The following is a 56,971-nucleotide window of genomic DNA, read 5'->3' as shown; positions in this document are numbered from 1 at the left end:
GCACCGAGCACTGGGCCGTGGTCGAGCCGGCCACCGCGCTCGGCGCCGAGTGCATGCGCCTGGCCAACGACCTGCGCACGTTCGAGCGCGAGCGGCGCGAGGGCAAGCCGAACTCCGTGCTCATCCTGGAGCGCGCCGGGACGAGCACGGAGGACGCCGTCGAGCGGGTGCGCGCGCACATCGCCGAGCTCAACGCCGCCTTCGACGCCGAGCTGCGGCGGCTGCCCGCCGAACTGGCCGGCGTCGTCGAGGGACAGCGCAGGAGCGTCGCCTTCAACGGCGCCTGGTACATGGCCAGGGACACGCACGCCTACACCGTGGCCGAGCTGGCCGCGGACGCCCGCTCCGAGTCGCAGTCTTAGAAGCACGGGCGTCGCTCAAGACGTCACGGCCGCCCGCGCCGCCAGATACGACGAGGCGATGACGGCGGCGCGGGTGATGGCGAACGGCGCGTAGAGGTCCTTGTCGTGCCAGAGCGGCGGGTGCTCGCCGCCCGTCGAGCCCGCCAGGTAGGCGAGCCCCCGGTCGGCGGCCTCGATCCGGCGCGGATCGTCCCGTCCCTCGGTCAGCAGCAGCACCTGCATGGCGTACGCGGTCTCCTCAGCGGTGCCCTCCCAGCGCCCCCACGATCCGTCGGGCCGCTGGGTGGACAGCACCCACTCGGCCGCCGCCCGCACCGCCGGAGCCGCGCCGGGGCCGCCGAACTCGTCCAGCGACAGCGCGCAGCTCACCGTGGCGTAGTAGGGCGAGGCGTGCCAGCGGTCGGTCCAGCTCCCGTCGGGCTGCTGGCGCTCGCCGATCCACGCCGACAGGTCGGCGATCGTCTCGGCGTAGCGGGGCGCGGCGTCGGGGCGGCGGGCGACGTACTGGCCGAAGGCGTCCAGCACGTGCGCGTTAACGCTCACAGAGGTGCCCTGCTCGCCGGGCCAGGTCGCGAAATGGGTGCCCGACCGGAAGCGCCACAGGCAGTCCGGCTCGTACGGCGCCCCCGCCAGCGACAGCGTGTACAGCGCCACGGAGGTGGTGTCGGCGTCGGCCGGCAGGCCGTATCCGGCGGGCGTGCCCTCGGGCCCGATGGCCGCCCTGATGTCGGCCAGCATCTCCGGCGGCACCTCGACGGGCACCCCGGCGCGTACCAGCCAGCTCAGCACCCAGCTCCGCTCGAACACGGTGATGGGCAGGCCCACCGGCACCGGGCCGCCGTGCAGCCGGACCACCGCCTCCAGGTGCTGCCTGGCGGGCTCGCCGTCCGGGCTCCCCCCTGAGCCGGCCTCGGGGCGGCCCAGCCACGCCGCGGTGGCGGCGGGGGAGGCGCCGATCGTGCCGATCGGCGTCGGGCGGATGCCGGGCGCGCCCGCCGCCTCCGCGCCGGCGATCTCCAGCGCGTGCAGCAGCTTCTCCGGCACCTCGGCGCCCGACTTGATCCACTCCCTGACGAGCCGGAGCGTGTCGTAGGTCATGCCCTCGGGCAGCGGCAGCGGCTCGTGACCCGCGCCCAGCTCGGCGAGGTGCTGGTTGATGAGCGACACCAGCGACGGCACGATGTGCTCGATCGCCGGCATGTCGGGCAGGTCGAGCCGCTCCTTCAGCCAGCCGCCGAGCACCTTCAGGCCGCGCTCGGCCGTCTCCAGCAGGCGGTCGCGCCCGATGCCGGGGTCGCTCCGCGTCAACGCGGCCAGGATGCCCTCGGTCGCGCTGAGCGTCGGCACCAGGCCGTAGCCGTCGGGTGCGCCCCAGGAGCCGTCGGGGCGCTGGGTGCGGACGAGGTAGCCGATCCGCTCGCCGTGGCCGGTCAGCCAGGGGGCGAGGGAGACGAGGCGGCCGGTCTCGTACACCGAGGGCGACACCTGGCCCCAGGGCCGGAGCATGAGGCTGGCGAGGAGCTCGTTCGCGGTCGCGGTCAGGTCGGCCGGGTCGGTGGCGGTGGCGAGGCTCACGTTGGTCCCGTTCTTCACGCCGCGCGCCGCCGTTCGTTGGGGTGCAGGCGCAGCCACAGCTTCTCCTTCGGCCGTACGGACGCGCCCGGCAGCGGGGTGAGCCGCTGCGGGTTGGTCAGCTCAGGCCGGTACCTGCTCAGCACGTTGGCGATCACCAGCGGGGCCTCGACGTAGAACAGGTGCTGGCCGAGGCACACGTGCGGGCCCGCGCCGAACGGAATGAAGGAGTAGCGGTGCTTGATCGCGGCCTTCTCGTCGGCCCAGCGGTCGGGGTCGAACTCGTCCGGCCGGTCCCAGAACTCCTTCAGCCGGTGCGTCGTGTACGGGCTGACCAGCACCTGCGAGCCGGCCTTGATGCGCATGCCGCCGATCTCGATGTCGTTGACCGCCTGCCGCGGGATGATCCACGCCGACGGGTAGACGCGCAGCAGCTCCTGGAGCACCATCCGCAAGTACGGCAGCTGGCCGACGTGCTCGGCGCGCACCGGCCCGCCGTCCACCACGTCGTCGATCTCCTGCCGCAGCCGGGCGTTGACCTCGGGGTGGTCGTGCAGCACCGACCACAGCCAGGTCAGCGACATGGCGGTGGTCTCCGAGGCGGCGCCGTAGATGCTGACCAGGTCGTCGCGCACCTGCTTGAGGTCGGCGCGGCCCTCCTTCTCCAGGCGGGCCGACAGCAGCTTGGAGACGACCTCCTTGCTGGAGGTGTCCTCGCGCTTGGCCTGCTCGATGAGCGGGTAGACGATCTCGTCGATCTTCTGGGCCGAGCGCAGGAACGCGCGGTCGCCCGGCACCTTGATGGAGTACGGCGCGAACGGGAAGAGTAACCGGAACCCGATCGAGGTGGCGCAGGTGGCGAACTCCGGCGCCAGCCGCTCGGCGGTGTCACGCGAGATCCGCCCGCCGAACAGCACCTTGATGACCGCCTGGTTGACGATCGTGGTCATCTGGTGCCCGCCGTCGATGAGACGTCCGGTCTCGGCGAACTTGTCCATCTCGAGCATGCACTCGGCGATGATGTCGGCCATGTCGTCGGCCAGCGAGGCGATGTAGCGCGAGGTGAACAGCGGCGCGAGGATCTTCCTGGTGGAAGCCCACGCCTCGCCTTCACCGAGGATGCTCTGGCCGGTCACGCGGCGGAGCGGCCGCCAGAACATGCCTTCACGGACGAAATTGGTCCAGTGGGTCTTGAGTACCTGCTCCACGTGATCCGGGTGCGAGACCAGATACGGCCGGAATGGACCCAGATTGACGCGGACGATCCGGCCCGCGGCCTCTGTTCCCATGTTGGCCAGTTCCGTCACCGGGTCCTTCACCAGGCGGGGTAGTGCCCGGTGGAAGGGGACGACGTGGGGAGTGGACACGGAGGTTTCCGTGGGGTGCGGCATGGCGGCGATACCCCGATCAGAGAGCGTTATGTAGCTAGAAGTGTTCTATGTGAGGAAATCTCACTCAATGAGTGATTATTGTACGAAAGTGCGTGTATGATCAAGCTTGGGCGGAAAAGAGAGATGTCGCCCTTCTGTTGATTCGCGGAGGAATGATGGTGGTCGGTTCCATTCGTGGTACGGTTTCCGGCTCCATCTCCGCCGTCCTCGACCAGTCACTTCTCCCGGGTGCGATGGTGTGCGGAACCCGGAGGTCGCTCGCAAGCGGTGCTCGGGACGCGCGTCGGCTCTGCTGGCACCTGTCTCACATGACGGGCATGTCATGACAGATATCAAAACCACGTGGAGTATCACATGCTTCTGCATGGAGTTTCAAGATCAACCGGAGGTAGGGGCCCCCGATGAGCGTCAGCCGCCCGGCCGTTCTGCCGCAGGGCGCCGACCCCTTGGCACGCTTCCGTCGCCTGCTCGAACCCGCCCTGCGTGAGGCCGTCGCGGCGCTGCATCCCTGGGGCGCCAAGATGGCCGCGTTCACGCTCGGCTGGTCCGACGTGGACGGCCGCCCGCTTGAGGGCGGTGTCGGCAAGGGCGTCAGGCCGGCTCTCGTCATGCTCAGCGCCGAAGCGGTCGGCGGCACCGCCGAGTCCGCGCTGCCCGGCGCCGTGGCGGTCGAGCTGGTGCACGCCTTCTCCCTGGCCCACGACGACATCATCGACCGCGACGAGCTGCGCAGGCATCGGGCCGCGCTGTGGAAGGCGTACGGTGTGGGGCCGGCGCTGCTGACCGGCGACGCGCTGCTGGCGCTGGCCGTCGGCCAGCTCGCCGGGCGTCCCGAGGCGATGCCCTACCTGTCCGCCGCTTTGATGGAGCTGGTGCAGGGGCAGACCGCCGACATGGCCTTCGAGGACCGCCCCTGGCGCGGGCCCGGCGAGGTCACCGTGGACGAGTACGCCGCGATGGCGGCGGGCAAGACCGGCGGCCTGCTGGGCGCCGCCGCCGCGGCCGGCGTGGCCCTGGGCGGTGCGCCCGAGCTGGCGGGGCGCATGTGGCAGATGGGACGCGACCTCGGCGTCGCCTTCCAGATCGCCGACGATATCCTCGGCATCTGGGGCGACCCCCGTATGACCGGCAAGCCCGTCCACAGCGACCTGCGGCGGGAGAAGAAGACTCTGCCGGTGCTCGCCGCGCTGGCCGGCGACGGACCGGCCGCGCGCGAGCTGTCCGACCTGCTCGCGGCGGGCGTCGAAGGAGAGGAGTCGGTACGGCACGCCGCCCGACTGGTGGAGGAGGCCGGCGGCCGCGCCGGTGCCGAGAGCCTCGCTGAGCGGTACGTGGCCTCGGCGCTCGGCGTACTCGACGAGTGCCTGCCGCACGCCACCGACCTGCGCGCCCTGTGCGGCAGCCTGGTTCACCGGTCCGCCTGATCACCCGGATCGCAGAAGCACCGGTGAGCACCGGGCAGGGCGGAGGTCGGGTCGCCTGAGCCTCGGGCGTGTGAGCGCCGGTCGAGCCGGCATCGGTCCTGGTCGGCGTGGTAAAGGGCGGAGGCCCGGGTCGCCTGAGTCCCGGGCGCATGAGCGCCGGCCGGCTGAGGAGCCACGCGTCAGACCACCGCGTGCCGCGCGCTCGCCTCTCATGAGGGCCCAAGGGCGGGGCCGCGCCAGGCCGCCGGAATCGGGCTGCGGATAATGGCGGGATGAGAACTATTGGCAATTCCGACCTGTCCGTATTTCCGATTTCGCTCGGCACCAATGTCTTCGGCTGGACGGCCGACAAGGAGACCTCGTTCGCGGTCCTGGACGCCTACGTCGAAGGCGGCGGCAATTTCCTCGACACCGCCGACGTGTACCCGTACTGGGCCACCGAAGAGCCCACGTCCGAGACCATCATCGGCGAGTGGCTGGCCGCGCGCGGCAACCGTGAGTCCATCGTGCTGGCCACCAAGGTCGGCTCGCTGGAGGGACGCAGCGGGCTCAAGGCCGACAACATCAAGGCGGCCGCCGAGGACTCGCTGCGGCGGCTGCGTACGGACTACATCGACCTCTACTGGGCGCACTTCGACGACCCTGACACGCCGCTGGCCGAGACGCTGGCCGGGTTCGACGCGCTGATCCGCGAGGGCAAGGTCCGCTACATCGGCGCGTCCAACTACACCGCGCCCCGGCTGGCCGAGGCGCTCGCGACCGCCGATAAGGAGGGCCTGGCCAGGTACGTCGCGTTGCAGCAGCCGTACAACCTGGTCGAGCGCGGCTACGAGGGCGAGCTGCGCGACCTGGTGGCGCGCGAGGGGCTGTCGAGCACCCCGTACTCCGGGCTCGCCGGAGGCTTCCTGAGCGGCAAGTACAAGCCGGGCGCCACCGTGGACAGCCCCCGGGCGTCGAAGGCGGGCGAGTACCTGAACACCGAGCGCGGCCCCAAGGTGCTGGAGGCGCTGAACAGGGTGGCGGAGGAGCGCGGCGCGGCGCCCGCGACGATCGCGCTCGCCTGGCTGGCCGCCCAGCCGACGGTGACCGCGCCCATCGCGAGCGCCCGCAACGTCGAGCAGCTCGGGCCCCTCCTCGCGGCGGCCGGCACCACGCTGACCGCCGAAGAGCTCGCCCTGCTGGACGAGGCGTCGCGCCCCTGACGGGCACGACGCCTTGGGATCTTGATCATGCTGCGGCCGGGCCACGGCCGGGCCGCACTGGGGCTGAGGCCGGATCGCGGACCAGGCACAGGCCATGCGACCGGGCTACCCCATCAGCTCCTCGTCGACGAGCCGCCGGCTGGAGGCGACCAGCCCGATGCGGCAGCGCATTTCGCGCACGTCGACGCCGGACCGCAGGTCAGGCCGGGGTCAGGACAGGCCGTGCTGCTTGCACCAGTCCTCGACGCTGCCGGCCGCCTCCTCGACGACCTGCTTCCAGTGGGGGTCGGCGGTGATCGCCTCGCCGACGGAGGAGTGGGAGGCGAAGACGGCGGTGAGCCCGGTGATGCGGAAGATCTTGGAGATCCGCTCGGTGGTCATCACCAGCGCCAGCGAGCCCTCCTGCGTGCGGAGCCGCTTGAGCCCGCCGACCAGGACGCCGAGGCCGGTCGAGTCGAGGAACTCGACCGTGCTCAGGTCGGCGATGAGGTGGACGACGCCCTGGCTCGCAAGGCCGATCACCTGCTCGCGCAGCTTCGGAGCGGTGAACACGTCGACCTCACCGGCGATCTTGAGCACGGCGCAGTCGCCGACCGGTCCGACCACCTCGATGCTGATGTCTTGCATGTCGCGCCTCACCATCGGCCGTATTCTCGGCCTGTCATCGGCAACATTGACGGGGAAATCTGTACATTGACGGTACTGCCACGATCGCCTTGTCGTCAACGCTTGACTTGCGGTGTCATCGTGCAGAATGACACTCCGAAGGAGTGATCGCATTGCGGGTCGAAGAGGCCATCGGCCGACAGATCGCACGCCTGCGGGCGGAGCGCGGGATGTCACTGACCGAGCTGGGCGAGGCGCTCGGCCGCTACCTCGACAGGCCCTGGAGCCGCCAGGCCGTCCACCAGGCCGAGCGCGGCCAGCGCGCCTTCACCGCCGCCGAGCTGACCGCGCTCGCGCTCGCCCTTGACACCTCGGTCCCGGTGCTGTTCAGGGCCGAGAACGACCGCATCGAGCTGCCCGGCGGTGCCGTCTCCCCCGAGGATTACCGGGGCATCCTGCTGAACAGGGAGCCCGACATGCCGCTCGACGGAGTCGAAGAGCTGATCATCGCCCTGCACGACATCGGCGAGGTGCTCTCGCGCCCGGCGCTCGCCCGGCTGGCCCGCATCGGCCGCGTGGCCGACCAGGTCGCCGGCCCCGACCCCCAGCCCTGAGCCGGTCTCCGGGCGTAGGCCGTCGGTGCTCGGCGGCGGCCACGTTCAGACGGCGCGGGGTCAGCAGCCGCACCACCAGCCTGCCGGCCGGCATCGGCGCCGCCCCGGCCGCACTCGTCAGCACCAGAGACTCGGTGAGGGCCGCCCGCGCCTGAACGGCCGGCGCCGCGAGGTGGTGACCGCCGTCATGATCCGCCTCTCTCGGGCCCGGCGCCCTCCAGGAACGTGGCCCGCAGCAGCCGGGGCAGGTCCCGGCGGGCCACGTCACCGTGGCGCAGGCTCTCGCGTACGGTCGCCATCAGCCCGTACACGGTGTTGCTCACCCACCGCACGGGCAGGTCGGCGCGGAGCGCCCCGGCGCGCTGGGCGGCGGCGTAGAACTCCAGCTCGCGCGCCTCCAGCTCCTCGGCGCGGCGGCGCAGTTCGGGCTCGATCATGAGCGTGTAGTCGGTCAGGCCGAAGCCGTACTCGTCGGCGATCTCGATCATGCCGACGATCAGCGCGTCCAGCGCCTCGGCCAGCGCCTTCGGATTTTGCGACGCGGTCGCGGCGGCCAGCCCGCACTGCTCCTGGAGACGTTCCCGCCGGTCGTGGGCGCGGTGCGCGAGCGCGAGCATCAGCTCTTCGCGGCTGCTGAAGTGGCGGTGCAAGGTCGCCCTGCTGACGCCGGCCGCCTCGGCGAGCTGCGCCATGGAGGCGAGCGGGTTCTCGTTGAGGTGATGGATCGCGGCCTTCATGATCTGGTCGCGGCGCACGGCCATGGCAGACACCTGCGTAGCAAATGAGACAGTTTCGTCTCAAATGCTACACGGCGGTCTCGCGAGGTGCGTCCGGGGTGACACCTGCGACACCCCTCTCGCCCCGACGGCATGGCGTGTCACTCGCACCCCGCATTAATGTGCTGAGCTGTGGTGATCGGTGACGTCCGCACGCGCATCCTGGACGCGGCGGAGGAGCTGTTCGCGGGCCGCGGGTACGAGGCCACCACGACCGCGGTCATAGCGAAATTCGCGAAAGTGCCCAAGCGGCTGATTGCTCAGTACTTTCCGCAGAAGATCGACATGCTGGTCGCTCTCGTGAACGAACGCGCCGTCATCGAGGAGGGCCGCGAGGTCGAGGCCGTGCCCGGCGACCTGGCCGGCACGCTCGCCCGGCTCGCCCGCGCCCTGCCGCTGCGCGCCTCGCCGTCGATGCGGCGCATCTTGTTCCGCGAGGCCGACACCCACGGCTCGGTCAAGGAGCGGCTCACCCGGCTCAACGGCGAGCTCGTCAGGCGGGCCAGGTTCGCGCTCGAGCTCGCCATGCCCGGGGCGCGCGGCGACGCGGCCAGGCTGGAGGTGGCGGCGGCCATGTTCGCCGCCGCCCTGCTGTACCAGGAGAACCTGTGCCAGCTAACCGGCCACCAGATCGACCCCGACGCCGTCGCGGAACTCATCGCCCACTCGCTCGTCTGACAGCTCGTCGAGCGCCGTGCGCAGGTGGGCGAGCAGGCTCCACACGTCGTCCACGCGCTCGGGGCAGGCCACGATGCCGAAGTCGAGCATGCCGTCGTACGAGAAGCACGTGATGGTGAGGCCGCCGCTGACGTCGCTCAGCACCGACAGCGGGTAGTACGACAGCACCCGCCCGCCGCACAGGTAGAGCGGGAACTGCGGCCCCGGCACGTTGCTGACGATCAGGTTGACCGGCGGGAAGGCCATGCCGGCCAGGCGGAACACGGCCGGCGTGGCCAGGCTCGTGACCGGGGCGGGCAGCAGCGAGCACAGCTCGCTCGGCCACGTCGCGGGAGCGAGTGCGAACCGGCGCTTGGCCCGGCTCATCACCGCGCCCATGACCCGCAGCCGCTCCAGCGGGTCCGGTACGTTCGTCGGCACCGGGGCCATCATGGCCGAGATCTGGTTGCCGATCAGGTCCTCGGCTCCCTTACGGCGCACCGCGACGGGCACGGCCACGACCAGCGGCGCGTCGGGCAGCGCGTCCCGCTCCACAAGCCACGAGCGCAGCGCGGACGCGCACAGCGTCATCACCACGTCGTTGACGCTCATGCCGTGCGCCTTGGCGATCTTCTTGATGTCCTTGAGCGGCAGTGAGCCGAACGACAGGTGGCGGCGGGCGCTGATCGGGCCGTTGAACGGTGTGCGCGGCACCGCCAGGCGCGGCAGCTCGGGCCGGTGCTGCCGGTCGCCGCTGACCGCCCTGGCCGCCTTGGCGATCAGCTTCGCGCCCGGGAGCGCGGCGGCCAGCGGGATGGCGTCCAGATCCGCCGCCGCCCTGATCATCGAACGGGCGGCGCGCAGCGGCTGGGCGGCGCCGTGCACCGCCGCTCCGACCAGCATCCTCGCGAGCCCCGCCTTCTGGGGCGCCGCTGGCGCGGCCGGTCGCGTCTTTGCCGAGGTCAGGTGGCCGTCGGGGCTGAGATCGAGCAGCGCCGCCAGGGTCTCCGCCCCCGAAACCCCGTCGATGGCCGCGTGATGCACCTTCGTGTAGACGGCGACCCGGCCCCCGCGCAGGCCCTTGATCAGGTGCATCTCCCACAGCGGCCGCGTCCTGTCGAGCCTGCGGGCGTGGATCTCCGCGACCGCCGCCGCGAGCTGCCGGTCGTCGCCCGGCGCCGGCAGGGTCAGCTCGAAGAGATGGCGGTCGATGTCGAGATCGGGATCGGCGACCCAGTACGGATGATCGAGCCCCAGCGGCACCTCCGCCAGGCGCATGCTGAGCGCGGGGGACAGGTGCAGGCGGGCGCGCAGCAGCTCCGCCAGCGCGTCTCTGCGGACCATGCCGTCCGCCGGGTCGAGCACCGCCAGTCCGGCCACGTGCGCGGCGGTGGTCGCCGACTCCAGGTGGAGGAATTGGGCGTCGAGTGCGGTCAGCTGACGCATCGGCTCTCCTTTTCCCGGTGATGCCGGCAGCATCACATGACGGGATTTCCGGAAGGTTTCCCGGGGAGTCCGCCAGATGAATTCAGCCGCTTTGTCAGATGAAAATTGCCCAAGGCGGGCGATGGATGACTTTTTCGTCAGCCGAAGACGACGTGCACGGGGTGTCGTACGACGGCGTCGAAGTGATATCCCATCGGGTGTTTGGTGCACGTGAGCGGCTGCGTGGCGCCGGTCTCGTCGGTCGCGCGGGCCATCAGCAGCCTCGTGCCGGTGCGCCGCGGCGTCCACTCGATGTGCCACGGCAGCCAGGCTTTCGCCAGGTGGTGGCCGTGGTGCTCGGCCTCGCGCCAGGTGAGCCCGCCGTCGTCGCTCACCTCCACCCTGACGATCCTGCCCCGCCCCGACCACGACCGCCCGCGCAGGATCCGGACGTCCGGCAGCGGCACCCTCGCATTCCACGGCAGCTCGAACGCGCTCTTGATCGGCTGCGTGGTGACGTCCGCGTAGAAAACGGTGTTCCACGGCGTGAAGATCTTCTCTGTGGCGACTTCGAGCTCCCCGAGCCATTTGATCGACGCGATTCCCACCCATCCCGGCACCACCAGCCGCGCCGGAAATCCATGGTCCGGAGGAAGCGGCACACCGTTCATTTCGTAGGCCACGAGCACGTCGTCCATCGCCTTGGCGATCGGCAGTGGCCGGCGCACGTGGCCGTACTCCTCGAACGGCTCGTCCAGCCCCGTCGCGAGCACGTCCACCGCCTCCGGCCGCACGCCCACCTCCTTGAGCAGGTGTTTCAGCGGCACCCCGCGCCAGCGCGCCACCCCGATCCCGCCGAGACCCCACTGCGTGCCGGGAGCGCCGTCGTGCTGCTGCGTCCGGTAGAAGCGCCGCCCGTTGCCGGCGCACTCCAGCGCCACGTCGTACGTGCGGGACGGCATCGCGCGCAGCTCGTCGTACGTGAACGCGTGCGGCCGCCGGACCCCGGGGCCGTGGACGCGCAGCTGCCAGGTGGTGACGTCGATGAGGGGCGTCGAGGTGTGGTTCCTGACGAAGAACCGGTCGTTCGGCGTGTGATAGCCGAGGCCCGCCATGGACTCCCACCTCATCTCGGCGCTGTTGCCATGCACCCGGAACAGGTGGTCGGGCAGCGGCTTGACGATCGATGCCGTGGCTTGCCTCATGGAGCATCACCTCGTTGTGACTATTTCCTACCTGGAAACCATCTAATCTCCTGCGGCTGACTCCGCGCGCCCTTCCTTGCCGAAATCTGCCCAGCCTGTACAGGAACGTTCCCCGCCCGCTCACCTACCCGCCACCCACCCCACCCCAACGACCCTCGTCGCGCCCCGCCCAACGCCCCCGCCCAACGGCCCCGGCCACGCCGTATGACCAACGCCCCGGCTGCGCCCTCACTACTGCCCCGACCTCACCGCACACGGGCATTCGCGGGTGAGTGGGGACATGCCGGGGCGCACGGCATTGGCGTGCGAGGGGCGTGGGTGTGCTGGCGATCGGGGTGCGGCGACGATGTCAGGGGGAGTGGTGTGGTGGTTACGCGCGACTGCCGCGATCCCGCCTAACGCCCCGTCTGCGCCCTCGCCCGTCCCAAGCCCCGCACCGAGCCCACCGCCCTGCACCGAGCCCACCGCCCTGCACCAGGTGGGCCGCTCGTTCTGGGGTTGTCGCCCGTTCGGGGCTCGCCGTCTCGCCTCTGGGGTCGCCGTCTCGTGGCGGGCCTGTCGTTCCGCTTTGCGCCGCCGCCCGTTTGGGCTTGTCACCCTGCACCGGGGCCGCTGTCCTGTGTCGGGCTTGTCGCCCCGCTCCGTGGCCACCGCCTCGTACCGGGTAGTGCCTCATGCCACTTGCCGGAGCTTGTCCGCGCCACCCATCTCTCTCCGCCGCGCCTGCGGCTTCGGTCGGTTCTCGCCGCCTGGCCGCCGGTGGTCCGGTGGTGATGGGCGTCGTGCCATTGGTCTGGGCGCCTTGGCCGGCCGTTCGCCGAGCGTCGGCGCGCCCGCGTGAACCTCCCACGGGGGCTTCGGCCGTTGCCCGGCAGGGCGTCGCGTCGCGGTGGGATGGCAGGACAATGCGCCGCGCCCAATGAGCACGACACACAGAAGCGCTCCCAGCCGGCCGGCCCCGACTCGTGGTGACTTACGGTCGCCGGCGGCTCCTGTCGGCCGGCTCCGGCTCTCGGCGGGTTGCCGTCTTCGGATTCTGGCTGCACCGTGGTCGTGGTCTTGTCGGCGGTGGGAAAGGTGTCGAGCGGTTGACCGATACGTGGTGGTGGGATCTGCTGATCGGGGTGGCGGTCGCGGTCGTGGTCTGCTGGGTGGCGCTGGTGGTCGTGCTCGCCGCCGTCCGGCCGCGCGGCGGGCTGCTCCGGGAGTCGCTGCGGCTGCTGCCCGACATGCTGCGACTCGTTCGCCGCCTCGCCGCCGACCGGGATCTGCCCCGTGGCGTACGGGTGCGGCTCTGGCTGCTGGTCGCCTACCTGGCGGTGCCGATCGACCTGATACCGGACTTCATCCCCGTCATCGGGTACGCCGACGACGCCATCGTCGTGGCGGCCGTCCTGCGGTCGGTGGTGCGGCGAGCCGGCCTCGACACGGTACGCCGCCACTGGCCCGGCACCCCGGACGGCTTCACCGCCCTCACCCGCCTCACCGGCCTGAGCACTCCTGATGCGCCTGAGTCTCCACGGTGAGCACCCGCCCCACCGGCGGGCTTCGCCTTCCGCCGGTGCAACCCACCGCAAGCCGATCAAGGCGCGGGGGGCTTCGCGAACAGCGTGATTGCCACCGCCCACCCACGGAGGAAGCCCGCAAAGGCGCTGACGGCCTCACGCGGCTCGATCGTCTCCGCGCGATGGACGGCAGGCAGGTTGTGGCGGCTGGACGGTGGTTCCAGAGGCGACCACGTGGAAAGCCGGTCCCGAGGCGACCGCGTGGTGGGTCGGTCCTGAGGCGATGGTGTGGTGGGTCGGTCCTGAGGTGACGGCGTGGTGGGTCGTTCGCGGTGGGACTGGAGGCGGGCGAGCCGCACCGACGACAGGATCCTGCGCTCGGGTTTCTGATCCTTGGGTTCGCCTTTTGAGTCGCATCGGGCGCTCGGGGCGGTGAGTGGCGTTGGCACGTAGGTCGCGTGGACGTGCTTCGCGGGCGGGGAAAACCTCGCGCACGTGTCGTGCTTCCGCTGGCCTGCCATGTAGGCCCGCGCATCTGGTGACCGACCCAGGGAACACCGTCGTCCGGCTGCGCCTCGTGCGGCTGCGCCTCGTGCGGCTGCGCCTCGTGCGGCTGCGCCCCGCCCGGCTCCCGCCTCGCGCGGCTGCGCCCCGCCCGGCTCCCGCCTCGCTCGCCTGGCGCCCGGCAGGCCGTCCGCTCGGGTCAGGCGGTGGGGTCAGGCGGTGGGTCAGGCGGTTGGGCTCCTCGGGTGTCGTGGCAGGTCCTGGAGGTGGGGGCCGGCGTCACGGCTCCGGGTGATGACTCGGGGCAGACCCGCCTGCCCAAGCAAGCGAACCGGGGAAACCTACCTGCCCAGGAAGGCGAGCAGCCGGTCGAGGGGCCAGGTGTTGATGACGTCGTCCGTTGTCAGCCAGGCCCGCTGCGCGATGCCCACCCCGTAGCGCTGGTGCGCGAGGTGCGGGATCGCGTGGGAGTCGCTGTCGATCGAGAACTTGACCCCGTGGTGCCGGGCCAGCCGTACCAGGTCGGACGGCAGGTCGGAGCGGTCGGGGTAGGAGTCGATCTCCATGGCGGTGCCGGTGCGGGCGGCGGCGCGGAAGACGGCGTCCCAGTCGGCGTCGACCGGCGGCCGCTTGCCGATCTTGCGGGTGGTGGGGTGGCCGATGATGTCGACGTACGGATTCTCACAGGCCGCGATGAAGCGGCGGGTCATCTCGTCGCGCGACATCGTGAAGTGGGAGTGGACCGAGGCCACGCACACGTCGAACTCCCGCAGGATCTCCTCGGGCCAGTCGACCGAGCCGTCGGGCGCGATGTTGAGCTCGGTGCCGTGCAGCAGCCGCATCTTCGGGTATTTCGCCTGCAGCTCGGCCACCCGCCCGCGCTGCTCCAGCGCCTTGTCCAGGGTCATGCGCTGCATCGCCAGGTCGGGGGCGTGGTCGGTGACCGCGTAGTAGGAGTAGCCGCGGGCAGCGGCGGCGGCCACCATGTCCTCGAGCGTCGCGATGCCGTCGGTGAGGTCGGTGTGGGTGTGCAGGTCGCCCTTGAGGTCGCCCAGCTCCACCAGCACCGGCAGCTCGCCGGCCAGCGCCGCCTTGACCTCGCCGCCGTCCTCGCGCAGTGGCGGCGGTACGTACTGCATGCCCAGCGCGTGGTAGATGTCCTCCTCGGACTCGGCGGCGATCACCCGGTCGCCCTCGAACAGCCCGTACTCGGATAGCTTCCAGCCCTTCTTGACCGCCAGCTCCCTGATGGCGACGTTGTGCTCCTTGGAGCCGGTGAAGTACTGCATGGCCGCGCCCCACGACCCGGCCGGCACCACCCGCAGGTCGACCTGGATGCCGGAGGTGGTGCGTACGGACGTCTTCTTGTCGCCGGCGGCGATGACCTCGGCGACGTAGGGCTGGGCGCGGAAGTCGCTCATGATCGACTCGGGCGCCACGGCGAGGATGTCGATGTCGCCGATGGTGTCCTTCATGCGCCGCAGCGACCCCGCGTACGCGATGCGCTCGGCCTTCAGCGACTCCATCACCTGCTCGGCCAGCGCCATCGCGATGCCGATGTGGACCCGGCGGCCCGACTGCTCGAGCTGCTGGATGCCCTTGAGGAGGTTGGCCAGGGTCTTGGGGCCGAGGCCCTTGACGCCGTCGAGCCGGCCCGAGGTGATGGCCTCGCTGAGCGCCTCGGTGGAGTCGATGCCGAAGTCCTCGTACAGCATGATGGCGGTCTTGGGCCCGAGCGAGGGGACCCTGGTCAGCCGCCGCACGCCCTCGGGGACACGCCCGCGCAGGTCGTCGAGCTGGCGGAAGCTCCCGCGCTGCAGGAACTCCTCCATCTTCTTCGCGATCGCCTCGCCGACCCCCGGGACCGAGCGCACGTCGACGACCGAGATGTCCTCGGGGAACCCCGCGATGGCCTTCGCCGCCTTCTGGTAGCTGCGCACCCTGAAGGCGTCGCCGCCGGTGAGCGCGAACAGCTCGGCGTATTCCTGCAGCGCCGCCGCAGCCTCCTCGTTTGCCCGCATGCCCCCCACCTTAGGGCCTCGCTCCGACAATTCCGCGCAGCCCGATTTGCCGACGAAATTGTCAATGACACGGCCGGACAGAGCGTCCGCGAGTCCAACGCTCTCCTAGCGCAAGGGGATCATGGGAGATGGTCAACAATCGATCGGCGCGATCTTCTCCGGACTACCGGGGTTCAGGGCCGCGGAGGCCCGGCTGCTGCGCTGGTACACCGGCCGGCGGGCCACCCAGCGGAAAGGCTGAGATGACCACCGCCCCGCGGGCGGACGTGACGCCCATGCTCGACGTGCGCGACGAGGCGCTCGCCGCGTCCGGCCCGCCGGACCGCCGTGACCAGCTCACCACCCCGATCCCTGCCGCGCTCCGCCGAGCCGCGGTCACGCGTGTACGAGCTGGTCCGGCAGGCCAAGGCCGGCCACCGCCCCGAAGGCGACGCCTCCTAGAGCCGCACCTCGCGCGGCCGGTACGCCTCCTCCAGGAACCGCACCTCGTCGTCCGTCAGCGTCACCGACACGGCGGCGAGCGCGTCGTCCACGTGACCCTCCTTCGTGGCCCCCACGATGGGCGCGGTGATCTCGGGACGGCGCAGCACCCACGCCAGCGCGAGCTGCGCGGCGGGCACACCCCGGTCGGCCGCGAGCTGCGCGACCCGGTCGAGGATCAGCTTGTCGTTCTCGGGGTCGTACAGGTACGCGATGCGCTGGTCGGATCCGGCCCGCGCGGTCGAGGCGGACGAACCGGCCCTGGCCAGTACGCCGCGCGCCAGCGGGCTCCATGGGATCACGCCCACGCCCTGGTCGGCGCAGAGCGGCAGCATCTCCCGCTCCTCCTCGCGGTAGAGGAGGTTGTAGTGGTTCTGCATCGAGACGAACTTCGTCCAGCCGTTCACCTCGGCCACGTGCTGGGCCTTGGCGAACTGCCAGGCGTACATGCTGGAAGCGCCGATGTAGCGGGCCTTACCGGCCCTGACCACGTCGTTCAGCGCCTCCATCGTCTCCTCGATCGGCGTCTCGTCGTCCCAGCGGTGGATCTGGTACAGGTCCACGTAGTCGGTGCCGAGGCGGCGCAGCGAGGCGTCGATGCTGTCGAGGATGTGCTTGCGTGACAAGCCGCGGTCGTTGGGGCCGTCGCCCATCGGCAAGCACACCTTGGTCGCCAGCACGTAGTCCTCCCGCCTGGGGAAGATCGCGCGCAGCGCCTTGCCGGTCACGACCTCGCTCTCGCCGGTGCTGTAGACATCGGCGGTGTCGAAGAACGTGACGCCTCCGTCCGCGGCCCTGCGGATGAGCGGCTCGGCCTGGTCGTACGGCAACGACCACTCCAGCTTGGCGGGGTCGCCGTAGCTCATCATGCCGAGGCACACCCGGGAGACCTTCAAACCCGTATTACCAAGACGCACATAATCCATGAACCTCACCCTACGTCCCGGCCTCCCGCTCATCCGGTGAGGGGTGTACGGCCGATCACGAGGGCCGGCGAGCGGGGCGCCCGGCCGGTCGGGCGCCCCGGGCGGGAGGTCCGGCGAGATGGCCGGGCGGGGGTCCCGAGGTCCGGGCGGATGGTCAGGGTGCGGAGCGGATGGTCAGGGTGCGGAGCGAGGGGTGATCATGGTGACGCCCGGCACCGAGCCCATCGACGCCAGCGCCTTGCCCGCGTCGGCGAGCCCGATCGTGCGGGTGACGAGCTGGTCGGGGTGCAGGATCCCGGCCCTGATCATCTCCAGCATCGGCGGGTACGCGTGCGCCGCCATGCCATGGCTGCCGAGCAGCCGCAGCTCGTGGCCGATCACGCGGACCATCGGCACCGGCGTCGGCCCGCCTGGCAGCAGGCCGACCTGGACGTGGCGGCCCCTGCGGCGCAGGCTCTCGACGGAGGCCGCGCACGTCTGCGGGCTGCCCAGCGCGTCGAGCGAGACGTGCGCACCGCCTCTGGTCAGCTCCCTGACCTGGGCGGCCGCGTCGCCGGCCGAGCCGTTGACGAAGTGGGTGGCGCCGGCCAGCTCGGCCAGGTGCAGCGCGTCGGTGCTGATGTCGACCGCGACGACCCTGGCCCCGGCCGCCGTGGCGATCATGATGGCCGACAGGCCGACGCCGCCGCAGCCGTGCACGGCCACCCACTCGCCCGGACGCACCTCGCCGACCTGGACCACGGCGCGGAACGCGGTGGCGAACCTGCAGCCGAGCCCGGCCGCCGTGGCGAAGGCCATGTCCTCGGGAACGGCGATGAGGTTGACGTCGGCGTGGTCGATGGCGACGTACTCGGCGAACGAGCCCCAGTGCGTGAAGCCGGGCTGGGTCTGCCGCTCGCAGACCTGCTGATCGCCGGTAGCGCAGGAGGGGCAGGAGCCGCAGGCGCAGATGAACGGCACCGTGACCCGCGCCCCCGGCCGCCAGCCCCGTACGTCGGAGCCGACCGCCTCGACCACGCCCGCCAGCTCGTGGCCCGGCACGTGAGGCAGGACCTTGATGTCGGGGTCGTGCCCCTGCCAGCCGTGCCAGTCGGACCGGCACAACCCCGTCGCCTCGACTCTGATCACCGCGCCGTGCGGGGCGGGGGAAGGGTCGGGCAGCTCACGAACGTCGAGCTCACCACCGAAGATGTCAAAGGCAACCGCGCGCATCCCCCGAGCTTAGAGCGCGTCGCCGCAGGTCGCGCAATCCCCGGGAGCGGCATGTGACCTGAACCTCCGCCGGAACACGTGTTAACGACCAACTCTTGGACAGAAGAGGGTGATGGGTAAGGATCTCGAAAAGGAGCGATTCACCGAGGCGGAGTTCGCCCGCTTCGGCGAGCGCATCCAGCAGCAGCTCTCGGTCTTGCGCGAGCTGCTCACCACCCCCGGCTTCGGCGAGGGTCCCGTGACGATCGGGGCCGAGCTGGAGCTGTTCCTCATCGACGACGAAGGCATGCCGCTGCAGCGCAACGACCAGGTGCGCGACGCCCTGGGCGACCCCCGCGTGGTGCTCGAGCTGGGCCGCTACAACATAGAGGTCAACCTCACCCCCATCCCGCTGGCGGGGCGGCCGTTCGAGACCTTGGGCGCGGAGGTCCAGGAGGCCATCACCAAGATCGACGGCGCGGTGGCGGGCGGCGGCGCGCTGCCCATCGGCATCCTGCCGACGCTCGACGCCGGGCACTTCACGCTGGGCGCGATGAGCGACCAGAACCGCTACCGCGCCATGAGCAGGGGCCTGCGGCGGCTGCGGCTCGAACCGTTCCTGGTGAAGATCGGCAACCTGGAGCTCTCCGTCGAGGACGTGATCCTGGAGAGCGCCAACACCTCCTGGCAGGTGCACATCCGCACCCCGCCGGAGAGCTTCGCCCGGCTGTTCAACGCCGCGCAGCTCGCGATCGGCCCGGTGCTGGCCGCGTGCGGCAACTCGCCGTTCTTCCTGGGGCGCGAGCTGTGGGAGGAGACGCGGATCGCGCTCATGGAGGAGGCGGCCGACGACCGCGACGTGCAGCGGCCGGAGCGCAGGGACGGGCGGGTGACGTTCGGCTCCGACTGGGTGCGCGAGGGCGCGCACGAGCTGTTCGAGCGGTACGTACGGGACTACGACCCCATCGTGCCCGACATCACCGAGGGCGCGCCGGAGCACGAGGTGCCGGAGCTGCGGCTGCACCAGGGCACGATCTGGCAGTGGAACCGCCCCGTCTACGACCCCGCGGACGGCGGTCACCTGCGGATCGAGCTGCGCGCCCTGCCCGCGGGGCCGTCCTGCGCGGACATGGCCGCCAACACGGCGTTCCTGCTGGGGCTGACGCTGTCGCAGGCCGAGCGGGACCTGACCGGCTACCGCTTCGCGCAGGCGTACCAGAACTTCTACCGCGCGGCCATGGACGGCCTCGACGCCAAGCTGTCGTGGCCCGGCAGGGACGGCGAGTACGAGGCCGCCGAGCTGGTGCTCTCGCTGCTGCCCGAGGCGCGGGACGGCCTGCTCAAGGCCGGGGTGACGGCGTCGGACGCGGACCGGGCGCTGGACGTCATCGCGCAGCGGACCAGGCTGCGGCGCACCGGTTCTGTGTGGCAGCGCGAGGCGCTGGCGCGTTTCGGCGGCGACCGGGGGCGCATGGTGCGGCGTTACCGTGAACTCGCGCTTTCCGGGCTGCCCGTGCATTTGTGGAAGTAAGTGCAAACCATATTTCTCGCCCGTCCGTCAAACTGGTCAAGAGACGGAAAAGGTGAGGACAATATGGCGGCATCGGGGATGGTATCCACCGATACAGCACGTTTTGCGCTGAATCGGGCGACGGGCGATCTGGCGGAGGGAGCGGACAAACTCGCTGGCGAAATCGGCAGCACCGCCGTGGAGGCGGTGCTCGCCAACGCCAACAGGAGAGGCACGAACAAGGGCGCGGCCGCCGCGATGGGATCGATGAATCCCCGGCCGCCGATCTGGTACGCCTTCGACAACGGCGACCAGAACACCCCCGACTGGTACCCCCAGGGCCTGACCGGCAGCGACGACTCCGGCGGCATCGGCGTCCCGGCGTTCATGATCAGCTGGTATTTCAAGCCGACGGCGGGCGAGCGCGGCATCAGGGTCTCGTTCTTCAGCCCCCAGACGCTGAAATACCAGCACGCGCTGCTGGTGCTGGCCAAGCCCGACGGGTCGTACGGGCCGATCAACATCCACGCCGGCGGCATCGCCTGCCACGGCGACCTGCTCTACGTCGCCGACACCGTGCGCGGCCTGCGCGTCTTCGACCTCCGCCACATTCTCGACCTGCGCACCGCGCAGAAGGACCTCGGCGACCCCGACAGGATCGGCCGGCACGGCGGCAAGCTGCACGCCTTCGGCTACCGCTACATCGTCCCCCAGACCGACTTCTGGCGGGTCGCCCAGGCCGGGCCGCGCTTTTCGTACGTCGCCATCGACCGCAGCGGCGACACGCCCAGGCTCATCACCGGCGAGTACCGCGAGGGCGACGGTAACGGGTGGGTGGCGCGCTGGCCGCTCGACATGGAGGGCGGGGCGCCCGAGGACGCCTACATCACGGGGCAGGAGAAGATCCAGGGCGCGGTGTCGTACGACGGCAAGTGGTACCTCAGCCAGGCCGTCAACGCCACCACCAACGGCAGGCTCCGGGTCTTCGACGGCGACACACTGACCACCCGGCCGTTCCCCATCGGCCCCGAGGACCTGACCGTGCAGGACGGCAGGCTGTGGAGCGTCACCGAGTTCCGCAACAAGCGCACGATCTTCGCCGTGCCGCTGTGACCGTTACCTAGCTGCGCAGGTGCTCCTGCAGCACCTCCCGGTAGCGGCGGTCGAAGTCGTCGTAGCGTTCCCGCAGCCGGGCCCCGGGCCAGCCGTCCGGCAGCAGCTCACCGGGCAGCAGCGGGTCGGCGAGCAGGTGGCGCAGCACCGCGGCCGAGACGAGGAAGCCCTCGGCCAGCCCGCCCGTCTCGCGCGCCCCGCCGAGACCGGTCTCCAGCACCCGGTCCAGCGCGCGTTCGAGCCGCACCGCCTCCGCCGCCCAGCCGTCCAGGTCCCACAGCAGGGGAGTGGGATCGTCGTGCGGGCGGCCGTCGATGAGCGTGCACTGCGCGGTGACGATCTCCGGCCAGACCCGCACCAGGTTCGCCGGGCGCATCCAGGTGCCCTCGCGCAGCTCCGCCAGGCGCAGCGCGGTCATGGTGTGCCGGAACGCGGCCCGGTCCGCGGGCGCGCGCCGCTCGGCGGTCACCACGACCACCTCCCACGTGCCGTCCCACGGCTTGACATGGGGGTCGCGGCTCTCATCCTGCCTGGCCTGGCGCTCGACCAGGCGCTGCGACAGCGCGTACATGCCGCCTGACTGCACCAGGTCGCCCGCCGCGACCATGCGCGACAGCGCCACTCGCACCGTGCCCTCGGCGATGCCGAACAGCGCCCCGATGCGCACCAGGTCCCGGGCGGGCAGGCGGGGCGGGTGGCTGCCCAGCAGCGCGCTCAGCACCGCCGATCGGGCGCTCAGCGTTCGATTACGCTCTTCCATCGCGTGTCGAGTATATGTAACATCCGCGAATATGAGCCGGTATCTCGTCGAGCCGTACGACCACAGCGACCGCTACGCCACCGAGCGCTACCAGGGCGCGCAGGGCCGCAACTGGTGGCGCTGCGACCCCACGCTCCGCCTGCTCATGCGCCGCCTGCTCGGCGACGGCTACGCCTGGGCCGAGCCGCACCTCGACCGGCTCGGCGAGCTGATGGGCGGCCTCATCGCGCGCTGCGCCGAGGAGACCGACCGCAACCCGCCGCGGCTGGAGAAGTACGACAAGTGGGGCAGGGACGTCAGCGAGGTCGTCATGCCGCCGTCCTTCCACGCCGCCCGCGACGCGCTCATGGCCGACAACTTCACCTCGCCCGCCTTCGCCGAACAGGCCCGTGCGAACGGGGCCGACCCGGCCGCGCTGGCCGCCGCCTGGACGTACCTGCTCGACCAGGCCGACATCGGCATGGGCTGCGCGCTCGGCACTGGCGGCGACATGGTGGTCTCGCTCGCCGAGAAGCACGCGCCCCCGGACGTACGCGACCGGGTCAGGGAGATCTTCGCCAACGGCTACTACTCCGGCGAGGCCGCCCAGATGTTCACCGAGCGGACCGGCGGCTCCGACCTCGCCGCGCTGGAGACCACCGCCACGCCCGCCGGCGACGCGTGGCTGCTGGACGGCCTCAAGTGGTTCGCCTCCAACGCGGGCGGCTCGGCCTTCGTCGTGCTCGCCCGGCTGCCCGAGGGGGCGGTCGCGCCGTTCCTGGTGCTGTGGGAGCGGCGGGACGGCAGCCGCAACGGCGTACGCATCCGGCGGCTCAAGGACAAGCTCGGCACCAGATCGGTGGCGTCCGCCGAGGTCGAGCTCACCGGCGCCGAGGCCTTCCTGCTCGCCGACCCCGCGGGCGGCGGCTCCGGGCTCGGCACCATGATGAAGCTCACCAACACCTCGCGGCTCGGCGTCGCCATGATGGGCGTCGGCGTGGCCAGGCGCGCGCTCGTCGAGTCGGTCTGCTACGCCTCCGCCCGCGAGGCGTTCGGCAGGCCCCTCATCGAGCAGCCGCTGATGCGCCGCAAGCTCAGCAAGCTGATCGTCGAGGTCGAGGCCGCGCAGGCCATGGTCTTCGACGGGCACGTGGGGCCCCGGCTGCGGCTCGCGCCCGCCCTCATCAAGCTGCGCGCCTCCCGCCTCGGCGTCACCGCCGCCAGTGACGCGATCGAGGTGCACGGCGGCAACGGCTACATCGAACAGTGGCCCGTCGCCAGGCTCCTGCGCGACGCCCAGGTCAACCCCATCTGGGAGGGCGGCGACAACATCCTCTGCCTCGACGTACGGCGCGCCATGGAGAAGGAGCAGGCCCACCTGCCCTTCCTCGCCCACCTGCGCACGCTCGCCACCTCAGACCTCGTCCAGGCGCGTGTGGAGGACCTCGCCAAGGCCATCGAGGTCTGGTCGGGGCTCGACCGCGCCACCGCCGAGGCCCGCCTCTACCCGCTGGCGCAGTTCATGGCCGACGTGTACGCCGCCGCGCTGCTGGAGAACCAGGCGACGTGGGGCATCGACGACGACCGCAAGGCCCTCGTCGCCCGCCTCTACGCCGAAACCCACCTCACCGACCCCGGCCCACTCCGCGGCCTCGACCGCCCCGCCACCGACCCCTTCGACACCCTCCTAGCAGGCTCGGTCACCCTCTGAGCCCGCCGTCTCGCCGTCTTCGCCGAACAGGTCGTCGAGCGTCGGGATCGAGAGGACGCGGGTGAGCCAGGTGTCGAGCCGTGCCGGGTCGGTGCAGGTGGTGATGCGGGTGCGGAGGTCGCCGGGGACGTCGATGCGGCGGGCGTCCAGCGCCTTCAGCAGCGCCGTGGCCATGCCCGCCGCCCTGCCTTCTTCCATGCCCTCAGCGAAACCGGTCGCGAAGCCTTCCGCGAAGCCGCGTCCGAAGTGTTCCTTCGCGAAAGGGCTGTAGACCGGCCAATGAGCGGACAGCATGAGAATCTCCTCCATAAGGCTGCGCATTCGTGTGCTGCGTTCACTTTCGATGTGAGTGCGCCGACTGGTCTCGAGCAGGGCTCTGAGCTGCGCTGAGTCGCGATGTGCGACATCCCGTGGCCGCTGACGGCATGGCGCTCATCATCGCATCAAGGAAAGACAAAGTGATGGTCTTTCGCGTTATCTCGCAAACGCTTTTCCTGCGTCGAACAAAAGCCGGGAGGGATATTCGCAGCTTTGAGGTGAAAAATCGCTTCGAAGTGGGCGCTGGGCGGGAGAGGGGTGAGGACGTACGCTCGGCACGTTCTCCGAGGCACGTATCCCCGAGGAGGGTCACATGACCGTACGCGTGGAGCGCCAGGGGCCGGTGACCACCGTGGTGATCAGCAGGCCGGAGGCGCGCAACGCCGTCGATCGCAAGACCGCCGACGCGCTGGCCGACGCGTTCCGCGAGTTCGAGGCCAGTGACGCCAGCGTGGCGGTGCTGTGGGGCGAGGGCGGCACGTTCTGCGCGGGAGCCGACCTCAAGGCGCTCGACAACCGCGTCGCCGAGCAGGGCGACGGGCCGATGGGGCCGACCAGGATGCGGCTCGGCAAGCCGGTCATCGCGGCCGTCGCCGGGCACGCCGTCGCGGGCGGGCTGGAGCTCGCGCTCTGGTGCGACCTGCGGGTCGCCGAGGAGGACGCGGTGTTCGGGGTGTTCTGCCGCCGGTGGGGCGTGCCGCTCATCGACGGCGGCACCGTACGGCTGCCGCGGCTCATCGGCACCTCGAGAGCCATGGACATGATCCTCACCGGACGGCCGGTCGGCGGGCGGGAGGCGTACGAGATCGGGCTGGCGAACCGGCTCGTCCCCACCGGCACCACGCGGCGCCACGCCGAGGAGCTGGCCGCGGAGATCGCCCGGTTCCCGCAGGCGTGCCTGCGCGGCGACCGGATGTCGGTGCTGGAGCAGGAGGGGCTGACGGAGGAGGAGGCGATGCGGAACGAGCTGCGCCACGGCCTGATGTCGCTGCCGGACGCCTCCGAAGGCGCGGCCCGCTTCGCGGCGGGCGCCGGCCGCCACGGCGCCTTCCCCGCCTAGGAGCCCGTGTCGCCTTCCCGGGGGTTGTCGGTGGGCGCGCGTATGGTGACCGTATGCCTGACATCGAGGTCGCCGGGCGTGCGGTCCGCATCACCAACCCCGACAAGGTGGTCTTTCCGCGGACCGGGCACACCAAGCTCGACCTGGTCCGCTACTACCAGGCGGTGGGCGAGGCGGCGCTGCGGGGCGTCCACGGGCGGCCGATGGTGCTCAAGCGCTTCGTGCACGGCATCGAGCAGGAGGCGTTCTTCCAGAAGCGGGCCCCGGCCAAGCGGCCCGACTGGATCGAGGTGGCGGAGCTGAAGTACCGCTCGGGGCTGAGCGCCGAGGAGGTGGTCTGCACCGACCTCGCGCAGCTCCTGTGGGTGGTCAACCTGGGCTGCGTCGATCTCAACCCCCATCCCGTACGCTCCGACGACCTGTCCAGGCCCGACGAGCTGCGCATCGACCTCGACCCCGTGCCGGGCGTCGCGTGGGCCGACGTGCTGGCCACGGCGCAGGTGGCGCGGGAGGTGCTGGCCGACCACGGGCTGGTGGCCTGGCCCAAGACGTCGGGTTCGCGAGGCTTCCACGTGTACGCCCGCATCGAGCGGCGGTGGCCGTTCTCGCAGGTGCGCAAGGCGGCCGAGACGGTGGCCCGCGAGGTGGAGCGGCGCGCGCCCGGCCTGGCGACCAGCCGGTGGTGGAAGGAGGAGCGCCACGGGGTGTTCGTCGACTTCAACCAGAACGCCTACGACCGCACGGTGGCCTCCGCCTACTCGGTGCGGGCGGTCGAGGACGCCCGGGTCTCCACGCCGCTGACGTGGGACGAGGTGCCGGGCTGCCGTCCTGAGGCGTACACGATCGACACCGTGCCGGCGCGGCTGGCCGAGCGCGGCGACCCCTGGGAGGACATGGACCTTCACCCCGGCTCGCTCGACGGCCTGCTCGCGCTGGCCGAGGAGCTGGGCCCGCCGCCCAAGCCGCCCAAGGGCACCGGGCGCAGGCGGCAGACCAAGCCGCTGATCGAGATCGCCAGGGCCGAGCACAAGGACGAGGCGATGGCCGGGTTCGAACGGTGGAAGGCCCGCCATCCGAAGGCCGCGGCCCACCTGGAGCCCGCCGATGTGCTGGTGGACGGCATGCGGGGGCGCAGCAGCGTCTGGTACCGCATCCGGGTCAACCTGCAGCACGTGCCCGAAGGCGAGCGGCCCCCGCAGGAGCCGCTCGAGGTCGACTACGACCCCTGGCGCGGCGCCTCGGACTGACCGGGGCGGGTCCGGCGGCCGGCAAGCCGGCCTCCGGTCGGCCTGCGGGTGTCTGCGGCTTCGGAGGCTTCCAGCCGGCCGGCGGACCGGCGGCCTCCGGCCGACCGGCGGACCCGGGTCGTGCCCGCGCGTTCAGCGGCCGGCGATGAAGTTCGCCAGGTGGGCGTAGGGCGAGGTCCGGGTGCCGCGCTCGTTCTCGTGCCGGTCGGCGGCCCGGAACAGCGCGTAGATGAGCTGCACGCCGATCCAGCGCAGCGGCTCGGGCTCCCACTGCCGCACCTGGCGGCCCACCCACGGCAGCCGCGTCAGCGGCGTGTCGCGGCGCAGCACCAGGTCGCGCAGGGTACGCCCGGCCAGGTTGGTGGTGGTGACGCCGCTGCCGACGTAGCCGCCGGCCCAGCCGAGCCCGCTGGCGTGGTCGAGGTGCACGGTCGAGCACCAGTCGCGGGGCACGCCGAGCACTCCGCACCAGGCGTGCGCCACCGGCACGTCCACGGCGGCGGGGAAGAGCTTGACCAGCATCCGCCACAGCAGCGCGACGGTCTGCGATTGGGTGACGCCGCGCCGGTCGGTACGCGAGCCGAACCGGTACGGCACGCCCCGCCCGCCGATCGCGATCCGGTCGTCGGCGGTGCGCTGGGCGTAGACGTAGGCGTGGGCCTCGTCCTCCAGCAGTTCGCTGCCCTGCCAGCCGATGTGCTTCCACACGTCGGGCGGCAGCGGATCGGTGACGATCATCGAGCTGTTCATCGGCAGCCACTGGCGGTGCTGGCCGTGGAGGCTGGCGGTGAAGCCCTCGGTGGCGCGGATGACGTACTCGGCGGTGACGTCGCCCCGGGTGGTGAGCGCGGTCGCCTTGCCGCCGCCGTTCCTGGGGCGGATCTCGGTGACGGTGGTGTCCTCGTAGATGTCCACGCCGAGCCCGGCCACGACGGCGGCGAGCCCGACGGCGAGCTTGGCGGGCTGGATGCGGGCGCAGTGCGGCGAGTACGCGGCCTCGATCGCCCCCGCCACCTGGACGCGCTCGCGCTGCTCGGCACGTTCCATGATGCGCATGTCGGCCTCGCCGTAGCCCCAGCGGCGCAGGTCGGCGACCTCGGCGCGCAGCCGCCGCCGCTGCGCCGGGTTGGTGGCGACGTGGATCAGCCCGCCCTTGTGCACGTCGGCGTCGATGCCTTCGGCGCGGGTGACGTCGATGACCTCGTCCACGGAGGCGAACATGGCCCGCTGCAGATCGATCATGGCCTGCTTGCCGCGCGCCTTGGCGTGGCGCTTGCGGGAGCCGGCGAACTCGGCCGACAGCCATCCGCCGTTGCGCCCGGATGCGCCGAACCCGGCGAACTCCTTCTCCAGGATCGCGATGCGCAGGCCGGGGTCGGCCTTCTTGAGGTAGTACGCGGTCCACAAGCCGGTGTAGCCGCCGCCGACGATGGCGACGTCGTAGTCACGGGGGCCGGGCAGCGCGGGCCGCCGTGCGGGCAGGCCGATCTGCCGGTACCAGAAGGAGACGCCGCCGTTGGCGAAGTCTCTGGTCAGCGGGATGCCTCTCATCACCGGACACATTGTCCAGTACCACTCGCCAGACCAACAAGTCGGCGAAGTGTAATGAAACAGGACAAACCACTAGCTGCGTGTCTGACGCTCGTAACCCTCGTCGCCCCCGTAAACGCGCAGGTCGGGGTCATGCTCAGGCTGGTTCGCCGGGCTCGTGGGCGAGGCGGTGTGCTCGGTGGCGAAGTCGTCGGACAGCATCGGTTCGGGCGGGAGCAGGTAGTCGCGCCAGCCGATCTCGCCCTTGGGCTCGGCATCCGTGAGCAGCGCGCCTGCTCGCTGGGCGGCGTACAGACGGCCCGGATACCGTACGGGAACGCACGGCCGGCGCAGTCCCGAGGACCGCAGCCACACCGTGACCAGCTCCTCGGTGTCGATCACCTGCGGCCCGCCGAACTCGATCTCCCGCTCGGCCGGCGAGGCGCTGAGCAGTGCGGCGGCCCGCGTGGCGACCTCGCCGGTGTGCACCGGCTGCCAGGGCAGCGAGCGGTCCACGGGCAGCACCGGCAGCGACGACAGGTCGCTCAGCCTGCGGTGCAGCCACTGGTGGAACGGGGTCGTGCGGAGGATCGTCCAGCCCAGGCCGCTCTCCATGACCAGCCGCTCGGCCTCCAGCTTGTGCCGGAGGTGCCCGTACGCGGCCTTGTCGGCGCCGACCATCGAGGTGAACAGCACGTGCGGCACCCCCGCCGCGCGCGCCAGGATCAGCAGCGCCCTGGTGCCGGGCACGTCCACCGCGCCGCGCCCCTTGCGGCCGCTGGTGGCGAGGTGGGCGATCGCGTCCACCCCCTCGACGGCCTCCTCGACCCCGTTGCCGGAGATCAGATCGCCCCAGATCCACTCGACGCTGCCGCGATCCTCCCGCTTGGCCCGGCTCAGCGCGCGCACCTCGTGCCCCGCCTTGAGCAGGGCGGGTACCAGCGCCCCGCCGAGTGTGCCGGTGGCTCCCGTGACCAGTATGCGCATGACGGCCCCCTACCCGCCCACATGGAGAAATGTCCGTAGATCAGTGCGTATGTCGTCCTCCGGGCGGGGTAGGGCGCGTCCCATGGCTCGTATCGCATCGGAATCGCTGGTCGAACGCCTCGCCGCATGGGGAGTCGACACCGTCTTCGGGCTTCCGGGTGACGGCATCAACGGCGTCATGGAGGCCCTGCGCCGCCACCGTGACCGGATCCGTTTCGTCCTCGTCCACCACGAGGAGGCCGCCGCCTTCATGGCCACCGGCTACGCCAAGGCCACCGGCCGCATCGGCGTCTGCCTGGCCACCTCGGGCCCCGGCGCCATCCACCTGCTCAACGGCCTGTACGACGCCAAGCTCGACCACCACCCCGTGCTGGCCATCACCGGCATGCAGGAGACCTCCGTGCTCGGCACCGGCTACCAGCAGGAGGTCCACCTGGACAAGCTGTTCGCCGACGTGGCCGAGTACAACATGATGATCACCAACCCGGTGCAGCTCCCGTCGCTGGTCGACCTCGCCGTCAGGACCGCCTACGCGCGGCGCGGCGTCGCCCACCTGGCGCTGCCCAACGACATCCAGGTGGCGGAGGAGGGCTGGGACCCGTACCGGAACGTCGCACCCGCCCGCGCACCCGAGACCGCGCCCGTCTACCTCCAGCCGTCCGGCCTGCCCAGGCGAGAGGACCTGGAGTGGGCGGCCGAGGTGCTCAACCGGGCGGAACGCCCCGCCATGCTGGTCGGGCAGGGCGCGCTGCACGCCCGCCAGGAGGTGCTGGAGGTGGCCGAGGCGCTGGGCGCGCCGATCGTCAAGACGCTGCCCGGCAAGGCGGTCGTGCCGGACGACTCGCCGTACACGACGGGCGGGCTCGGACTGCTCGGCACCCGGCCGAGCGAGGAGCTGATGGACGACGCCGACGTGCTGTTCATGGTCGGCACGAACTTCCCGTACTCGAAGTTCCTGCCCGAGACGCGCGACGCCCGGGTGGTGCAGTTCGAGGCCGACCCGACCAGGGCGGGCGCGCGCATCGCGACCGACGTGCCGGTCGTGTGCGACGCCAAGGAGGGGCTGCGGGCGCTGCTGCCGCTGCTGGCCCGCAAGGACCGCGGCCACCTGGCGAAGTACCAGAAGATGATGGCGAAGTGGCGCGCCGACATGGAGGCGCTGGAGAACCCCGACCGCGAGCCCATCGCGCCGCAGTACGTCATGTCCATCCTGGACCAGCTGGCCACCGACGACGCGATCCTGACCTGCGACAGCGGCACCGTCGCCACCTGGGCGGCGCGCCACTGGACGATCCGCGGCGAGCGCGAGTTCTACCTGTCGGGCACGCTCGCCTCGATGGCGAACGGCCTGCCGTACGCCATCGCCATGCAGCACGCCTTCCCCGGCCGGCAGGTCATCGCCTACGTCGGCGACGGCGGCTTCTCCATGCTGATGGCCGAGTTCCTCACCGCCGTGCAGCAGCGGCTGCCGGTCAAGGTGATCATCAACAACAACAACGCGCTCGGCCAGATCCTGTGGGAGCAGATGGTGCTCGGCTTCCCCGAGCACGGCGTGCGCTACGCCGAGCCCGAGGCGGACTTCTCGGCCTGGGCCAGGTCGTGCGGCGGGTTCGGCGCGAAGGTGTCCAAATCGGAGGACGTCGCCCACGCCGTCGGCCAGGCGCTCGCGCACGACGGCCCGGCCCTGGTGGACGTGGACGTCAACCCGAACGAGCCGCCCATGCCCGGCAAGGTCTCCTACGACCAGGCCAAGAGCTTCGCGCAGGCGTTCCTCAAGGGGCAGCCGCACCGGTCGGCCATCGCGACCACCCTGTTCAGGGACCGCATCCAGAAGCTCTGAACCCGTCTCATGACAGCGCACGGGCGATCTCGGCGGCGGCGGCCCGCAGCGGCTCCACCAACCGGGGCAGCTCGCGGGCCCGCCGCGAGGACAGCACGATGCCGAGCGCCGCCACCGCGCGCCCGTCCACCAGCACCGGGGTCGCCGCCGAGCAGGAGCCGAGCGTCATCTCCTCGTACGTCAGCGCGTACCCCTGGGCCCGCACCGCCGTCAGCTCCCTGGCCAGCCGGCCGGGCTCGATGATCGTGTGCGGGGTGGGGCGTTCGAGCTTGCGCGCCAGGTAGGACTTGACGAACCAGTCGGGTTCGTACGCCAGCAGCGCCTTGCCCACGCCCGTCGGGTGCATCGGCAGCCGGCCGCCGATCCGCGACACGATGGGCACCGCCCGCCTGCCGTACACCTTGTCCACGTACAGGACCTCGAGGCCGTCCCTGACTGCGAGGTGCACGTTCTCGCCCGTCGAGGCGAACAGCTCCTGCAGCCACGGATGCGCCAGCTCCTGCAGCCGGTTCGGCGCGAGCTGGCCCAGCTCCCACAGCCGCGGCCCCACCCGCAGCCGGCCGTCCGGCCCGCGCCCCAGCGCCCGCCACGCCTCCAGCTCGCCGACCAGCCGGTGCGCGGTGCTCAGCGGCAGCCCGCTGCGCCGGGCCAGCTCGGTCAGCGTGAGCTGGGGATGCGCCGCGTCGAACGCGCCGAGTATGGCCAGGACCTTGGACGTCACCGAGCGCCCAGCCTCGCGGGAACCGCCTGACATGTTCACGATCCTGCACCGCGTTTCCGCTCAGTGGAAGGGGCCTCTCGGATAGATCACCTCGAACCACCATGCTTTCCCTCATGCGAACTCAGGTCGGGATCATCGGTGCAGGTCCTGCTGGACTGCTGCTGTCTCATCTGCTTCACCTGCGCGGCATCTCCTCCGTGGTGCTGGAGAAGCGCAGCCGCGAGTACGTCGAGCGCCGGGTGCGGGCCGGCGTGCTCGAACAGGGCACGGTGGACACGCTGGTCGAGGCCGGCGTCGGCGAGCGGATGCTGCGCGAGGGCCTGCCGCACCACGGCATCGAGCTGAGGTACGGCGGCGCGGGCCACCGCATCGCCTTCGAGAAGCTGGTGCCCGGCAGGTCCATCACCGTCTACGGGCAGCAGGAGGTCGTCAAGGACCTCATCGCCGCCCGCCTCGCCGCCGGCGGTGACCTGCGCTTCGAGGTCGAGGACGTCGCGGTGCACGACGTGGATTCGGAGCGGCCGTACCTGACCTTCGGGGGCGAGCGGCTCGACTGCGACATCATCGCCGGCTGTGACGGCTTCCACGGCGTGTCCAGGCCGTCCATCCCCGAAGGCGTGCTGACGATCTACGAGCGTAACTACCCCTTCGCCTGGCTCGGCATCCTCGCCCGCGTCGCGCCCTCCTCCGAGGAGCTCATCTACGCCAGGAACGAGCGCGGCTTCGCCCTGCACAGCATGCGCACGCCCGCCATCAGCCGCTTCTACCTCCAGGTGCCGCCGGACGCGCGGCTCGACGACTGGCCGGACGAGCGCATCTGGGGCGAGCTGAAGGCCCGCCTGGAGACCGTGCCCGGCTTCGAGCTGGCCACCGGCGAGATCCTGGAACGCGGCGTCACGCCCATGCGCTCCTTCGTGGCCGAGCCCATGCAGTACGGCCGCCTCTACCTGGCCGGCGACGCCGCCCACATCGTCCCGCCCACCGGCGCCAAGGGGCTCAACCTGGCCGTGGCCGACGTGCGGGTGCTCACCGAGGCGCTCACCGCGTACTTCAAGGACGGCACGACCGAGCTGCTCGACGCGTACTCGCAGACCTGCCTCAAGCGGGTGTGGCGGGCGCAGCACTTCTCGTACTGGATGACGACGCTGCTGCACACCTTCGACGAGGACGACGCGTACGCACGGCGGCTGCAGCTGTCGTACCTGGACTACGTCACCTCGTCGGAGGCCGCCGCGACGACGCTCGCCGAGAACTACGTCGGGCTGCCGTTCTAGGAGGCGGTCACCTCGGGCGGGCTGACCGCTTCGTCCTATCCCCGAAGACCCCCGTCACGACGCCTCCGGAGAGCGACCCGCACAGCGTCGCGCCGGCCCTTCAGGGGGCTGACCTCCTTCCGTCCCACTCTTGGAGGCCGCCACTGTGACGCTCGCCGACGGCGGCGACCAGCTGGCCCTTCAGGGGGCTGACCTCCTTCCGTCCCACCCTTGGAGGCCGCCACTGTGACGCTCGCCGGCAGCGGCGACCAGCTGGCCCTTCAGGGGGCTGACCTTGAACAATGCTTTAAAGTGTGCGGGTGGTCTTCGAGGATGGATGGGCGGTTTCGCCCCTGCGCTGGCTGATGGACACCCTGGGCGAAGCCCAGCTCGCCCGCATGGGCAGTGACCCCGGACTGGTCGCCGCGATCGACCAGCACGCCGCGGCACTGCGCGACGCCATCCCGCTCGACCGGGAGACGCTGGGCGACTACCTGCTCGGCTTCCTCGACGAGCTTCGCCACCGCGGCTGGACCTACACCGGCGAGCCCGACGCGGCGTCCCTGCGGCTGACCGCGGTGTGCTGGCTGACCCGCGAGCTGGGCCTCCTGGAGGACGGCCACCCGGCCTGATCCCCGGCGCGGCACGTGCCCCAAGCGGATCGCCCGGGGCTCGTGCCGGTGGCGCCGCCGGCGAGGCTGCGCGAAGACGCCCTGAGGCGCCGGAAGCGCCGGAGACGCCGAGGGCACCGGAGACGCCGAGGGCGCTGGAGCGCCGGCGTGCGCCGGGTCAGCCGGGCGGCATGTCCGAGCGGGTGGCGCCGCCGCCGCGCGGCGTGGTGCGCATCGGCTCGGTCTCCTCGCCGCTCATCGCGCGAGCGTCCTCCCGCCCGCGCTGGTACGCCTCCGCGTGCGCCCTGGCCTGCGGAGCCTCCGCCTCGATGCGGCCCAGCCAGCGCTCCCAGCGCTGCTGCATCGGCCGGACGAGCCCACCACCGATGCCGATGGCCGCGATCGCGCCGATGGTGGCCAGCACGGTGATCAGCACCGGCGTGGTGACGGCCGTGGCGACGCCGATCTGGTTGAGCGCCGCGATGATGCCGAGCGCCCAGATGAACACCGCCGCCGCGGTCGCAATCCACCGTCCGTACGACAGGCCGCCGAGCGCGCCGGACAGGATGTCCCTGACGGCCTTGGCGATGGCGCCCGTCACCACGATGATCACGATGGCCACGATGGCGAGAGGCAGCCAGCTCACCACTGCCGCCAGCAACGACGAGACCGGGTTGGGCCCGAAGACGTTGAAGCCTATCTGCAGGGTGATCAGCAGGATCGCGTAGAAGACGATCCTTGCGATCAGGCTGCTCGGGTCGTACTTGCTGCGCTCAAACCAGCGCCGCATCCCGCCGCGCTCGACCACCCGGTCGAAACCGACCCGATCGAGTACCTTGTCGACGACCTTCTCCAGAGCCTTGGCCACGATCCACCCGATGATGAGAATCACCAGGAACGCGACCAGCTTGGGAACGAACGTCGCTATTGACCGCCAGGCGTCCGATATGCCTTGGCCGAGGTTGATGTCCACGGTTTCCTCCTCCGAGGAGCCAATGCCTCGGCGCTACCCGGACAGAAACCGCCTATACGCGGAGCGCCACCATTTAGTTCGCTTTATGGTCAAAACTTCCCATATGGCACGAGTGCTGCGGGTGCGGTGGTCGTGGGAAGGCGCGGGACGCGTGAGACGGTGGGAGACCCGTGAGACGATGCGGGACGCGTGAGACGGACCGGGGGATGAGACGGTTCGGAACGTGCGAGAAAGGGCGGCGCGCTTCGGGCCGATGACAGGCCGGCTTCGGTCCCCGCACCCGAAACCACGGCCCCCGGCAGGCTATCGGTCTCGGCCCTCGGCTGGCCGCTGGTCTCGGCCCCCGGCAGGCTATCGGTCTCGGCCCTCGGCAGGCCGCTGATCTCGGCCTCGGCTGGCTGCTGGTCTCGGTCCCCGGCTGGGCGCTGGTTTCGGCCTTGGTCCGCCACCGCCCCTGGTCGGCCCACCGGCTCTCCCGGGCCACAAGCCTTGCTGGGTTACCGGCCGTGCTGGGCTGCTGGCCGTGCTGGGTTACCGGCCGTGCTGGGTTACCGGCCGTGCTGGGCTGCTGGCCGTGCTGGGTTACCGGCCTTGCCGGGCTACCAGCCGCCGGGCTGCCGGCCCTGCCGAGTTACCGCCCTGCCGGGCCACCGGTCTACCTGCCGCCCAGCTTCCGAGTATCCACGCCGAGCGCCGTCCATCACCTTCCTCGCACAGCACAGGAGCGAGTTCTCCACTGCGTGGCACAGCCTCCGCCTGACGCGAATCCGCGCGTTCACGTCAAGGGCCGTCACTGCACCTCCTCCTTCCACAGGCAGGGGAGGTGCAGTGGCTCGCCTCCGGATGGCGCGAGCCGTGCACGGCGCGTTTCAGGTGCGCGGCGGCGGACCGCTCCTGGCGGCGGAGGGTGTGCGACGGTGGACCGCTCCTGGTGGCGGAGGGTGTGCGGGCGGTGGATCACCTCCCGTCGGCGGAGGGGGCGCGGTGGCGGACCGCTCCTGGCGGCGGAGGGCGCGACGGCTGAGGGGCGCCGCGACTCGGAGCGCGCAATGGCGGAGGCGCGGCGGTTCTCGGTACGGCCGGGTTCTGGTGCGAAAAGGGCGCTAGAGGGGAAAGGGCGCTGGCGCGGAAAGGAGGGGAGGGGCAGGTCAGCCGGAGGTGGCGGTCTTCAGGTGGGCGGCGGCGGCCTGTTCCAGGTGGAGGAGGTCGGAGGCGACGGTGGCGAACGTGAAGCCCTCCGCCAGCCGCCGTGCCGCCTGCTCGCCGCTCGGGTTGTGGATGCCGGCCGCGATGCCGGCGTCGGCCGCCGCCGTACGGATGCGTTCGAGCGCCGCCTCGAAGACATCGGCGACCTCGGGGTCGTTCGGGAACCGGCCGCCCACGGCGAGGCACAGGTCGGACGGGCCGACGTACACGCCGTCCAGGCCCGGCGTGGCGCAGATCCGCTCGATGTTCGCCAGCCCGTCCGGCGTCTCGATCATGGCGAGGACCAGCACGCTCTCGTCCGCCTCCGCAGGCGTCGGCCCGATGCGCAGCATCGAGCGCATAGGCCCGTACGAGCGGCGTCCCGCGGCCGGGTAACGCGCGGCGGAGACCGCCCGGGCGGCGTCGTCGGCGGTGTCCACCAGCGGCACGATCATACCGGCCGCCCCGAAGTCCAGCGCTCTGCCGATCATCGCGGGGTCGCCGGACTCCACGCGTACGAGCCCGGCGGACCGGCCGCCCGCGTCGATCGCCATGAGGTTGGCGAGCAGGCCATCGGTGCCGATGAAGCCGTGCTGGCCGTCGAGTGCCACGTAGTCGTAGCCGAGGCGGGCCAGCCGCTCGGTGGCGACGGGCGCGTCCAGGACCACCCAGTAGCCGACGCATCGTTCCCGGTTGCGGATCTTCCTGGCGAACTCGGCTGCGGTCACGGCATCTCCTGACTCGTCGCGTGCGGGCCACGTACGGGCGGCTTCAGGCTGCTCGCCGCCGCCGTGCCAGGATCCCGCCGTCCGGAGCCCGCGCGAAGGACGCCCCGGACGCCGGAACCCGCATGCGTGGCAGGCCGGACATCGGTCCCGGCAGCGGATGACCCACGTGCACGGCGAGCCCGATCGGCGTCCAACCGGCTTCCGAGCACGCCGCCCTTCCGCCACTGTGGCATGATTTGCGCGTTTCGTGCAATGCTGGTTGCGTGATTCGCGCACAAGCGGATGCGGTGCTGGTGCTGGCCGACGATCTGACCGGGGCGGCGGAGACGGCCGCTGTGCTCATGCCCGCCGCCGGCGCCGCGCTGATCGCGCTGTCCGGGCCGCCGTTCACGTCCGCGCCGCCGGTGCTGGTCGGCGACCTCGGCACCCGCTATCACCCCGACGCGAAAGCCCTGGTACGGGCGGCACTCGCGGACGCGGACGGCCGTACCGTCCTCATCAAGATCGACTCGCTGCTGCGCGGGAACGTCGCCGCCACCGTCGCCGCCGCCTCCCTCGACGCGCCCGTGGTCATGGTCCCCGCACTGCCGTCAGCCGGCCGCACGGTCGTGGACGGAGTGCCGTACGTCCAAGGCGTCCCGCTGCGCGAAACGCGCACATGGCACATCGAGCCCAGGCCCGCACCCAGGACGGTCGCCGAAGCGCTCGACGGCCACCCCTTCACGCACATACCCCTCGCCACCGTCCGCGCCGGTCACCCCACCCTGACGGAGGCGCTCGCGCGGGCGTTCGGCGCGGCGGGCCGGGTGGCGATCTGCGACGCGGAGACGGACGCCGACCTCGACGCGGTGGTGGCCGCCGCGTTCGCCGCCGACCCGCGTACCCGCCTGGTGGGAGCCGGCGGCCTCGCCACCGCCCTGGCCCGCGCCCGCGACGGGGGATCGGACGGCGAGGGCCACCCGCCGCCGCCCGAGGGGCCGCCTCCCGGCGCGCCCCTGCTGGTCATCGTCGGGACCGCACACCCCGGCGTGTCCGACCAGGTCGAGCTGTTGATCCGGTACGGCGTTCAGCAGGTCGCCCTGGACTCGGCCGAGCCACCGGACATCACAGCGCCACGCTTACGCCGAGCCCTGGACACGGGGCCCACGGTGCTCACCACCTCGGGCCCCCTGCCCGACGCCTTGGAGGAGATCGTCCAGGACGCCCTCGGCGACCGGCCCGCGAACCTCGTCATGACCGGCGGCGGGACGGCCAGAAGAGTCCTCGACGCGCTCGGCGTCCGCGAGCTGACCCCGGTCGGACAGGTGCACCACGGCGCCGTCCACTGCCACACGCCCCAGGGCCACGCGGTCATCACCAGGCCGGGCGGCTTCGGCGGCCGCGACAGCCTGCTGCGCATGACCGCCCACCTCGCGCCACACCACTTCGAAAGGCACACATGAGCACACCTCTGATCGCCCTCACCATGGGGGACGGCTCCGGCGTCGGTCCCGAAGTCATCGTCGGCGCGCTGAACGCCCCCGAACCGGCCGCGTTCTGCCGCCCGCTCGTCATCGGCGACGCCGGACGCCTGCGCCAGGCCGCCGGCATCCTCGGCGTGACCGCCAGGGTGGAGACGGTGGACGGGGTGGCGGACGCGGTGTTCGAGCCTGGCCGCATCAACGTCATCGACCCCGGCCTGCTCCCGGCCGACCTGCCGTGGGGCGAGGTGTCGGCGGTCGCGGGCAACGCGGCCTACGAGTACGTACGGCTGGCCGCGGAGCTGGCGATGTCCGGCCAGGTGCAGGCGATCTGCACGGCCCCGCTCAACAAGGAGGCCCTGCACGCCGCCGGACACATCTACCCCGGCCACACCGAGCTGCTCGCCCACCTGACCGGCACAGAAGAGGTGTCGATGATGCTCTCGACCGCCAAGGTCAAGGTCATCCACGTCACCACCCACATCGGCCTCATCGACGCGGTCGCGCGCATCGAGCCCGGCCTGGTCGAACGGACGATCCGGCGCGGCGAGGCGGCCATGCGCGGCACCGGCCTGGAGCGTCCCAAGATCGGCGTGTGCGGCATCAACCCGCACGCGGGCGAGAACGGCCTGTTCGGGTACGGCGAGGAGGAGGAGAAGATCGTGCCCGCCGTCGAACGTCTGCGGGCCGAGGGCATGGACGTGCACGGGCCGCTCCCCGCCGACACCGCCTTCTTCCTGGCCGGACGCGGCGACTACGACCTCATCGTGGCCATGTACCACGACCAGGGACACGGCCCCGTCAAGATCCTCGGCCTGGAGGCGGGCGTCAACATCACCGTCGGCCTGCCCGTGATCAGGACCTCCGTGGACCATGGGACCGCGTTCGACATCGCGGGCAAGGGCCTCGCGGACCCCGGCAGCATGATCGAAGCCCTCCGCCAGGCCGCCGAACTCTCCCAGGCGCAGACGTCATGACGGCCCCATCACCACACCCCCGCCCGACGCTGGTCGGGGACGCCGCCGGGGGAGCGCAGAAGGGGCTGAACGGGCGGACCACGGGGGATCGAGCCGCCGGGGAGCAACCTGCGAAGGATCGTGCTGAGAGGACGCGGACCGCGACGGGCCAGAGCGCGGGGGAGCAGCCTGCAAGGGCGCAAACGCCCATGGCGCGAAAACCTAAGACGCAGGGGCTCACGGCGCAGGGGCCCAAGGCGCAGGGGCTCAGTGTGCAGGGGCCCAAGGATCAGGAGTCCAAGGGACAGGGGCCCAAGGATCAGGAGCCTCAAGCACAGGGGGCCGAGATGCAGGGGCTCAAAGCGCAAGGGCCCAAGGGGCGAGGGCCAGCGGCGCCGGAGCCCAAGGGGCAGAAGCCGGGAAGGCAGGTGGCGAAGAGGCAGGAGGTGAAGGGACAGGAGGTGAAGGGACGAGGGCCGAAAGGACGGGGAGCGGACGCGCGGCGAGACGAGATCGTACGCCTGGCCACCGAAACCGGCCTGGCCAGCGTCGAGGAGCTGGCGGCCCGGCTGGGCGTCACGCAGTCCACCATCCGCCGCGACCTGGCCCACCTCAAGGCGGCCGGGCTCCTGGCCCGCACGTACGGCGGCGCGATGGCGGTGGTGACCCACCCGGAGGCGTCGCTGCGGCAGCGCATCGGGGAGGCGTTCGAGGCCAAGCGGGCCATCGCGAGCTGGGCGGCGGCGCAGGTCCGCCCGGGCGAGACGATCCTGCTCGACTCGGGCTCGACCACCGGGGCCCTGGCCCACGAGCTGCGCAACGCCGCCGACCTGACGGTGGCGACCACGGGCCTGACCGCACTGCAGGAGCTGGTGGGCGCGACCGGCGTGCACGTCGAATGCCTCGGCGGTACATTGCGGCACGTCAGCCAGGGCTTCGTGGGCCCGCTCGCGGAGGCGGCGCTGAGCCGGATGACGTTCGACCGGGCGTTCCTGGGCGCGGACGGGGTGACGGCCGAGGACGGCATCTGCGAGGCGAGCCTCCAGCAGACCCGGCTCAAGGAGCTGATGATGGCCCGCTCCCAGCACGTCTACGTCCTGGTCCACGCCGCGAAGCTGGGCCGCCGCCCGTTCCACGCCTGGGCCCGCATGCCGGACCGCTGGACGCTTGTCACGGACGCATCCGCCACGGACGACCTCCTGGAGCCGTTCGCGGCGCGAGGCGTGGAGACGGTGATCGCCATCTAGGTCGCTGGGCCTCCCAGGTGCCGGGCGAAGAAGCGGATCGAGCTGTCGATCTCGAACGGCGGGACGCGGAAGTGGCCGCCGGGGTTGGCGTGCAGGGTCTTCTCGGCGGAGCCGAGCGCGTCGTACAGGCGCATCACCGCGTCCCGCGGATTGCTCTCGTCGTCCCACTGCAGCAGGAACTCCACCGGAACCGTGATCTTCGCCGCGGTGCCGATGAGCCATTCGCTGCCGACGAGGCCGAGCACGGCCGCCGTGATCCGGGGCTCGGCCGCGACGAGGCGGATGCCCATCTCGCCGCCCTGTGAAAGCCCGTAGTAGCCGATGGGCCGGTCGTCGCCGACGGAGCCGAGCTGCTGGAGTGCGTCCAGGGTGGTCTGCCAGTCGGGGATCAGCTCGGCCGCCACGACCTCGTTGAGCTCGGGCCAGGCCGGGCCGAAGGGCTCGCCTGCGGCCTCGCGTTCCTGGATCTCCGCGACGAGCCGCCGGATCTCCGGGTGCTCGGGCCTGTCCCCGGTGCCGGGAGCGTCGATGGCGGCGACCGCGAAGCCGCAGGCGGTGACGTACGGGAAGGCCCGGGAGACGACCTCCCAGCCCTTCTTGTGCGAACCGCCGCCGTGCCCGATGAGGACCAGCGGCCGAGGACCGGATCCCTCGGCGGGCGTCCAGAGCACCCCGGGGACGTCTCCGATGGTGAAAAGCTGCTCGCGGATGCCGTCGGTGACGGTCTCCGAGGTGATCTGCATGAGGTGGATTACAGCGGAATGTCCGCCGGTAAGGCGAGCGATTTCGCTGCGCGGCCAGGTGGCCGGTGCGCGGTGTCCGCCGTAGACCGCCGCTGGGTGGCCGATTCCTCGTCGTACGTCCGGGCGGCCGGACGGCGGCACGCCGCAGACCGATCGCCCGCTGCTCGAGCGCCTGCACAGGACTGCCGGAGGAGACGGCCCAGAAGGCAGGCGGGCAAGTGCGGGCGGCCCAGAAGGCAAGCGGGCAAGTGCGGGCGGCCCAGAAGGCAAGCGGGCAAGTGCGGGCGGCCCAGAAAGCAGGCGGGGCAAGTGCGGGCGGCCCGGAAAGCAGGCAGGGCAGCGCGGGCGGCGCGCCGCGTCTGGACGGCAGGCATGGCCTTCGGCCGGTGCGGGTGAGAACGGCAGCGACTCGTGCGCGTCGTACGGTGGCATGGGCTCGGCGGCTCCACCCACCGGGCACCGCCCCTTACGACAGCGAAAAGCCCCAGGAACATCGCCTGGGGCCTCGGTGCGGGACGTGTGGACGATACTGGGATTGAACCAGTGACCTCTTCCGTGTCAGGGAAGCGCTCTCCCGCTGAGCTAATCGTCCATATTGAGTTGTCACTCAGAGCGGAAGACGGGATTCGAACCCGCGACCCTCACCTTGGCAAGGTGATGCTCTACCCCTGAGCCACTTCCGCGAGGCGTTGGTCTTTATTTTACCGGATCCCGAAGGCTCCGAAGACCGGCCGAGGTGGAGACGGGATTTGAACCCGTGTAGACGGCTTTGCAGGCCGCTGCCTCGCCTCTCGGCCACTCCACCAGGAGTCACGCTCCGAGCGGAAGACGGGATTCGAACCCGCGACCCTCACCTTGGCAAGGTGATGCTCTACCCCTGAGCCACTTCCGCGTGTCTGCTCCGGCGGCGATGCGCCGGGCTCACGGGAAAACCATATCGTCTCCACGGAGTGCCCGTGCGCATCGCGGGCCGTCGAAAACCGATTCGCGGCGATCGATCGCCGATTCGCGGCGGTGGATCGCCGCTTCGTGGCCGGCCGATCGCCCGTTCGTGACGGTGAGGCGCCGGCGTCAGGCCTTCGGATCCACCAGCCGTACGTCCGATGCCATCACGAACATCACCCGGTGCCCGAGCTGGATCTGGTGGTAGCGGGTCTTGCCGGTGGTGGTGACGTGCTTGGAAGGCCGGAAGGCGTTGGCGGAGTAATGGGTGCCGGTGATCGTGTCGCCCACCGTGTACGTCTGCCCCGGCGGGATCTTGTACTTGAGCGGCGTCAGCGGCTGCGGCGACGCCTTGGTGTAGGCCGACCTCTCGGGGTAGGCGCGGCCGTACACCTTGACCGCCCCCGAGATGGGCGTGACGAGCGGGCCCTTGGCGGGGATGGCGGTCGGCTTGGCGGCCGGGTTGTGGAACCACGCCTTCTGCCCCAGGTACCAGATGGCCGTCCAGTCGCCCTTGCGTTCGGCGACGGCGTAGCGCTGGCCGGTGGAGGCGCGGGCGCTGTGGTCGTACACGCTGTACGTGCTCGGCTTGCCCGGATGCTTGCCGATGTCGTTCACCAGCGGCGCGCTGTGGCTGGGTGACTTGTGCAGCCAGACGGTGGAGGCGCCGTGCGACGGGCACGCCTTGTCGGGCTTGGTGGCCTCGCAGCCGGTGAAGCGCGGCCGGTTGCTGTCGTAGTCGGGCCTGATGATGATCGAGTTGCCGTTCTTGGCCGCCTTGAACGGCTTCTTCATCAGCTCGAAGTAGTGCGCCCAGTCCCAGTACGGGCCGGGGTCCTCGTGCATGCCCGCCACGGTCGCGGGCGTCGTCCCCGGCACGTTGTCGTGGCCGAGGATGTGGGCGCGGTCGAGCGGGATGCGGTATTTGGCGGCGAGGTAGCGCACCAGGCGGGCCGACGACCGGTACATCGCCTCGGTGTACCAGGTGCCGCCCTTGGCCAGGTAGCCCTCGTGCTCGATGCCGATGGAGCGGGTGTTGACGTCCCAGTTGCCGGCGTGCCAGGCGATGTCGTTGGTGGCGACGTGCTGGGCCACGTGCCCGTCGCGGGAGCGGATCGTGTAGTGCCAGCTCACGTACTTGGGGTTGCGGATGAGGGAGGGGATGCCCTGGTAGCCGCCCTCGGTGTCGTGGATGACGATGTAGTCGACCGAGCGCTTGCGCGACAGGCGGTCGTGGTTGCCGTAGTCGCGGTTCTTCTTCTTGCCGAAGCGCCTGTGCGCGGCGGGCATCCACTCGCAGTGCAGCGAGGCGGGGCATTCGGCCTTGCCGCCCGCCGTGTGCCCCTTGGGCGTGCCGGGCTCGTCCTCCTCGTCGAGCTCGGGGAGGTCATCGCCGGAGACGAAGTCGCCCGGGTCGGCGAGCTCGGGGAACGCGGCGGGGTCCCAGATGGTGTCGGGCTGCAGGTCGGGGATGGGGTCGAGCTCCACCACGTGCCCGTCGTCGGTACGCCGCCGCGCGCCCTCCCGCATCACCGCGAACACCTCGTCGGCGAACGCCCTGGCCGACTTCGGATCGCCGGCCCCGGCGTACTTGGCGACCGCGGCGTGCCAGTCGGCCGGGTCGGTGCTGGGGCGGTCCTGGTAGGAGGCGAGCAGGGCGGCGCCTGCGCGGATGTTGGCGGCCGGGTCGCGGCGCAGCAGTTCCTCGGGCAGCCCGGCGAGCTTGGCCGCCTCCGGCAGCGTGGTGGGCTGCCGGGCGGCGGCGGTGCGCATCGCCGCGTGGGTGATGGCGTCGACCTTGGGGGACATCGGCCTGCTCTCGTCGCCGCGCGGGTCGGCGTGCCCGTCGCCGAGGTGCTCATGACCGGCGGCGCCGGCAGGGAAGGCGTCCACCAGGTGCATCGGGCCGTAACCGCCGGCGGTGCTGGGCCGCCCGCCGTTGGCGTCCCACCGCGACTCCAGGTACGACACCGCGAGCAGCACGCTCTCCGGCACCCCGTACTCCCGGGCTGCGGCGGCGAAGTCCGCCTGGCGGCCCGTCGCCGCCGCGGCTGCGGGTGCGGAGGTGGTGGCCGGCGAGGTCGTGAGGGGGAGGCCGGCCGGCACGGTGAGGACGCCGGCGACCAGGCCGGCGGCGAGCCAGAGCTGCATGTACATCTCCCCAGGAACGTCACGATATGACTACTCAGCGTAACCATTCCCAGAAAGGGATGTGTCAGACGGGTCGGTTGATACGCATGTGATCAGCCTGATCTCCCGGCGAACGTGGCATCTTGATCATGCGAGAGTGATCGGCCGACACCGCTCGGCGCATTTCCTGCCCGATATCGGGCAGGATGTTGGCGTGTCTCGTTCCAGAGCCGTATGGTCCTCGTCTGTGTCCACGGCACGGCATCCGTACGAAGATCTCATCGCGCACCTCACGCGGACGAGCCCGCTCGGCCCCGGCGAGGCCGCCCGCGTGATCGCCGACGTGCTGGCCTACTTCTCCGAGTCCACGGAGGAGTTCGTCAGGCGCCGGCACGGCGAGCTGAAGGCGCGCGGCCTGACCAACGACGAGATCTTCCCCCGGATCGCCTCGGAGTTACGGAGCCGCAGGGTCGCGGCTCCGGAGCTGTCCCTCAGGCAGCTCCGCAGGATCGTCTACGGATGAGAAGGAGACCTCGATGTGCGGAATCGTGGCCTATGTCGGCCCCAAGGACGCCGCGCCCATCTTGCTGGAGGGGCTGCAGCGGCTGGAATACCGGGGCTACGACTCGGCCGGAATCGTGGTGTCCAACAAAGGGCTGAAGGTACGCAAGGTCAAGGGCCGGGTCGCCGACCTGGCCAAGGTGGTGCCGGCGCGGTTCAAGGGCGGCCTCGGCATCGGGCACACGCGGTGGGCCACCCACGGCGTGCCGAGTGACGTCAACGCGCACCCCCACCTGTCGGCCGACGAGCGCATCGCGGTCGTGCACAACGGCATCATCGAGAACGCCGCCGAGCTGCGCGCCAAGCTGGAGGCCGACGGCGTGGTGTTCGCGTCCGAGACCGACACCGAGGTGCTCGCCCACCTGATCGCCCACGCCGTCGACGAGAACGAGACGCTGGAGGAGGCCGTCAGGAAGACGCTCAAGAGCGTCGTCGGCACCTACGGCATCGCGGTGATCGACGCCGAGCGGCCCGGCGAGGTGGTCGTGGCCCGCAACGGCAGCCCGATCGTGCTGGGCATCGGCGAGAAGGAGATGTTCGCCGCCTCCGACGTGGCCGCGCTGGTCCGCTACACCCGCCAGGTCGTGCACCTGGAGGACGGCGAGCTGGCGGTGATCAAGGCCGACGGCTTCCACACCTTCTCCAGCGACGCCCGCGAGACGGCCAAGGAGCCGCTGACCGTCGACTGGGACGCGGGGCACTACGACACCGGCGGCTACGAGCACTACCTGCTCAAGGAGATCTCCGAACAGCCCGAGACCATCACCAGGACGATGAGCGGGCGGCTGGACGAGCGCTTCCACGTGGCCCACCTGGGCGGGCTCAACATGGACGCCCGCGAGACCCGCGGCTTCCGCCGCGTGAAGATCATCGGGTGCGGGTCGGCGTACTACTCGGGGCAGATCGGGGCGCAGCTCATCGAGGAGCTGGCACGCATCCCGTCCGACGCCGAGCCGGCCAGCGAGTTCCGCTACCGCAACCCCGTCGTGGACCCCGACACCCTCTACGTCGCGATCAGCCAGTCGGGCGAGACCTACGACACGCTGGCCGCCGTGCAGGAGCTCAAGCGCAAGGGCGGCCGGGTCATCGGCATCGTCAACGCCGTCGGCAGCGCCATCGCGCGCGAGGTGGACGGCGGCATCTACCTGCACGCGGGCCCCGAGGTCTCGGTGGCCTCGACCAAGGCGTTCACCTCGACCTGCCTGGCGTTCGCGCTGCTCGCGCTGCACCTCGGCCGGGTGCGCGACCTGTCGCCCGCCGACGGCCGGCGCATCGTCGAGGGCCTGCGCCGCCTGCCCGGCCAGATCGAGCAGATACTCGGGCAGAGCGACCACATCGCCGCGCTGGCCAAGAAGTACGCCCCGCACCCGAGCATGATGTTCGTCGGGCGCGTGCGCGGCTACCCGGTGGCGCGCGAGGGCGCGCAGAAGCTCAAGGAGATCTCGTACGTGCACGCCGAGGCGTATCCGGCGAGCGAGCTCAAGCACGGGCCGCTCGCGCTCATCGGCCCGGACATGCCGACGGTCGCGATCGTCCCAGACGACGAGCTGCTCGACAAGAACCTCACCACGCTCGGCGAGATCCGCGCCCGCGGCGGCCAGGTGCTCATGGTGGGCCACCGCGAGCCCGACCCCAAGCTGGCCGACGACGTCATCGTCATCCCGAAGAACGAGATCGAGCTGGACCCGATCCTGCTGACCATTCCGCTGCAGCTCTTCGCCTACTACGCCGCGGTGGCACTCGGCCGCGACGTCGACAAGCCACGTAATCTTGCCAAGAGCGTTACGGTGGAGTAGCTAATCCAAAATGGTCCAGCCTATCGTTAAATCGCCGCGGACGTCATAAATTCAAAGTGTGCGGCAGTTCGACCATCGCAGGCCCCATCCCGCACGCATGTATGACTACATGCTCGGCGGGAAGGACAACTTCGCGGTCGATCGCCAGGCCCTCGATCAGCTCGCCGAGCTGATCCCGGAGGCGGTCCCGCTGGCCCGCGCGAACCGGGCCTTCCTTCAGCGTGCCGTACGCTACGTCGCCCGCGCCGGGGTCGACCAGTTCCTCGACCTCGGCAGCGGGCTGCCCACGCAGGGCAGCGCGCACGAGGTGGCGCCGGAGGCCAAGGTGGTCTACGTCGACTGCGACCCCGTGGTGCGGGCGCACGCCGCGGTCCTGCTCAGGCGCTCGCCGGGCAGGGCCCGTTTCGTTCAGGCGAACCTGCTCGATCCCGGCGACGTGCTGGACAAGGCGGGGGAGTTCCTCGACTTCGACCGTCCCGTCGGGGTGCTGCTGGTGTCGATCCTGCACTTCATCCCCGACTCCGACGATCCGCAGGGGGCTGTGGCGGCGCTGCGCGAGCGGCTGGCGCCGGGCAGCCACCTGGTGATCTCCCACGCCACGACGGGCCGCGCCGACGATGACGAGCCGTCGTACACCCGCCCCGGCAGCGGGACCGATCGCTCGCCCGCGCGGATCAGGGAGTTCTTCGGCGACTTCCCGCTGGAGCCGCCCGGCCTGGTGCAGGCCACGGACTGGCGGCCGGACCGGCCCAAGCTGGTGGGGGACTGGTCGCTGCCGTCGTCCCTCATGGCCGGAGTTGCCCGTAAAGCCTAATAAGCCCAAAAATCAAGAAAAATCGTGAACTATAGCGATTTTGAATAACGACCGTGACCCCGGTGTATAGCCTGCCGTAATGGGTTAATAACCTGGAGTAATGGGGGTTTCGGGGGAGAAGCACATGCGCCGCCGGCGCTTTCTGGCCTGCGGCCTCGGCATGGCCGCCGCCGTCGCCGGCTGCGGGACCGAGCGGGCCGGGGGAGCCGTGCCGGTCGCCGGGTTCACGCTCAAGCCGGACGGACGGCGCTGGGAACGGGTCGGCCAGGCGTTCGCCGGGGCGGCGCAGGCCGTGGGCTACCAGCCGGGCGGCGGCTTCGACCTGGCACTGAGCGGCCTGCCCGCGGCGGCCGCCGCCGAACTCAACAACAGCCAGAGCATTCTCGAGACCGCCACCCCGCTCGCCAGGCTCAGCGGCGAGGCCCTGGTCGTGGTCGTCCCCGACGGCTCGCCGCTGAAGGACTTCGGCGACTTCGGCGCGCGGATGCTGGCCGACCCCGGGCGCACCCGGCTGGCCGGCGGCTCGCCGGGCGAGCCCGACCACCTGCTGTTCGGTCTCATCGCGCGGGCGCTCGGCGCCGACACCCGGCAGGTCGACTACACCGGCTACCCCAGCGGTGGCGAGGTCATGGCCGCGCTGCTGTCCGGCAGGGCCGTGGCCGCCGCGGGTCCGCTGTCCACCTGGCGGGCCGGGATCGAGCGCAGGCGGATCAGGCCGCTTGCGGTCTCGTCGGCCACCCGTCTGCCCGAGCTGGACGCGCCGACCCTGCTGGAGTGCGGCGTGCGGGTCGACTTCTCCGACTGGGTGGGCGCGTTCGGCCCGGAAGGCATGGCGGAGGAGGGCCGCGAGGCCGCCGTGCACATGTGCGACGAGGTGCTCGGCTCCTCCGCGTGGGAGGCCGCCTGCCGGGCCGCGGGCTGGCTGCCGATCCCGCTGGCCGGCGACGACTTCGCCCGCTGGCTGCACACCGAGCTGGCCCGCACCCGCGCCGTGCTGCGGGACCTCGGCATGGTCGACACGACCAAAGCCACAACATGCTGGGGTAGTTGCGGGAACGGCCACTAGATGTAGGATCTCGCTCGTCGCTGGTTCGCCTCATCGGAGGCGGAGCAAAAGGGAACCCGGTGAGATTCCGGGGCTGCCCCGCAGCGGTGAGCGGGAACGACCGCCGTCATCAGCACTGGAGAGATCCGGGAAGCGACGGCCAGTAGGTGCTCCACGGAGCTGGAGCGTGCCCGCGAGCCCGAAGACCTGCCAGCGATGCGCCGGGCCGTGCGCCCGTGCGCGCAGTGTTCATGGCCTCGAGGGCGGGCCGGGCACACGCGGGATCGGCGCGCCGCGCCGCGCTCCGCCGTGCTCTCGCCTGCCTTTCGAGGGGAGGCTCGCGAGGAGAGAGAGCACGTGACCCAGATCGTTGAGGTTGACCGCCGGCTGGCCATCGAGGAGGCCGCCGCCCGGGTGATCGCCGATCCGGCCAACTCCCGGGTCGCCGCCGGGCTGCTGGCCGAGGAGATCGCCGACGAGGCGGCCGGGCAGGGCGTGCGGACGTTCTCCGAATCCATCGCCGCCACGCACGCGGCCGGGCTGATCCAGGACCGCCTCGCCGAGTTCGTCGCCGCGCACGCGGCCGAGCTGGACGCGCTGGTCTCGGACGCGGCGGACGCCCGTTTCGAGTACTTCGGGCTCCGTACGGTCTACGACCGCTACCTGCTGCGCCACCCCGAGACGCGGGCGGTGCTCGAGCGGCCCCAGCACTTCTTCATGCGCGTGGCCTGCGGGCTCTCCGGCACCGTCGCGGAGGCGGCCGAGCTGTACGCGCTGATGTCCACGCTGTCCTACCTGCCCAGCTCGCCCACGCTGTTCAACTCCGGCGCGCGCCGCCCGCAGCTGTCGTCGTGCTTCCTGCTCGACTCGCCGCGCGACGAGCTGGAGGCCATCTACGAGCGGTACGGCCAGGTGGCCAGGCTGTCGAAGTACGCGGGCGGCATCGGCATCTCGTGGACCCGGGTGCGCTCGCGCGGCTCGCTGATCAGGGGCACCAACGGTCACTCCAACGGCATCGTGCCGTGGCTGCGCACGCTCGACGCCTCGGTGGCGGCGGTCAACCAGGGTGGCCGGCGCAAGGGCGCGGCCTGCGTCTATCTGGAGACCTGGCACGCCGACATCGAGGAGTTCCTGGAGCTGCGCGACAACACCGGCGAGGACGCCCGCCGCACCCACAACCTCAACCTCGCCAACTGGGTGCCCGACGAGTTCATGCGCCGGGTCGAGGCCGACGAGATGTGGTCGCTGTTCGACCCGAAGGAGGTGCCGGATCTCACCGACCTGTACGGGGAGGAGTTCGACGCGAGATATCGCGCTTACGAGGCCGCCGGGCGATATGTCCGGCAGATTCCCGCTCGCACCCTGTACGGCCGCATGATGCGCACCCTCGCCCAGACCGGCAACGGCTGGATGACGTTCAAGGACGCCGCCAACCGCACCTCCAACCAGACGGCCCGCCCGGAGAACGTCATCCACCTGTCCAACCTGTGCACCGAGATCCTGGAGGTCACCAGCGACGCCGAGACGGCGGTGTGCAACCTCGGCTCGGTCAACCTGGCCGCCCACCTGAACGGCGGTGACATGGACTGGCAGCGGCTGCGCCGCACCGTGCGCACCGCCGTACGCGTCCTCGACCGCACCATCGACCTCGGCTTCTACCCGACGCCGCAGGCCGAGGCGGCCAACAAGCGGTGGCGGCCGATCGGGCTCGGCGTGATGGGCCTCGCCGACGTGTTCTTCACGCTGCGGCTGCCGTTCGACTCGCCGCAGGCTCTCGAGCTGTCCACCAGGATCGCCGAGGAGATCGCGCTGGCCGCGTACGACACCTCGGCCGACCTCGCGGCCGAGCGCGGCCGGCACCCCTCGTACGACGAGACCAGGGCGGCCGGGGGAGTGCTGCACCCCGACCACTACGGCGCGGCCACCGGCCCGCGCTGGGACGCGCTGCGCGCGAAGATCGCCGAGACCGGCCTGCGCAACTCGCTGCTGGTCGCGATCGCCCCCACCGCCACCATCGCCTCGATCGCCGGCTGCTACGAGTGCATCGAGCCGCAGGTGTCCAACGTGTTCAAGCGCGAGACCCTGTCGGGCGAGTTCCTCCAGGTCAACCGCTACCTGGTGGCCGATCTGAAGGCGCGCGGGCTGTGGACCGACCAGGTGCGCGACGACATCAAGCGGGCCGACGGCTCGGTGCAGCAGGTGCCTGGCGTGCCCGGCGACCTCAAGCAGCTCTACCGCACGGCCTGGGAGCTGCCGCAGAAGGCGCTCATCGACCTGGCCGCCGCGCGGCAGCCGTACATCGACCAGTCGCAGTCGCTCAACCTGTTCATGGCGAGCCCGACCATCGGCAAGCTCTCGTCGATGTACGCCTACGCCTGGAAGAAGGGCCTGAAGACCACCTACTACCTGCGCTCGCGGCCCGCGACGCGCATCGCGCAGACCACGGTCGCCGCGCCCCCGGCGCAGGCGGTGGCCTGCTCTCTTGAGAACCCCGAGACCTGCGAAGCCTGCCAGTAAGGAGCCCCGACGATGCTGCTCGACCCCGGCATGGACCTCACCCTGCGGCCCATGCGCTACCCCGCCTTCTACGAGCGCTTCCGCGCCGCCATCCGCAACACCTGGACGGTCGAGGAGGTGGACCTGCACTCCGACCTCGCCGACCTGGCGAAGATGACGCCGCAGGAGCGGCACCTGATCAACCGGCTGGTCGCCTTCTTCGCCACCGGCGACTCGATCGTGGCCAACAACCTCGTGCTCAACCTCTACCAGCACGTCAACGCCCCCGAGGCGCGCCTGTACCTGAGCAGGCAGCTCTTCGAGGAGGCGGTGCACGTGCAGTTCTACCTGACGCTGCTCGACACGTACCTGCCGGACCCGGACGAGCGGGCCAAGGCGTTCGCCGCGATCGAGCACATCCCGTCGATCCGCGACAAGGCCGAGTTCTGCTTCAAGTGGATCGACTCCATCCAGGGGCTGGACCGGCTGGAGACGGCCGCGCAGCGCCGCCAGTTCCTGCTCAACCTCATCTGCTTCGCCGCCTGCATCGAGGGCCTGTTCTTCTACGGCGCCTTCGCCTACGTCTACTGGTTCCGCTCGCGCGGGCTGCTCGGCGGCCTGGCCACGGGGACGAACTGGGTGTTCAGGGACGAGTCCATGCACATGGAGTTCGCCTTCAGCGTCGTGGACACCGTACGGGCCGAGGAGCCCGAGCTGTTCGACGACGAGCTGGGCAAGCAGGTCACGGAGATGCTGGAGGAGGCCGTGGCCGCCGAGCTGGCCTTCGCCGAGGACCTGTGCGGCGACGGCATGCCGGGCATGGGCGTCGAGCAGATGCGCCTTTACCTCGAATACGTGGCCGACCAGCGACTGGTTCGTCTGGGTCTGCCCAAGAGGTACGGTTCTGCCAATCCGTTCGCCTTCATGGAATTGCAGGACGTCCAGGAACTCGCCAACTTCTTCGAACGGCGTGTCTCGGCGTACCAAGTGGCAGTAGAGGGCAATGTGAGCTTTGACGAGACGTTCTAAGACATAGGGGGCAGGTAACGTGCACTCTCCAGCGGACTGGCCGATCCTCGGGATCTCGGTGATCGGCTCGATCCTCCTGGTGGAGGTGGCCAGGCGGCTGCTTCGCAGGGCCAGCCGCAAATGGGACCCGGCCCGTCACCTCCTGGAGCACTGCACGTGGCCCGCCTTCCTGACCGCCGCCGTCGTCGCGTTCAACCTGGTCTTCGGGCCCGGCATGTTCGGCGACACGCCGGGCGAGCGGGCCCTGGCCAGGACCGTCCAGCAGGTGCTCGGCCTGGTCACCATCGCCGCCGTCACCTGGCTCATCGTGCAGGCCACGTACGCGCTGACCGACGTCGTGCTCGAACGGCTCGTCCGGGTCGAGGGTGAGCGCAACCGGCGGGCCCGGCGCATCATGACGCAGATCGCGCTGGTCCGCCGCATCGCCGCCGCCGCCATCATCGTCATCGCGATCGGCGCGATGCTCTTCTCCTTCCCGCAGGTGCGGGCGCTCGGCGCCGGTCTGCTCGCCTCGGCGGGCATCGCCGGCGCCATCGTCGGCATCGCCGCCCAGCCCACGCTCGGCAACGTGGTGGCCGGGCTGCAGCTCGCCTTCAGCGACGCGATCAGGATCGACGACGTGGTCGTGGTGGAGAAGGAGTGGGGGCGCATCGAGGAGCTGACGCTCACCTACGTCGTGCTCAGGCTCTGGGACGAGCGCCGCCTGGTGCTGCCGGTGTCGTACTTCACGCAGAACCCGTTCGAGAACTGGACCCGGCACGGCAGCCGCGTGCTCGCCGTGGTGTACCTGCGGGTGGACTGGTCGGTGCCGGTGCCCAAGCTGCGCGACGCCCTCTATGAGTTCCTGCAGACGAACGCCCTGTGGGACCAGAAGGACTGGACGCTCCAGGTCACCGACGTGCACGAGAACGGCCTGGTCGAGCTGCGGGCCCTGATGAGCGCCGCCGACTCGCCGTCGGCGTGGGACCTCAAGTGCGACGTGCGCGAATTCCTCGTCAACTACATCAGGGAGAACTACCCCGACTCGCTCCCGCGCTTCCGCGTGGAAACCCCGGAGAGCCGCCTCGGCGTCGGCAATGCATCCGGAAACAGCCTCGGAAACAACGCTGGAAACAGCGTCGTACGGGACGCCGGCGAATAAATCGGTGGCCGCGGCGTTGATCGCCCGCCTATCGTGGAAGGCGTCCAGCGACGGGAGAAAGGCGGGAGAAATGCGCGACACGTGCCTCGGCAGGCCGTCCGCCATCCTCCTTGAGCTGCGGCGACGGCTTGTCTGAGCGTTCTTCTGAACGCAATCGGGAAAGCCGCCTCGCCCCCTCCGAGGCGGCTTTGCTGTCATGTACGCGCCGGGCGCGGGGCGGCCTGATCAGCTCCTCACGTCCGGACTCGCGGCCCTGAAAGGAAAGGGCCGCCGGGCCACGGCCTGGCCGTCGGGAATGGCGCCCCCCGGCCGGACCCCGCCCTCGCCCCGGGCCGGTTCACGCCGGCCGGGCCCGGGGCCCGAAACCTCCGTCCGCGCGTCGATCGCCGATGCCGGGGCAGTGGACGGTCATGAAAGGCAAAGTCCTGCTGAAGACCGCGCTCGCGGTCACCGCCACCGCCGTCGCCGGCTCGCTCGGCACCGACCCCCGCTCCACCTGGTACCAGCGGCTGAAGAAACCGTCCTGGCAGCCGCCCCCGCAGGCGTTCCCGCTGGTCTGGACCCCCTTGTACGGGCTCATCGCGTACGCGGGCGCCCGCGCCGCCTCCCGCGCGGACGCCGAGCGGAAACAGGCGTTCACCCGCGCGCTCGCCGCCAATCTGGCGCTCAACGCGGCCTGGCCCGCGCTGTTCTTCCGCACCCGCACCCCAAGGCTGGCGCTCGCCGAGATCCTCCTGCTCAACGCCTCCAACGCGCTGCTCATCCGCAGGACCTGGGCGGCCGACAGGAAGGCCGCGCTGCTGCTGACGCCGTACGCGGGCTGGACGGTGTTCGCCGCCGCGCTCAACGGCGCCATCGCCCGCCGCAACCCCGGCGCCTGACCGTCACCAGCGCTGGCGGGCCTCCTCCGCCCAGCCGGTCAGGCCGTCGAGCTCGACCCACGTGCCGTCGTCGGCCCGCGCCCGCCCGCCGAAGTGACCGAAGCACTGGTGCGTCTCGGAGCCCACGACGCCCAGCTCCGTGCGGGCGACGCGCTCGTGGAACGGCGTGAAGACCGCCTGCACCCGCTCGCCGGTGATCCGCCACGGCTTCATCCAGTCGCCGCGGTCGTACTGCCAGGCGAGCTCCTCGCCGATCTTGTGCAGCCGGCCGTCGAGGAACAGCGCGTTCTCCGTCATCCCGGTGCCGTCGGTCCACTTGCCGCCGAGCTGGATCGCCCGGCCGGGCGCGCTGCCCGCCGCCCAGTTCCACACCGCCCGGTACGGCCAGCGCCCCCGCCCGTGGTCCAGCACGGCGAACGCATCAGGGCCGCCGATCTCGTACGTGGCCGCGCCGAGCCTGAGCCGGCCGCGTACGGGACGGCCGACGTCCTTGACCGTGTACTGAAAGCGCCGCGGCCCCCACGGCACCACCACGCCCAGCGACTCGTGGTCTTCGGGCAGCGGGATATCGAGCTCGACCTCGGCCTGCGCGGTCACGGCCCGGATCGAGGCGCCGTCCGGCCGCTGCACCAGATCGACGGCCAGCCCCGGGGCGCGGGCCGACGCGGTGCCCTCGCCGCTGCGCTCCGGCAGCACGCTCCCGCGCGCCAGCGGCACCACCGCGTCCTTGACGTGCTCGTCGCCGGTCGCGCGGTCCAGCACGTACAGGCCGTGCACGCCGGCGTAGTCGAGCGAGGACACCACCAGGCCGATCACGTGGGACGGCGTGACCACGCCCCAGTACTCCCAGCGCTTGGTGCGGCCCCAGCCGCGCAGGTTGGCCCGGTGCAGCGGGCGGCGCGTCCAGCCGACCGCCCGGGGGTTCAGCCGCCCGTCCGGCAGGCACAGGTCGACGGCCTCGGTGATCTCCCGCTCGTGGGTCGTCATGATCGCAGCGTAGCCGGGCGGGCGCGGAAGCCCATACGGCCTCCGCGCCCGCCCGGCTACGCGCGTTCAGTGCTGGTTCAGTTCTCGTTCACGGCCTGGAGCGCGGGGGCGGCGCTCGGGTCCTCCTCGGGCTTGTAGCCGAGGCGGCCGCGGGTGAGGAGCAGGACCACCAGGGCGCCGCCGAGGCCGGCGAGCAGGGTGACCATGCCGGCGGTGTCGGGGTCGGTGATCGTCGGGAACATGTCCGAGAAGGCGATCGACATGAAGTTGTTGACGCTGACGTGCAGCACGATGATCAGCGGCAGGCTCTGGCCGGTGCGGTTGAACACCCAGGTGATCACGAAGCTGAACGACCAGGCGAAGCCGATGAACACCAGGACGTGCTCCAGCGTGACGTTGGGGTAGCCGCCCCACTCGGTGAGGAAGAGCGGCAGGTGCCAGATGCCCCACAGCGGGCCGAGGATCATGGTGGCGCCGAACGGGCCGTACTTGCGCTGCATGCGGGCCAGCGCGAAGTCACGCCAGCCGGGCTCCTCGGCCAGGCCCGTGGTGACCATCTGGATCAGCAGGCCGGGGATGTAGGCGGCCAGCACCGCCGCGGGCGGCATCTTCACGGCGCCGTCGGAGAGTGCCAGCGAGGTGATGACGAGGGTGACCGGCACGCCCACGGCGGTGATCACGTACCAGAACCAGCGCACCCGCCACTTGGTCATGCGCCCGACCCAGCGGCGGATCCCCTCCTTACCCTCGGTGATCCGCGTCACGAGGTAGGCGGAGAAGATCGGGCCGAGGTAGGCGCCCGGCAGCACGCCGAGGAACTGGGTCGTGCCGAGCAGGGCGGGGAAGTCGAAGTCCCAGATGCCGAGGCCCTGGTTCGAGAGCGCGTACGGCGTCCATGCCACCCAGCTCAGCAGGTTGGCCAGGACGAAGAAGCTGATGAGCGGGCGGCGGCGGATGAAACCTGCGAGCCCGCCCTGGCTCGGCGAAGCCTGGGTGGCGGGGGTGCTGTCGACAGCCATGTGTAGGTATTCCTTGGAGGTCTGCTTGACGGACAGGACAAGCACATCAGCCGGAACCCCCTCGCGTCGTTCCCGCGTACGCCCCAATGCAGGTATAGCCAGGGGTACCGTTTCTTGACACGCGCCGTGACCGAAACGCACTGATCCGTGTAGGCTGCTCCCGGTTCGACGATGATCTCGTGCATCCGGTGAGGAGGAGCACATGCCGGCCACGACCGGGGGACATCGGCGGCTGAAGCTGCGGCGCGCCGCGTTCGCCCGGGGCCGGCTCACCATCGACGCGCTTGAGCGGCTCGCCACCGGGTTCGGCACCGCCGTGCTCGCGCTGCTCACCGCGCTGCTGGTGCTCATCATGCTGCTCGGCTGCCTGATCGGCCTCGGCGGCAAGCTGGCGCCCCTGGCGCTGCGCGGCCTGCGCCAGGCGGCCGACCGCGAGCGCCGCCGCCTGTCCGAGTGGGGGCCCGACCTCGTCGAGCCGGGGCCGCCGCTCGCCCGGCTGAAGCCCGCGCTGAGCGACCCCACGGTGCGGCGCGAGGCGGCCTGGATGGTCGTGCACGGCACCTTCGGGCTGCTCGTCGGCCTGCTCGGGCTCACCTTCCCCATCCACGCCGTGCAGGACGCGACCTTCTGGGCCTGGTGGTGGCTGGTGCCGTCCGACGAGGCGGCGACCGCCGCACTGGGGCTGTGGATCGTCGACGACCTGCCCAGCGCGCTCGCCGTGATCCTCTTCACACCCGGCCACCTCGCGGTCACCGTCGCCGTCTCGCCGCTCCTCGCCCGCCTGCAGGCATGGCCGGGCAGGCGGCTGCTCGCCCCCGACCCTGACGCCGACCTGGCCCTGCGGGTGGCGCACCTCACCGCCACCCGCGCCGCCGCGCTCGACGCGCACGCCGCCGAGCTGCGCAGGATCGAGCGGGCCCTGCACGACGGCGCCCAGAACCGGCTGGTCACGGTCAACGTGCTGCTCGGGGCGGCGCTGCGGGCGCTCGAACGCGACCCCGCGACCGCCAGGGAGCCGCTCGAACGCGCGCAGAGCGCCGCCGAACAGGGCCTCGCCGAGCTGCGCCAGGTGGTACGGCAGATCCTGCCGCCCGTGCTGACCGACCGGAGCCTGCCCGACGCGCTCGCCGGGCTCGCCGCGTCCTGTCCCGTCCCCTGCCGGGTCGACGCCGACGTGCCGGTCAGGGCCGCCGCGTCGGTCGAGGCCACCGCCTACTTCGTGGTCGCCGAGGCGCTGACCAACATCGCCAAGCACAGCGGCGCCGCCCGCGCGGCCGTGCAGGTGCGCCGCCGCGGCGACCGGCTGTATCTCCAGGTCGTGGACGACGGGCGCGGCGGCGCCGACGCGCGCGCGGGCTCCGGCCTCGACGGGATGCGGGGCCGGGTCGAGGCGCACGACGGCACGTTCAAGGTCTCCAGCCCGCCGGGAGGGCCGACCGTCGTCCGGGTGGAGCTGCCCTGCGGCGTGTGAGGTCAGCTCCCCGCCGCGGTTAGCACGATCCTGCCGAACACCTCGCCCGCGTCCATCGCGCGGTGCGCCTCCACAGCCCGCTCCAGGGGCAGCACCCCGTGCACCACGCCGGCCAGCTCGCCCCGGCTCGCGGCGGCGAGCTGCTGGGCGGTCACCTCGCGCCGCTCGCCCTCGGGCACCGTGGCCGCGCTGAAGGTGGCGAACGACAGCGACCGCTGGAACGCCGTGAGCAGCTCCATGCCGAAGTCCGCGGGCGGCGGGCCCGCCACGGTGCCGACCACCACCATGCGGCCGTTCGGGTTGAGCCGGGTGAGGAACGCGGGCAGCCCGAGACCGGCGACGACGTCGATGATCACGTCGTACGTTCCGGGCGCGTCCGGGTCGCCGCCGCCTGAGCGGTCGAGCACGTGCGTCGCGCCGAGCCCGCGCAGGCGTTCGCCGCGTTCCCGCGATGAGGTCGTGACGGCCACCACGCTCGCGCCCTGCCGCGCGGCGAGCTGCACCGTCATGATGCCGAGGCTTCCTGCGGCACCGCGCACCAGCACCGACTCGCCGGGCGCGAACCGGGCGTGCCGCAGGCCGAAGTGCGCCACCACGCCCGCGCCGCCGAGCGCCACGGCGTCCACGGCGTCCAGCCCACCGGGCAGGTGGTGCAGGGCCGTGACCGGCACGGCGACCTGCTCGGCATAGCCGCCGCCCACTCCGGTGGCCGCCCACACGCGCCGCCCCACCCACGCCGGATCCGCCCCCGGGCCGACCGCCGTCACCGTTCCGGCGATCTCGCCGCCGGGGATGTGGCCGGGCTTGAAGCCGTACGCGGCGAGCGCGCCGCTGCGGATCAGCACGTCGGCGCCCGCGACGCCGGT

The 56,971-nt window shown here is 71.3% G+C and carries 46 protein-coding genes, 4 tRNA genes, 1 pseudogene and 1 riboswitch (2 of these 52 running past the window's edge); of the genes and pseudogenes, 26 read left to right on the top strand and 25 right to left on the bottom strand.

The annotated features are described in order from the left end of the window. Nucleotides 1–362: the 3' portion of a terpene synthase family protein gene (locus tag AB0K67_RS28800; RefSeq protein WP_364066579.1), read on the top strand. 676 nt of this gene lie to the left of the window's left edge; the window shows 362 of its 1,038 coding nt (coding positions 677–1,038); the start codon falls outside the window, past its left edge; its stop codon occupies nt 360–362. Between the two features lie 15 nt (nt 363–377). Here AB0K67_RS28800 and AB0K67_RS28795 read toward each other — a convergent pair whose 3' ends face one another. Further along, a complete protein-coding gene (locus AB0K67_RS28795) occupies nt 378–1,994 on the bottom strand; it encodes a prenyltransferase/squalene oxidase repeat-containing protein (protein WP_364066576.1) in 1,617 nt (538 codons plus the stop codon). After that, the gene (locus AB0K67_RS28790) at nt 1,952–3,301 is read right to left on the bottom strand and encodes a cytochrome P450 (RefSeq protein ID WP_364066573.1); all 1,350 of its coding nucleotides are present in this window, start codon (nt 3,299–3,301) and stop codon (nt 1,952–1,954) included. Before AB0K67_RS28790 ends, AB0K67_RS28795 begins: the two co-directional genes overlap by 43 nt. Before the next feature lie 425 nt (nt 3,302–3,726). On the opposite strand from AB0K67_RS28790, the gene AB0K67_RS28785 reads away from it, so the two are divergent. Next, on the top strand, nt 3,727–4,749 hold the full coding sequence (locus AB0K67_RS28785) for a polyprenyl synthetase family protein (protein WP_364066570.1): 1,023 nt from the start codon (nt 3,727–3,729) through the stop codon (nt 4,747–4,749). 272 nt (nt 4,750–5,021) lie between these two features. Continuing rightward, on the top strand, nt 5,022–5,951 hold the full coding sequence (locus AB0K67_RS28780) for an aldo/keto reductase (RefSeq protein WP_364066567.1): 930 nt from the start codon (nt 5,022–5,024) through the stop codon (nt 5,949–5,951). Between the two features lie 288 nt (nt 5,952–6,239). On the opposite strand, the pseudogene AB0K67_RS28775 reads toward AB0K67_RS28780, so the two are convergent. Then, nucleotides 6,240–6,578: pseudogene (locus AB0K67_RS28775) on the bottom strand (STAS domain-containing protein); the annotation flags it as partial. Between the two features lie 152 nt (nt 6,579–6,730). On the opposite strand from AB0K67_RS28775, the gene AB0K67_RS28770 reads away from it, so the two are divergent. Further along, on the top strand, nt 6,731–7,171 hold the full coding sequence (locus AB0K67_RS28770) for a helix-turn-helix transcriptional regulator (RefSeq protein WP_364066564.1): 441 nt from the start codon (nt 6,731–6,733) through the stop codon (nt 7,169–7,171). Nucleotides 7,172–7,356: 185 nt separating this feature from the next. Here AB0K67_RS28770 and AB0K67_RS28765 read toward each other — a convergent pair whose 3' ends face one another. After that, nucleotides 7,357–7,932: a helix-turn-helix domain-containing protein gene (locus AB0K67_RS28765; protein WP_364066562.1), complete on the bottom strand. Its 576-nt coding sequence runs from the start codon at nt 7,930–7,932 to the stop codon at nt 7,357–7,359. 147 nt (nt 7,933–8,079) lie between these two features. Between AB0K67_RS28765 and AB0K67_RS28760 the strand changes: the two genes are divergently transcribed. Next, nucleotides 8,080–8,625 (top strand): helix-turn-helix domain-containing protein, encoded by a 546-nt coding sequence (locus AB0K67_RS28760; protein ID WP_364066559.1) that lies wholly within the window; start codon nt 8,080–8,082, stop codon nt 8,623–8,625. Here the strand turns inward: AB0K67_RS28760 and AB0K67_RS28755 are convergent. After that, nucleotides 8,563–10,050: a wax ester/triacylglycerol synthase family O-acyltransferase gene (locus tag AB0K67_RS28755; protein WP_364066556.1), complete on the bottom strand. Its 1,488-nt coding sequence runs from the start codon at nt 10,048–10,050 to the stop codon at nt 8,563–8,565. The genes AB0K67_RS28760 and AB0K67_RS28755 overlap by 63 nt on opposite strands. A gap of 137 nt (nt 10,051–10,187) precedes the next feature. Beyond that, the gene (locus tag AB0K67_RS28750; RefSeq protein WP_364066553.1) at nt 10,188–11,234 is read right to left on the bottom strand and encodes a sulfite oxidase; all 1,047 of its coding nucleotides are present in this window, start codon (nt 11,232–11,234) and stop codon (nt 10,188–10,190) included. Between the two features lie 1,088 nt (nt 11,235–12,322). Here AB0K67_RS28750 and AB0K67_RS28745 point away from each other — a divergent pair. Next, nucleotides 12,323–12,760, top strand: a complete 438-nt coding sequence (locus tag AB0K67_RS28745; protein ID WP_364066550.1) for a YkvA family protein — start codon at nt 12,323–12,325, stop codon at nt 12,758–12,760. Between the two features lie 824 nt (nt 12,761–13,584). Here the strand turns inward: AB0K67_RS28745 and polX are convergent. From polX to AB0K67_RS28730, 3 genes are all read right to left on the bottom strand, one after another. Continuing rightward, complete coding sequence (gene polX / locus AB0K67_RS28740; protein ID WP_364066547.1) at nt 13,585–15,264, bottom strand: DNA polymerase/3'-5' exonuclease PolX; 1,680 nt, start codon at nt 15,262–15,264, stop codon at nt 13,585–13,587. Between the two features lie 437 nt (nt 15,265–15,701). Continuing rightward, the gene (locus AB0K67_RS28735; RefSeq protein WP_364066544.1) at nt 15,702–16,670 is read right to left on the bottom strand and encodes an aldo/keto reductase; all 969 of its coding nucleotides are present in this window, start codon (nt 16,668–16,670) and stop codon (nt 15,702–15,704) included. A 174-nt stretch (nt 16,671–16,844) separates the two neighbouring features. Next, nucleotides 16,845–17,882 carry a zinc-dependent alcohol dehydrogenase family protein gene (locus AB0K67_RS28730; RefSeq protein WP_364066541.1) on the bottom strand — a complete coding sequence of 346 codons (1,038 nt, stop codon included), beginning with the start codon at nt 17,880–17,882 and terminating at the stop codon, nt 16,845–16,847. Nucleotides 17,883–17,994: 112 nt separating this feature from the next. On the opposite strand from AB0K67_RS28730, the gene AB0K67_RS28725 reads away from it, so the two are divergent. Continuing rightward, nucleotides 17,995–19,392, top strand: coding sequence for a glutamate--cysteine ligase (locus AB0K67_RS28725; RefSeq protein WP_364066538.1), 1,398 nt, complete (start codon nt 17,995–17,997; stop codon nt 19,390–19,392). 177 nt (nt 19,393–19,569) lie between these two features. After that, nucleotides 19,570–20,484 (top strand): hypothetical protein, encoded by a 915-nt coding sequence (locus tag AB0K67_RS28720; protein ID WP_364066535.1) that lies wholly within the window; start codon nt 19,570–19,572, stop codon nt 20,482–20,484. Between the two features lie 7 nt (nt 20,485–20,491). Here the strand turns inward: AB0K67_RS28720 and AB0K67_RS28715 are convergent, their stop codons facing one another. After that, nucleotides 20,492–21,244, bottom strand: coding sequence for a PaaX family transcriptional regulator C-terminal domain-containing protein (locus AB0K67_RS28715; protein WP_364066532.1), 753 nt, complete (start codon nt 21,242–21,244; stop codon nt 20,492–20,494). Nucleotides 21,245–21,275: 31 nt separating this feature from the next. Between AB0K67_RS28715 and AB0K67_RS28710 the strand changes: the two genes are divergently transcribed. Further along, nucleotides 21,276–22,934 (top strand): acyl-CoA dehydrogenase family protein, encoded by a 1,659-nt coding sequence (locus AB0K67_RS28710; protein ID WP_364066529.1) that lies wholly within the window; start codon nt 21,276–21,278, stop codon nt 22,932–22,934. Here AB0K67_RS28710 and AB0K67_RS28705 read toward each other — a convergent pair. Next, entirely contained in the window at nt 22,911–23,228 is a 318-nt protein-coding gene (locus AB0K67_RS28705; RefSeq protein WP_364066526.1) for a hypothetical protein, read from the bottom strand. The genes AB0K67_RS28710 and AB0K67_RS28705 overlap by 24 nt on opposite strands. A gap of 337 nt (nt 23,229–23,565) precedes the next feature. Here AB0K67_RS28705 and AB0K67_RS28700 point away from each other — a divergent pair, with 337 nt between their 5' ends. Both AB0K67_RS28700 and ligD read left to right on the top strand, forming a co-directional pair. Continuing rightward, nucleotides 23,566–24,312: a crotonase/enoyl-CoA hydratase family protein gene (locus AB0K67_RS28700; RefSeq protein ID WP_364066523.1), complete on the top strand. Its 747-nt coding sequence runs from the start codon at nt 23,566–23,568 to the stop codon at nt 24,310–24,312. A gap of 53 nt (nt 24,313–24,365) precedes the next feature. Beyond that, on the top strand, nt 24,366–25,559 hold the full coding sequence (gene ligD, locus AB0K67_RS28695; protein ID WP_364066520.1) for a non-homologous end-joining DNA ligase: 1,194 nt from the start codon (nt 24,366–24,368) through the stop codon (nt 25,557–25,559). A 132-nt stretch (nt 25,560–25,691) separates the two neighbouring features. Here the strand turns inward: ligD and AB0K67_RS28690 are convergent, their stop codons facing one another. Continuing rightward, the gene (locus tag AB0K67_RS28690; protein ID WP_364066517.1) at nt 25,692–27,110 is read right to left on the bottom strand and encodes an FAD-dependent oxidoreductase; all 1,419 of its coding nucleotides are present in this window, start codon (nt 27,108–27,110) and stop codon (nt 25,692–25,694) included. A 72-nt stretch (nt 27,111–27,182) separates the two neighbouring features. Next, nucleotides 27,183–28,076 (bottom strand): NAD(P)H-binding protein, encoded by an 894-nt coding sequence (locus AB0K67_RS28685; protein WP_364066514.1) that lies wholly within the window; start codon nt 28,074–28,076, stop codon nt 27,183–27,185. Nucleotides 28,077–28,158: 82 nt separating this feature from the next. Between AB0K67_RS28685 and AB0K67_RS28680 the strand changes: the two genes are divergently transcribed. Beyond that, nucleotides 28,159–29,916: a thiamine pyrophosphate-dependent enzyme gene (locus tag AB0K67_RS28680; protein ID WP_364066511.1), complete on the top strand. Its 1,758-nt coding sequence runs from the start codon at nt 28,159–28,161 to the stop codon at nt 29,914–29,916. 7 nt (nt 29,917–29,923) lie between these two features. Here the strand turns inward: AB0K67_RS28680 and AB0K67_RS28675 are convergent, their stop codons facing one another. Then, nucleotides 29,924–30,670, bottom strand: a complete 747-nt coding sequence (locus tag AB0K67_RS28675) for an IclR family transcriptional regulator (protein WP_364066508.1) — start codon at nt 30,668–30,670, stop codon at nt 29,924–29,926. 80 nt (nt 30,671–30,750) lie between these two features. Between AB0K67_RS28675 and pobA the strand changes: the two genes are divergently transcribed. Further along, nucleotides 30,751–31,911, top strand: coding sequence for a 4-hydroxybenzoate 3-monooxygenase (pobA, locus tag AB0K67_RS28670; protein ID WP_364066505.1), 1,161 nt, complete (start codon nt 30,751–30,753; stop codon nt 31,909–31,911). Nucleotides 31,912–32,210: 299 nt separating this feature from the next. Beyond that, nucleotides 32,211–32,522: a DUF6401 family natural product biosynthesis protein gene (locus AB0K67_RS28665; protein WP_364066503.1), complete on the top strand. Its 312-nt coding sequence runs from the start codon at nt 32,211–32,213 to the stop codon at nt 32,520–32,522. 157 nt (nt 32,523–32,679) lie between these two features. On the opposite strand, the gene AB0K67_RS28660 is transcribed toward AB0K67_RS28665, so the two are convergent. Then, a complete protein-coding gene (locus AB0K67_RS28660) occupies nt 32,680–33,474 on the bottom strand; it encodes a hypothetical protein (RefSeq protein WP_364066501.1) in 795 nt (264 codons plus the stop codon). 1,148 nt (nt 33,475–34,622) lie between these two features. Next, nucleotides 34,623–35,387 carry an aldolase/citrate lyase family protein gene (locus AB0K67_RS28655; RefSeq protein ID WP_364066499.1) on the bottom strand — a complete coding sequence of 255 codons (765 nt, stop codon included), beginning with the start codon at nt 35,385–35,387 and terminating at the stop codon, nt 34,623–34,625. A 263-nt stretch (nt 35,388–35,650) separates the two neighbouring features. Between AB0K67_RS28655 and AB0K67_RS28650 the strand changes: the two genes are divergently transcribed. The 3 genes from AB0K67_RS28650 (at nt 35,651) to AB0K67_RS28640 (ending at nt 39,050) form a co-directional block, all read left to right on the top strand. Next, on the top strand, nt 35,651–36,829 hold the full coding sequence (locus AB0K67_RS28650; RefSeq protein WP_364066497.1) for a four-carbon acid sugar kinase family protein: 1,179 nt from the start codon (nt 35,651–35,653) through the stop codon (nt 36,827–36,829). Continuing rightward, a complete protein-coding gene (gene pdxA / locus AB0K67_RS28645; RefSeq protein ID WP_364066494.1) occupies nt 36,826–37,824 on the top strand; it encodes a 4-hydroxythreonine-4-phosphate dehydrogenase PdxA in 999 nt (332 codons plus the stop codon). Before AB0K67_RS28650 ends, pdxA begins: the two co-directional genes overlap by 4 nt. A gap of 440 nt (nt 37,825–38,264) precedes the next feature. Continuing rightward, the gene (locus AB0K67_RS28640; RefSeq protein ID WP_364066492.1) at nt 38,265–39,050 is read left to right on the top strand and encodes a DeoR/GlpR family DNA-binding transcription regulator; all 786 of its coding nucleotides are present in this window, start codon (nt 38,265–38,267) and stop codon (nt 39,048–39,050) included. On the opposite strand, the gene AB0K67_RS28635 is transcribed toward AB0K67_RS28640, so the two are convergent. The 6 genes from AB0K67_RS28635 to AB0K67_RS28610 form a co-directional block, all read right to left on the bottom strand. Next, complete coding sequence (locus tag AB0K67_RS28635; RefSeq protein ID WP_364066490.1) at nt 39,047–39,793, bottom strand: alpha/beta fold hydrolase; 747 nt, start codon at nt 39,791–39,793, stop codon at nt 39,047–39,049. The two genes, AB0K67_RS28640 and AB0K67_RS28635, sit on opposite strands and share 4 nt — an antisense overlap. Before the next feature lie 520 nt (nt 39,794–40,313). Beyond that, nucleotides 40,314–40,385, bottom strand: a tRNA-Val gene (locus AB0K67_RS28630). A 19-nt stretch (nt 40,386–40,404) separates the two neighbouring features. Beyond that, nucleotides 40,405–40,476 (bottom strand) — tRNA-Gly (locus AB0K67_RS28625). 51 nt (nt 40,477–40,527) lie between these two features. Further along, nucleotides 40,528–40,598, bottom strand: a tRNA-Cys gene (locus AB0K67_RS28620). A gap of 15 nt (nt 40,599–40,613) precedes the next feature. Then, a tRNA-Gly gene (locus AB0K67_RS28615) sits at nt 40,614–40,685 on the bottom strand. 179 nt (nt 40,686–40,864) lie between these two features. Beyond that, a complete protein-coding gene (locus AB0K67_RS28610; protein ID WP_364066487.1) occupies nt 40,865–42,886 on the bottom strand; it encodes an N-acetylmuramoyl-L-alanine amidase in 2,022 nt (673 codons plus the stop codon). 226 nt (nt 42,887–43,112) lie between these two features. Here AB0K67_RS28610 and AB0K67_RS28605 point away from each other — a divergent pair, with 226 nt between their 5' ends. From AB0K67_RS28605 to AB0K67_RS28570, 8 genes are all read left to right on the top strand, one after another. Beyond that, complete coding sequence (locus AB0K67_RS28605) at nt 43,113–43,388, top strand: hypothetical protein (RefSeq protein ID WP_364066484.1); 276 nt, start codon at nt 43,113–43,115, stop codon at nt 43,386–43,388. A gap of 13 nt (nt 43,389–43,401) precedes the next feature. Further along, nucleotides 43,402–45,222 carry a glutamine--fructose-6-phosphate transaminase (isomerizing) gene (gene glmS, locus AB0K67_RS28600; protein ID WP_364066481.1) on the top strand — a complete coding sequence of 607 codons (1,821 nt, stop codon included), beginning with the start codon at nt 43,402–43,404 and terminating at the stop codon, nt 45,220–45,222. A 58-nt stretch (nt 45,223–45,280) separates the two neighbouring features. Further along, nucleotides 45,281–46,036 carry an SAM-dependent methyltransferase gene (locus tag AB0K67_RS28595; protein ID WP_364066479.1) on the top strand — a complete coding sequence of 252 codons (756 nt, stop codon included), beginning with the start codon at nt 45,281–45,283 and terminating at the stop codon, nt 46,034–46,036. A 100-nt stretch (nt 46,037–46,136) separates the two neighbouring features. Beyond that, nucleotides 46,137–47,102 carry a tripartite tricarboxylate transporter substrate-binding protein gene (locus AB0K67_RS28590; RefSeq protein ID WP_364066476.1) on the top strand — a complete coding sequence of 322 codons (966 nt, stop codon included), beginning with the start codon at nt 46,137–46,139 and terminating at the stop codon, nt 47,100–47,102. Nucleotides 47,103–47,106: 4 nt separating this feature from the next. Further along, nucleotides 47,107–47,311: riboswitch (cobalamin riboswitch) on the top strand. A gap of 127 nt (nt 47,312–47,438) precedes the next feature. Beyond that, nucleotides 47,439–49,598: a ribonucleoside-diphosphate reductase subunit alpha gene (locus AB0K67_RS28585; protein WP_364066473.1), complete on the top strand. Its 2,160-nt coding sequence runs from the start codon at nt 47,439–47,441 to the stop codon at nt 49,596–49,598. Nucleotides 49,599–49,610: 12 nt separating this feature from the next. Next, nucleotides 49,611–50,606 carry a ribonucleotide-diphosphate reductase subunit beta gene (locus tag AB0K67_RS28580; protein ID WP_364066470.1) on the top strand — a complete coding sequence of 332 codons (996 nt, stop codon included), beginning with the start codon at nt 49,611–49,613 and terminating at the stop codon, nt 50,604–50,606. Between the two features lie 19 nt (nt 50,607–50,625). Further along, on the top strand, nt 50,626–51,747 hold the full coding sequence (locus tag AB0K67_RS28575) for a mechanosensitive ion channel domain-containing protein (RefSeq protein WP_364066467.1): 1,122 nt from the start codon (nt 50,626–50,628) through the stop codon (nt 51,745–51,747). Nucleotides 51,748–52,157: 410 nt separating this feature from the next. After that, nucleotides 52,158–52,628, top strand: a complete 471-nt coding sequence (locus tag AB0K67_RS28570; RefSeq protein WP_364066464.1) for a TspO/MBR family protein — start codon at nt 52,158–52,160, stop codon at nt 52,626–52,628. Between the two features lie 3 nt (nt 52,629–52,631). Here the strand turns inward: AB0K67_RS28570 and AB0K67_RS28565 are convergent, their stop codons facing one another. Both AB0K67_RS28565 and AB0K67_RS28560 read right to left on the bottom strand, forming a co-directional pair. Further along, nucleotides 52,632–53,615, bottom strand: a complete 984-nt coding sequence (locus AB0K67_RS28565; RefSeq protein WP_364066461.1) for a DUF2804 domain-containing protein — start codon at nt 53,613–53,615, stop codon at nt 52,632–52,634. A gap of 77 nt (nt 53,616–53,692) precedes the next feature. Continuing rightward, nucleotides 53,693–54,634, bottom strand: a complete 942-nt coding sequence (locus AB0K67_RS28560) for a type II CAAX endopeptidase family protein (RefSeq protein WP_364066458.1) — start codon at nt 54,632–54,634, stop codon at nt 53,693–53,695. Between the two features lie 202 nt (nt 54,635–54,836). On the opposite strand from AB0K67_RS28560, the gene AB0K67_RS28555 reads away from it, so the two are divergent. Further along, nucleotides 54,837–56,105, top strand: coding sequence for a sensor histidine kinase (locus AB0K67_RS28555; protein WP_364066455.1), 1,269 nt, complete (start codon nt 54,837–54,839; stop codon nt 56,103–56,105). A 2-nt stretch (nt 56,106–56,107) separates the two neighbouring features. Here AB0K67_RS28555 and AB0K67_RS28550 read toward each other — a convergent pair whose 3' ends face one another. Continuing rightward, on the bottom strand, nt 56,108–56,971 hold the 3' portion of the coding sequence (locus AB0K67_RS28550) for a zinc-binding dehydrogenase (protein WP_364066452.1). Its footprint extends 108 nt past the window's final position; the window shows 864 of its 972 coding nt (coding positions 109–972); its start codon lies beyond the right edge, outside the window; its stop codon occupies nt 56,108–56,110.

Origin of the sequence: Nonomuraea sp. NPDC052634 (genome assembly GCF_040678535.1) — a bacterium.
Lineage (GTDB): Bacteria > Actinomycetota > Actinomycetes > Streptosporangiales > Streptosporangiaceae > Nonomuraea > Nonomuraea fastidiosa.
Note: the sequence above shows the minus strand (reverse complement) of the source record. Positions and strands in the feature narration are given on the sequence as shown.

Excerpts from the sequence above, each read along its gene's own strand:
- AB0K67_RS28755 (WP_364066556.1), bottom strand. The coding sequence starts at position 10,050 with ATGCGTCAGCTGACCGCACTCGACGCCCAATTCCTCCACCTGGAGTCG.
- AB0K67_RS28610 (WP_364066487.1), bottom strand. The coding sequence starts at position 42,886 with ATGCAGCTCTGGCTCGCCGCCGGCCTGGTCGCCGGCGTCCTCACCGTG.
- AB0K67_RS28685 (WP_364066514.1), bottom strand. The coding sequence starts at position 28,076 with ATGCGCATACTGGTCACGGGAGCCACCGGCACACTCGGCGGGGCGCTG.
- AB0K67_RS28565 (WP_364066461.1), bottom strand. The coding sequence starts at position 53,615 with ATGACGACCCACGAGCGGGAGATCACCGAGGCCGTCGACCTGTGCCTG.
- AB0K67_RS28730 (WP_364066541.1), bottom strand. The coding sequence starts at position 17,882 with ATGCGCGCGGTTGCCTTTGACATCTTCGGTGGTGAGCTCGACGTTCGT.
- polX (WP_364066547.1), bottom strand. The coding sequence starts at position 15,264 with ATGCGGGCAAACGAGGAGGCTGCGGCGGCGCTGCAGGAATACGCCGAG.
- AB0K67_RS28675 (WP_364066508.1), bottom strand. The coding sequence starts at position 30,670 with ATGTCAGGCGGTTCCCGCGAGGCTGGGCGCTCGGTGACGTCCAAGGTC.
- AB0K67_RS28555 (WP_364066455.1), top strand. The coding sequence starts at position 54,837 with ATGCCGGCCACGACCGGGGGACATCGGCGGCTGAAGCTGCGGCGCGCC.
- AB0K67_RS28560 (WP_364066458.1), bottom strand. The coding sequence starts at position 54,634 with ATGGCTGTCGACAGCACCCCCGCCACCCAGGCTTCGCCGAGCCAGGGC.
- AB0K67_RS28725 (WP_364066538.1), top strand. The coding sequence starts at position 17,995 with ATGGGTAAGGATCTCGAAAAGGAGCGATTCACCGAGGCGGAGTTCGCC.
- AB0K67_RS28710 (WP_364066529.1), top strand. The coding sequence starts at position 21,276 with ATGAGCCGGTATCTCGTCGAGCCGTACGACCACAGCGACCGCTACGCC.
- AB0K67_RS28735 (WP_364066544.1), bottom strand. The coding sequence starts at position 16,670 with ATGGATTATGTGCGTCTTGGTAATACGGGTTTGAAGGTCTCCCGGGTG.
- AB0K67_RS28580 (WP_364066470.1), top strand. The coding sequence starts at position 49,611 with ATGCTGCTCGACCCCGGCATGGACCTCACCCTGCGGCCCATGCGCTAC.
- AB0K67_RS28590 (WP_364066476.1), top strand. The coding sequence starts at position 46,137 with ATGGGGGTTTCGGGGGAGAAGCACATGCGCCGCCGGCGCTTTCTGGCC.
- AB0K67_RS28635 (WP_364066490.1), bottom strand. The coding sequence starts at position 39,793 with ATGCAGATCACCTCGGAGACCGTCACCGACGGCATCCGCGAGCAGCTT.
- AB0K67_RS28765 (WP_364066562.1), bottom strand. The coding sequence starts at position 7,932 with ATGGCCGTGCGCCGCGACCAGATCATGAAGGCCGCGATCCATCACCTC.
- pobA (WP_364066505.1), top strand. The coding sequence starts at position 30,751 with ATGCGAACTCAGGTCGGGATCATCGGTGCAGGTCCTGCTGGACTGCTG.
- pdxA (WP_364066494.1), top strand. The coding sequence starts at position 36,826 with ATGAGCACACCTCTGATCGCCCTCACCATGGGGGACGGCTCCGGCGTC.
- glmS (WP_364066481.1), top strand. The coding sequence starts at position 43,402 with ATGTGCGGAATCGTGGCCTATGTCGGCCCCAAGGACGCCGCGCCCATC.
- AB0K67_RS28715 (WP_364066532.1), bottom strand. The coding sequence starts at position 21,244 with ATGGAAGAGCGTAATCGAACGCTGAGCGCCCGATCGGCGGTGCTGAGC.
- AB0K67_RS28570 (WP_364066464.1), top strand. The coding sequence starts at position 52,158 with ATGAAAGGCAAAGTCCTGCTGAAGACCGCGCTCGCGGTCACCGCCACC.
- AB0K67_RS28690 (WP_364066517.1), bottom strand. The coding sequence starts at position 27,110 with ATGAGAGGCATCCCGCTGACCAGAGACTTCGCCAACGGCGGCGTCTCC.
- ligD (WP_364066520.1), top strand. The coding sequence starts at position 24,366 with ATGCCTGACATCGAGGTCGCCGGGCGTGCGGTCCGCATCACCAACCCC.
- AB0K67_RS28680 (WP_364066511.1), top strand. The coding sequence starts at position 28,159 with ATGGCTCGTATCGCATCGGAATCGCTGGTCGAACGCCTCGCCGCATGG.
- AB0K67_RS28700 (WP_364066523.1), top strand. The coding sequence starts at position 23,566 with ATGACCGTACGCGTGGAGCGCCAGGGGCCGGTGACCACCGTGGTGATC.
- AB0K67_RS28780 (WP_364066567.1), top strand. The coding sequence starts at position 5,022 with ATGAGAACTATTGGCAATTCCGACCTGTCCGTATTTCCGATTTCGCTC.
- AB0K67_RS28750 (WP_364066553.1), bottom strand. The coding sequence starts at position 11,234 with ATGAGGCAAGCCACGGCATCGATCGTCAAGCCGCTGCCCGACCACCTG.
- AB0K67_RS28705 (WP_364066526.1), bottom strand. The coding sequence starts at position 23,228 with ATGCTGTCCGCTCATTGGCCGGTCTACAGCCCTTTCGCGAAGGAACAC.
- AB0K67_RS28785 (WP_364066570.1), top strand. The coding sequence starts at position 3,727 with ATGAGCGTCAGCCGCCCGGCCGTTCTGCCGCAGGGCGCCGACCCCTTG.